The following is a 56504-nucleotide window of genomic DNA, read 5'->3' on the forward strand; positions in this document are numbered from 1 at the left end:
TTCTTGGTTGCTGCTAGTCATAAACACAGTCGTATGCCTACCCGTTAGTTTAAGTGGGTGACTGTGTCCGGGGATTCAGGGGGCCGTTCCAGCGGGTGCGTGCCTTCTCACTAAGCGAAGCAACATCAACACTAGGCCAAGCCTCGAGGTCGCAATATTCGGAGGGGATGAGGCCTCGGCGCGATCCAGACCGGATATTCATGGTTGCCAGATTTCGCTGGTTAGACAGTAGGGTGCATGTTCGAGGTCGCAGCACAGAAGCCCCTCTGCAAACTGCATCGCGATAACGCCAAGCATGAGCGCGGGGTCTGTTCCCTCTATGCGGATGGCTTGCTGAACCGTCAGGCGGGCGCAGCCGTCCATCGTTCTCATCAGCGCTCCTAGCTCCCGCGCCAATGATTCGCCCTGTACACGATTTCGATCAGCGCACAAGGCCATCCAATTCATCAGCAAAAACTTGGATCGCCTAATTTGATCTTCCGTTTTTTGAACGATCTTGGCATCGCCTGCGCAGTCATCGGCGTGCCTTTTTTCGAAGTGCCATCGTTCCCAACGACCATCATAACGCTCTACCAATACCGTCTGACGATAAGGGCCCTTCCCGGGCTCGTCGGGAGGTTTTGATGGCAGGTAGTGTCGAATAGTTGGATCCCCCTCAGCGAGAATGCAGTGGGCGAAACAAAGCTGGCCATAAACCTGGAAGCGTTGTCGGTTGCGCGGCGAATCAAAGATATACAACGTACGCCGACCTCTATAGGAGGATTTCGCTGCATTTCTTGGTTTAACACGATTCCTTAAATTAGGCTGATTCACTTGTGCCATCGTTGTCTCGATGAATTTTGCAAACGAAGGCCCAGATCGCTAATTCTAGGCGCGAAATCGCCTTGACTTCGGCCGTGACATCAACCAAAATCAAATCGCAGATCGAGGGCTAACGGCACCAATCACCCGCTAGGTGAAGGTACGAGTACGTTGCGCTTACTTTTCGATAGGTTTTCTTCCGAAGCTTTTCACTCAGTCCATCCGGCGGCCGCACTGCAGTGCAACCGCTCGTTTTTCATTGGCCAGTCAAGCTCTTGCTCGGGCCAATCCTTCTTACACATAAGCACAAATCCCAATCAAGTAAAGTCTTGAGTCACGGGTTTTACAAAAAATACAAAGGCTCATATATTTTTTTGTTTCGGTTTCGATAAACCCATAGGAAATACCATTGTTGCAGGGGTTTTTTTTATTAATTGGGTGAAGCTGAACTTGAGTTGGACGGAGTCTGGCCGGCTAGTGCCCTAGTGCATTTGAAATTGCCTCCGTCGCGCAGCCCATCCGTGCTCTGCGACGAAAAAGTGCGCCAAAGTCTTTTTGTTTTGCGAATTTGTCATAGCACTTTTCTGTCCAAACGCGTTTGTCGCCCAACAATTACGTCCGGCATGTCATGGACGCAATGATGCGTTGGAGCCAAGCTGCCCCCCGAACAGGCGAGCTTTCAGAGCTAGGTGATTTAGGTTCGGCGACTCATCTCGCCATGTCACTCGGCCATCGCCGGCACCACCTCAACGCGTTTTGGCACGCCCGTCACGATGGTCGCGACGGCAATCGCCAGCACCACGGCGGCGCCAATGAACACGCCGGCCGCGCCGTTCGCGTCGAACACCACGCCGCCGGCTGCCGCACCGGTGGCAATCGCGAGCTGCACGGCGGCGACGATCAGGCCGCCGGCGCTTTCGGCCTCGTCGGGCACGGTGCGTGTCACCCATGTCGACCAGGCCACCGGCACGCCGCCAAACGCCATGCCCCACAGTGCGATCAGCACGGCGTCGATGACGGGCGCCCGGCCCAGCGCCACGAGTGCGATGCCGAGCACCACCATCAGCGCCGGCATTGCGATCAGCATTGGGCGCAGCCGGTGTTCCAGTACGCGGCCGGCCAACGACGTGCCGACGAAGTTGGCAATGCCGTAGCCCAGCAGGATTGCCGACAGCCCGTTCACGCCAACGCCCGCCACCTGCTCCAGGAACGGCCGCAGGTACGTGAAGAACGCAAAGTGCCCGGTGAACACGAGGATCGTCGCGAACATCCCGATGCCGACGCTCGGGCGGCGCAGCACGTCGATCAGCGTGCGCAGCCGCGTCGTGCCGCTCGGCGCCATCGATGGCAGTGTGGCGACTTGCGATACGAACGCCAGCACGCCGAGCGCAGCCGCAGCAAGGAACACATTGCGCCAGCCGATCAGGTGGCCGAAGTAGCTGCCGAGCGGCGCGGCGGCAATCGTGGCGACGGCCACGCCGCTGAAGATGATCGACAGCGCCCGCGGCACCAGCGCGGCGGGCACAAGGCGCATTGCAGTGGCGGTGGCCATGGTCCAGAAGCCGCCGAGCGCAATACCAAGCACCACGCGGCCGATCAGGATCGTTGTCAGGTTGGTCGCAAATGCAACCGCAAGATTGGATGCCACGAGCAGCACCGAAAACGCCAGCAGCACGCGCCGCCGGTCGATGGCGCGCGTGACGGCGGCGGTCAGCAAGCTGGTGACGAGGGCGACCGTTGCGGTGGCCGTGACGGCCTGCCCTGCCACGCCTTCGGTCACGCCGAGGCTTTCCGCCATGGGCGTCAGCAGGCTTGCAGGCAGGAATTCGGCCGTGACGAGCCCGAACACGCCCAGCGCCATCGCAAAGACGGCGCCCCAGGCAGGTTCATGCGAGGCCGCGACTGCGGCGGCCGTAGAGGTTCCGGGATTCATGCGTCGTTCCGTAGAAAGAGTCAGGGAAAGTACCAATAAGGCCGCATGGTAGGGCCCGTCAATCGGACGGTCTATGACATACAATCCGATCTTGTTGATCATTCGTCCGAATACTTGCGATGCCCACTCCCCTCCCCGACGTGCATGACCTTGTCAGCGAGCTGCTGCTGGGCATGCGGCTGAGCGGTGTCCAGTACCGCCGTATCCACGTGGCGCGGCCCTTCGGGCTGAGCTTTGGCGAGGCGCCGGGGCGTGCGCAATTTCACTTCGTTGGCCGCGGGCCCGTGCTGCTGCGCGATGCGTCGGGCGCAACGATGCGACTCGAAGCTGGCGATGCGGTGTTGCTGCCGCAGGGCACCCCGCATGCGCTGTTGTCCGATCCGGATGCGCCGTGCCGCGAGATCGCCGGCTTTGAAGCCGCGAAGATCTGCGACACGGTGGCGTCGGTCGGTGCCGGTACGGAAGCGGCCCCGGGCGATGCGCTCATTTTCAGCGCGTGCATGGAGCTGGACCTGGGCGGCATGCAGCCCCTTGTCGGCACGATGCCGGAGTTCATGCACGTCGGCACCCTGCTCGCGCGCTATCCGGAAATCCGCCCGATGCTCGACGCGATGGAGCGCGAATCCTGCTCCGAGCGCGCCGGTTTTGCCGGCATCCTCGCGCGGCTGGCGGACGTGGTGGCCGCCTTCATCGTGCGCGGCTGGGTGGAATGCGGCTGCGGCGACGCGACGGGTTGGGTGCAGGCCCTGCGCGAGCCAAAACTGGGCCGCGCGATCGTCGCCCTGCATCGTGACCCGGGCCGCAACTGGAGCGTCGCGGAGCTGGCGGCGCAAGCCGGCGTCTCGCGCTCGGTGTTTGCCGAGCGCTTCCTGGCGGCGACCGGGATGACGCCCGTGCGCTATCTGACCGAGCTGCGGATGCGGCTCGCCGCGCAATGGATCACGCGTGACCGCGAGGCGATCGAGGCCGTCGCGTATCGGCTCGGCTACGGGTCGCTCGCTGCGTTCAGCCGTGCGTTCAAGCGCGTGGTCGGGCGGCCACCTGGGGCCATGCGAGCAGAAGGCGCCGAACTTGACGCGTGATGTTCAGCGCTGGCGATAGTGCTGCGCCGCGTGCCGGATCTCCTTGCTGAATTCCGCGCACACATGCGTCATCAGGTCGGCCGAACGGTAGACCATGTAGACGTTGAAATCCGGCAGCTCATCTTCCATCGGCAAGGTTTCGAGCGAACCCGGCACCATGCGCAGCGGGCCGCCGCTGCCGCTGAAGACAAATTCCGACCACATGCTGACGACGTCCGTCTTCGTGGCGAGCTGCAGCCCCAGCAGATTCGACGCGCTTTGCACGATCCGGCGCGGGATGTCGAGACGATGCAGCCGCATCAGGCTGACCATCGGGCTGCCCGGATCCTCCAGCGGGTCGAGCACCAGCCAGTCGGCATCCAGCAGTGGACGCAGCCGGCGCACGCGGCGCAGCGGATGGCCGGGGCGCACCGCCAGGCGCATCGGCACCGAAAACAGCGGCTCCCACTGAAAACTGCCCGTGCCGGGGCCGCTGTTGCTGGAGATCAAACCGATATCGAGCCGCCCTTCTCGCAGCCCTTCCAGAATCTGCTGCGGACGCTGTTCGAAACCGCGTAGCGCGACGTTGGGAAACCGCTTGCGCAGCGCCGCCATCGCGTCCGGCAACGGCCCGCTCGACGCCACGGCGGTAAAGCCGATGTTGAGTTCCGCCTCCGCATGGCCGCGAATGGCTTCGATGTCTTCCAGCGCGTGACGCAGTTCCTGTTCGACGACACTCGCGCGCTTGACCAGCGCCATGCCATATGCGGTCAGGCTCACGCCGCGCACCGAACGCGACAGCAGCGTGACGCCAAGCTCCCTTTCCAGTTCCGCAATCGCCTTCGACAGCGCCGGCTGCGAGATGTGCAGCCCCCGAGACGCTTCGTGGATGCTGCCGTGCTGTGCCACGGCCAGCAGGATGCGCAATTGGTGCAGCTTCACGTCGCTCTCCCCATTTGTTGGGCGCCATGCCCGGCACTCGGCGTGTCACGCGACGTCGCCCCCAGGATTCGCGGGCTTTCCCCGATAGCGGATGCAGGCCGGTTATGACGGCGATTCTATTTGGTTATCGGGATGAATATTTACGATTTTTTCCGGACGGCGGCTTGGCGGAATACTGCAAGCGCCCAAGGGTTCGCAGAAGCCCTCTCGCCAATCCCCCGGATGGAGATCCACATGAATGACGCCACCCTGCAGACGCCGTTGCCCGCCTCGGTTGCTGCTGCGCCCAAGCCTGTCGGCCAGGCACGGTTGATCGCCGCATGCTCGATCGGCAATGCGCTGGAGATGTACGACTTCACGGTCTACAGCTTCTTCGCGCTGATGATCGGCAAGCTGTTCTTTCCGTCCGACAGCGCGTATGGCTCGCTGCTGCTGGCGGTGGCGACGTTCGGCATCGGCTTTGTGATGCGCCCGCTCGGCGGCTTCGTGATCGGCAACTATGCAGACCGCCACGGACGCAAGGCCGCGATGACGCTGACGATCGGGCTGATGGTCATCGGCACGCTGTGCCTGGCGGTTGCGCCGACGTACGCCACCGCAGGCCTGTTCGGCCCGCTGGTCATTCTGGCCGGGCGGTTGCTGCAGGGCTTTTCGCTGGGCGGCGAAATCGGTGCGTCGACCGCGATGCTGATGGAGTCCGGCGGCGTCCGCGGGCGCGGGTTTCGCGTGAGCTGGCAATTGGGCAGCCAGGGTATTGCGGCGCTGTGCGGCGCGCTGACTGCGGCCATTCTGTACGGCAGCCTGTCGCCGGAAGCGCTGCAGAGCTGGGGCTGGCGCGTGCCGTTCTTCCTCGGCTTGCTGATTGCGCCGGTGGGCCTCTACATCCGCTCGCACCTGGATGAAACGCACACCGCGGAAGCGCATGCGCCGAGCCCGCTCGGCACCTTGTTCCGCGACCACGGCGGGCTTGTCGTCAAAGGCGTGCTGACGATCATCGGCGGGACGGTCGGCACGTATCTGGTGATCTATTTCATGCCGACCTACATGATCCGCGAGCTGCATCTGCCGCCTTCGCTGTCGCTGCTCGCTGGTTGCGTGACAGGGCTGACGAGCTTTGGCGCGTCGCTCCTTTCCGGCTGGCTGGCCGATCGCCTGCCGCGCCGCAAGCCGCTGGTGGTGGGCGCAACGCTGGTCACTGTGGCGGCGCTGTATCCGGCCTTCTGGCTGATGACGCATTACCCGAGCGTACCGCTGGTGCTGGTGCTCTCGGCGCTGCTGACCGGCACGCTGTATCTGGGCACCACGCCGATGCTGCTCATGATGATGGAGCTGCTGCCCATCAAGGTGCGCGCCAGCGGCCTGTCGGTCATCTACGCGATCGGCGTCACGGTGTTTGGCGGTTCGTGCCAGTTTGTCGTGACGTGGCTGCTGGCCCGCACCGGCAATCCGCTCTCCCCTGCCTTCTACATGATGGCGTGCAGCGCCATCACGCTGCTGACCGTGCTGAGCCTGCGCGAAGCGCGCGACACCCGCTGACACCGGATTCCCGTCTCCAACGTCCAACCCGGAGCCCCGACATGACGAAAGCCCCCACGCTCACGCCGTTCCAACTGCTGCCGCATCTGCTGCCGCCCGTCCATATCGATGCAGAAACGTTCGTCAACATCCGCCGCCAGATCCACGCGCAGCCTGAACTCGGTTTCGAGGTGGGCGCCACCAGCACGTTGGTGGCCGATCTGCTCAAGAGTTGGGGGTACGAGGTCCACACCGGCATCGGCAAGAGCGGCGTGGTCGGGCAGCTGAAACTCGGCAATGGCATGCGCCGTCTCGGCATTCGCGCCGACATGGACGCCCTGCCCATCGTGGAAGCGACCGGCCTGCCCTACGCCAGCCGCAACCACGGCAAGATGCACGCGTGCGGCCACGACGGGCACACCGCCATCCTGCTCGCCGCGGCCAAGGCACTGGCCGAGACCCGCGATTTTGACGGCACGCTGAACCTCATCTTCCAGCCCGATGAAGAAAACCTGTGCGGCGCGCGTGCCATGATCGAAGACGGCCTCTTCGAGCGCTTCCCCTGTGATGCCGTTTATGCCTTGCACAACATGCCGGGCGTGCCGGCCGGCAGCTTCCGCGTGCTGCCGGGGCCGGTGAGCCTGTCTTCCGACGTGGCCGACGTCACCATCAAGGGCATGGGCGGACACGGCGCGATGCCGCATCGCGCGCGGGATCCGATTGCCGCATCGGCCGCCATCATCACCGCGTTGCAGACCGTGGTGGCACGCAACGTCGCGCCCGACGACACGGCGGTGGTGTCGGTCGGTTTCATTCGCGGCGGTGCAACGCACAACGTGATTCCCGAATCAGTGACGATCGGCCTGAATGTGCGGGCGGCGCGGCCGGAAACGCGTGCGCTGGTGGAAATGCGCATTCGCGAGATCGTCAGCCTCACTGCACAGGCCCATGGCGTCGAGGCGCAGATCGACTATCGTCAATTGACGCCGCCCATGGTCAACACCGAGGCCGAGACGCAACTGGCACAGCAGGTCTGTACCGAACTGGTGGGCGCGGCCAACGTCGTCACGCAGGCGCCCAAAGGGCTTAATGGCAGTGAAGACTTTGCCTGGATGCTCAATGAAGTGCCGGGCTGCTACCTGATCCTCGGCAATGGCGAAGGCGAATTCGGCGGCTGCATGGTGCACAACCCCGGCTACGACTTCAACGACCAGGTGTTGCCGTTGGGCGCCGCCGCCTGGGTGCGTCTGGCGCAGACGTACCTGACCGCGTGAAGTGAACTTCGAGTCAAGCCATGCAAGCGAATCCGAGCCACGCAGCAATAACTGCGGCCGCCAACGAAGAGATCGTGCAATGGAGCGCGATCGAACTGTCCCGGCGCATCCACGCGCGCGATGTGTCGTGCGTGGAAGTCATGGAAGCGTTCCTTGCGCAGATCGATCGTCATAACCCGACGGTGAACGCGGTCGTGGCCCGCATCGATGCCGAATCGGCCATCGACCAGGCACGCGAGCGCGATGTGCTGCTCTCGCAGGGCTTATCCGGCGGCTGGATGCATGGCTTTCCGCAGGCGCCCAAGGACCTTGCGGCCACCGCAGGCATGGTGACGGCGATGGGCAGTCTCGCCATGGCGCGCAATGTGCCGACGCATGACAGCATCGTCGTCGAGCGCATTCGCCGGCAGGGCACCGTGCTGATCGGCAAGACCAATACGCCGGAGTTCGGGCTCGGCTCGCATACCTACAACCGCGTGTACGGCACGACGCGCAACGCCTGGAACCCCGAGCGCTCGGCCGGCGGCAGCAGCGGTGGCACGGCCGCCGCGCTGGCGCTGAACATGCTGCCCGTGGCCGACGGCAGCGACATGATGGGCTCGCTGCGCAACCCCGCGGCCTGGAACAACATCTATGGCCTGCGCCCGAGCCTCGGTCGCGTGCCGTACGGCCCCACCGGCGACGTGTTCTTCCAGCAACTCGGCACCGAAGGCCCGATGGCGCGCAATCCGCACGACCTCGCCTGGTTGCTCGCCACGCAGGCCGGCTACGACCCGCGTGCGCCGCTGTCGCTGAGCGACGATCCGGCGTGCTTCATGCAGCCGCTGCACCGTGACTTCCGGCAGGCCCGCATTGGCTGGCTGGGCGATTTCGGGGGCTACCTTGCCATCGACGCCGAAGTGCTGGCCGTCAACGAGCATGCGCTCGACACGTTCGACACGCTGGGCTGCCATGTCGAAACCGTACGGCCTTTCTTCGCCATGGATGCGCTATGGGAATGCTGGTGCACGCTGCGCGCGCTGAGCGTGTCCGGCAACCTCGGCCTGCTGTACGCCAACGCCGCCACGCGCGATTTGCTCAAGCCCGAAGCGATCTGGGAAATCGAGCACGGACGCAGCCGCACCGCCATCGACATCAACCGTGCCATCGCCACGCGTGCAAGCTGGTACCAGGCGCTGCTGCGGCAGTTTGCGCACTACGATTTCCTTGTCCTGCCCTGCACGCAGGTGGCGCCCTTCCCTGCCGAAGAACACTGGCCCAAGACCGTCGCGGGCCGCGCGATGGACACGTATCACCGCTGGATGGAAGTCGTGATTGGCGCCACGCTGGCGGGCGTGCCGGCCGCGAGCCTGCCGTCCGGCTTGACCGCCGATGGCTTGCCGCTCGGCCTGCAGGTGATTGCGCCGCCCCGGTCGGAATTTGCCTTGCTGCAGCTTGCAGCCGCGTGGCACGAAGCGTTTGCGCCGGCGCGTGCAGCCTCGCCGCTATTGAGCTGAGCGATGCAGACGCGCCGCGGTTTCCCGACACGCGCATAGCCAGTCCCACACCGCGCGCACGGCAGCGTCTTCAAGCCGCGCAGATGGCGCCACGGCCCAGAAGGCATAGCGCTGAATGACCGGCGCTGCAAAAGGCTGGACGAGCGTGCCCGCCTCCAGCGCATCGCGCACCAGCGGCAGGTTCGCCAGGATCACGCCCTGCCCGGCCATTGCCGCCGACATGGCATGCCCATCGTCGGACAGCACGATGCCCGCGTCCGTCTTCAGCGTGTGCTCGATACCCGCCGCGCGCGCCCACATCGGCCAGCCGATCGCTTGCGGCAGCGTGCGCTGCCATTCGGAATGGATAAGTGGCACGCGCGTCAGATCGTCGTGCGACTGCACTTTCAGGCCCGGGTGGCAGACGGGCGCATAGGCGTCGCCAAAGAGCCGTTCGGTGACGAGCCCATTCCCCATGGCCGGCGTATCGCCATACCGCACCGCAACGTCTGCGCTGCCGCCATGCAAATCGACCACGGTGTCGGACGCATGAATGCGCAGATCCACCTCCGGATGCTGCGTCGCAAATTCACCCAGCCGCGGCACCAGCCAGCGCGCCGCAAGCCCCATCGGCGCCGTGAGCGTCACGCGCTGACGCCCCGGCTGCGCTTGCGTGCCGCGAATGGCCTCGATGGCCTGCGCAAACGCGTCAAAGCCGGTATTGAGCACGGGGTACAGCTGCTCGCCGGCAGCCGACAGGCGCAGCGCGCGCACGTGGCGCTCGAACAGCACCACGCCGAGCGCATCTTCCAGGCGGCGAATCTGATGGCTGACGGCCGTGGGCGTGACCGACAGCTCGTCGGCAGCGCGCTTCATGCTGAGGTGGCGCGCGGTGGCTTCAAAGGCCCGCAGCGCGCTCAGAGGTGGCAGTTTTCGCATGCGCGGGATTGTGTCATGGGCGCATTTCCCGCGTGGGCGGCATGGATGAATCCATGTCAGCCATCGCGCGCAAAACATGTCGTTTGTCGCGGTGCAGCGCGGTTCGTAGAGTGGGCACACCTCCACTCATCAACGATTCAACATGACTCGTCTGCTACATCTCGATTCCAGCGCCCGGCCGGGCAGCTCCGAGACTTCGCGCCATGGCTCGCACACGCGCCGGCTCTCCGCGCGCTTCGTGCAGCACTGGCTTGAGCATGAGCCCGACGCGCAGGTCGTCTATCGCGACATCGGCGCTGAACCACCCGCCCCCGTGGATGGCCGCTGGGTCCATGCCGCGTTCACGCCGCCCGCGCAGCGCGAACCGTGGATGCACGACCGCCTTGCGCAAAGCGATGCACTGATCGACGAACTGCTGGCCGCCGACGTGATCGTGGCCGGCGTGCCGATGTACAACTTCGGCATGCCCGCGCAGTTCAAGGCGTACATCGACAACATCGTGCGCGTGGGCCGCACGTTCGGCTTCGACCGCAGCCGCACAGGCGACCCCTACTGGCCGCTGCTGGCCGGCATGAACAAGCGCCTCGTCATCCTCAGCGCGCGGGGCGATTTCGGTTACGGCCCTGGCCAGCGCATTGCGCACCTGAACCACGTCGAGGCCGGCGTCGCCACGGCATTCGGCTACATCGGCATCACCGAAGTGGCATCCGTCGCTATCGAATACGACGAGTTTGCCGACGAGCGCTTACGCGCATCCATCGCATCGGCGGAAAACGACGTCGATGCACTGGTTGCGCGGATGGCCGCCGCCGAGGAAGCGGCTTAGTCGATCAGCCGCCCGTCCGGCTCGAAGAACGGATGCGGGCCATCGAATTGCCCCACGTAGGCGAGGTGGCTCACCAGACCCTGCCCCGCCACCCATGCGTGCACCTTGTAGGCGGGCGGCTCCATGACGAAGCCGGGCGCCGCGTCCGGGTCGAGATCCAGCGCCACCTGATGCGCCGGCGACGGGCAAGTCGACGCCACCGTCCCAGCAAACCGCACGTCAATGGAGCGATGCAGATGGCCGCAGATGATGCGCTCGACGTTGCCGGCGGCACGCACGATCTGCGCGAAAGCCGGGATGTCTTCGGGGGCGAGCGATTGCACGTCCATGTGGCCGATGCCCGTGGCAAATGGCGGGTGGTGCATGGCGATGACGGTCGGGCGCTGCGTTTCTCGCGCCAGCGCTTCGGCCAGCCAATCCAGGCGCTGCACGCCCAGGCGGCCGCCCGGATGGCCGGTGTCCAGCGTGTCGATCGCGATCAGGCGAACGTCGCCAATGTCGGTCCAGTATTGGAAAGCGCGCGTGTCTTGCGCATTGGCCGGAATGGGCGCGAGCCAATCGGCAAAGGCTTCGCGGGCGGCGTCACGGCCATCGTGGTTGCCCAGCACCGGCAGCATGCGGACACCAGCCGCATCGAGCGGCGCCAGCAGCGCGCGCAGGTGCGTATATTCCTCGGGCGCGCCGGCGTCGACCAGGTCGCCGGTCAGGACGATGGCGTCCGGTTTCTCCGGCTGCGCGAGGATATGCGCCACGCAGCGCGCCAAATACGCCGCCGAATCCACGCGCCGATAAGCCAGTCGCCCCGGACGTTTGATATGAAGATCAGTCAGTTGCAGAAAGTGCATCGGCATCAGGCTTTCAAGGTCAGGAGGCGGTCTGCCGGGATATCGAAGCCGACCGCATGGCCGGGCGCAAAGTGCTGGCGGCCGGGCACATCGATAAACAGCGGCGTGCTCGAAACACCCGCCACGCGCACGCGGGTGCGAAAGCCCAGAAACACCGCCGACTCGACCGTGCCCTTCAGCGCCGCCTGTGCCGGGTCGGCCAGCACGGCATCTTCGGGGCGGAAGAAGATGGCATTGCCGTCGCCGGCCGGCACGGGTACGCGGCCGCCCGCGCAGACGAATGCGCCGTCCTCGCGCGCGCCGTCGAGCCGGTTCATGATGCCGATGAAATCCGCTACGTGCCGGTTGGCCGGCTGAAAGTAGATCTCGCGCGGGGTGCCGATCTGCGCAATGCGGCCGGCTTCCATGACGACGATGCGATCGGCCAGCGCCATCGCCTCTTCCTGATCGTGCGTCACGTAAATCGTCGTGATGCCGAGACCGCGCAGCAGGCGGTCCATCTCGGCGCGCACGGATTCACGCAGCTTGGCGTCGAGGGCCGTGAGCGGTTCGTCGAGCAGCAGCACGCGCGGTTCGGGCGCCAGCGCGCGCGCCAGGGCCACGCGTTGGCGCTGCCCACCCGAAAGCTGAGCCACACCGCGGTCTGCGTATGGCGTGAGGTGCATCATCTCCAGCAGCGTGTTTGCCCGGGCGCTGATCTGCGTGTCGGACAAACCGTTCTGCCGACGCTGGATGCGCAGGCCGTATTCCACGTTGCCGCGCACGCTCAGGTTGGGGAACAGCGCGTAGTTCTGGAACACCATGCCGACGCGGCGGCGCTCGATCGGGCGTGCCGTGACGTCTTCGTCACCAAAGTGCACGGTGCCGCCGGCATCCGGCGCTTCCAGCCCCGCGACGATGCGCAGCGTGGTGGTCTTGCCGCAGCCCGAGGGGCCGAGCAGCACGACGGTTTCGCCTGCCGCGATGTCGAGGTCCATCGACTCCAGCACGCGCTGGCCGCCGAAGTGTTTTCCGCAGCCACGCAGCCGGATCGGCACGGGGGCGAGATGTAGAGGTTCGGTACTCATCGGGAAGCCTTTCCGTTATTCACCCGCAGGCCGCCAAAGCGCTGCATCAGCACCAGCAGCGGCACGATCATGACGAAGAAGATCAGCGTGTAGGCGCTGGCGATTTCCAGGCGCATCGACGCATAGGTATCGGCCAGGCCGACCGGCAGGGTCTTGGTTTCGGGCGTGTGCAGCATCCAGGTGAGGTTGAACTCGCCCACCGAGAGCGTCACCACCGTCAGCGCGCCGGCCAGGATGCCGGGCTGCACGTTGGGCAGCACAATCGTGCGAAAACGCTGCCAGAACGACGCGCCCAGGCTGGCGGCGCCCTCTTCCAGCGTCTTCAGGTTCTGGCCTGCCGCCACGGCGGCCACCGAGCGCACCATGAACGGCAGCGTAAAGATCACATGCCCGACGACGATGAACCAGAGGCTCTCGCGAAAGCCGCCAAAACCGCCGTAGGCCACGATCAAGCCCAGCGCCGTCGCCAGGCCGGGCAGCGCCACGGGCAGCGTCAGGAATTCTTCGATCAGGCGGCTTGCTCGGCTCTGACGCCGCGCCAGTACATAGCCCGCCGGCACGCCGGCCGCGAGCACGATCACCAGCGTGCACAGCGCCACCAGCAGCGACATCCAGATCGACGCGTGATACATGTCCCACACCTGGGCGACCCAATCCAGCGTCCAACCGCTCTTGAAACCGCGGATGTAGTTGCGCGTCAGGCCCACGGCCATCGACAGCACAACCGGCACGATCAGGAACAGGCACAGCAGCAGCGTGATACCCCACTGGGCAATAGACAAAGCGCGCTTCATGCTGCCGCCTCGCCAAGGTTGTCGTTCATCGCTCTACATTGGTGTCGGCGGCCGGCAGCATTCGCGGACGCGCGCATCCCCGCTGCGCGGGGCCCCTGCTTGCTGCTCATGCTGCCGCCCCCGTCGGGCTACCGCTCGCAGTACGCGCAATTGCCAGCACCAGCCAGGTCACCACGCCCAGCACCACCGACAGCGCCGCCGCCATCGCAATGCCGGCGTTGAGCGTGAACTCGGTATAGATCGTCATCGGCAAGACATCGATGTCAGTGGCGAGCGTGAAGGCGGTGCCGAATGCGCCCATCGACGTGGCAAAGCAGATGGCGCCGGAGGCGATCAGCGCAGGCGCCAGCCCCGGCACCAGCACATCGCGCGTCACCTGCCACGACGATGCGCCCAGCGAGCGCGCCGCCTCTTCCAGTGAACGATCGAGTTTTTCCGCCGCCGCCATCACCGTCAGCACCACGCGCGGGATCGAGAAATACAGGTAGCCGAGAAACAGCCCGCCAATGGAATAGGCGAAGACCCATTTCTCGCCGACGAGCTTGTGTGTGACGTCGCCCAGCAGGCCTTGGCGCCCGGCCAGCAGGATCACCATGAAGCCGACTACCACCCCGGGAAACGCCAGCGGAAACGTCAGCATGGCGGTAATCATCCGCTTGCCCGGCACGTTGTGACGCACCAGAAACAGCCCGGCGATGGTCGAGAGGATGAGCGTGGCCAGCGTGACTGCCGCCGACAGCACCACCGTCGAAAACAGGCTGCCCAGATAGCGCGACGTGGTGAGCGCCGTCGTGTACGTGGCGACCAGCCCTTCGCTGCCGCTCACACGCAGCAACGCCGCCATGGGCAGCAGCCAGAACGCGCAGAACAGCGCGACGGCCGGTGCCAGCAACGCCACCCGCCACCGAGCGGGCAACACCGCATCGTCGGGCAAGGTGGTTCGGGTGACGGTGCTCATGCTCAGCGGACCTCGTTCAGGTAGCGCGTGCCAAACGCCTGCTGGCCGGCTGCCATCTTGTTGAAGTCGACCGTCTTGGCGCGGGCGTATTCGCTGGCCGGCAGGAAGCGCGAGGCGGCCTCCTTGCTCATGGCGTTGGCGCGCACGGGGCGCAGGTAGGCGTTGGCCCACAGCGTCTGGCCTTCGTCGGACAGCACGAAATCCAGCACCTTCTTGGCGTTGTCGGCGTGCGGCGCACCGGCGGTCAGGCTCATCACGTACGGCACGGCAATGGTGCCTTCCTGCGGAATCACGAATTCCACGTTCGCGTGGTCCTTGTACTTGGCGCGGTAGGCGTTGAAGTCGTAGTCGAGCAGGATGGGGATCTCGCCGGCCACGACGCGCGCGTAGGCGGTCTGCTTCGGCACGATCGGCGCGTTCTTCTTCAACTGCTTGAACCATTCGATGGCGGGGCTGAAGTTGTCGAGTGTGCCGCCCAGCGCCTGGTTGACCGCCACGGCCCCCACGTAGCCGACGAAGGCGCTGCTCGGGTCAAGGTAGCCGACCATGCCCTTGTATTCGGGCTTGAGCAGGTCCTTCCAGGAGCGCGGCACGGGCTTGCCTTCCAGCGCGTCCTTGTTGACGAAGAAGCCTAGCGTGCCGGAGTGGATCGAGAAGAACGCGCCGTCCGGGTCCTTCATGCCGGCCGGAATGTCTTCCCAGTGCTTGGGCTTGTAGTTGGCGACCAGGCCCTTTTCCTTGGCCTGATACGCGGACGTGATGCCGAGGTAGGCCACGTCAGCCACGGGGTGCGACTTCTCGGCCAGCATCTGCGCGATGGCCTGGCCGGAGTTCTTGTTGTCGAACGGCACGGTAATGCCGGTCTTGTCCTTGATGGCCTTGATCTGGCTGGCCCAGTCGGCCCATTCGGGCGGGCAGTTGTAGCAGATGGCGACTTGCTGGCCGGCCGGCTGTGCCTGCACCGGCGCAGCCACGGCAAATGCGCCGGCAGCCACGAGGCCGCACGCGCGCAGCCATTGAACGAGACGTTTCATCGAGACGCTCCTTGCGTATCAGACGTGAGGGAAGAAACAACGGAGAGAGACGCTTCCGCCGGCGCACGGGCCAGCGTGCCGCCCGCCAGCAAGCGGTGCGGCAACGTAATCGAGGGCACCACCTCGCCGGTGATGCGGCGGGCCAGGGCCGTGGCCGCGTCGGCGCCGATCCGGCGGTGTGGCTGGGCCACGGTGGCCAGCGTCGGCGAAAGCCACTGCCCCATCGCGAGGCCATCGAAGCCGACCACGCTCACGTCTTCAGGCACGCGCAGACCCATCTCGCGCAGCGACCGGATGGTAAGCAAGGCAAGGCGGTCGTTGCTGCAGAAAATGGCGGTCGGGCGCGGCGGCGCCAGCAGGCGGGCCAGCTCGGCCGGCAGCATGGCGTCGGCATTGAAATCAATTTCGACGGGCGGCTGCGGTGCAATGCCGGCCGCTTCCAGCGCTTCTCGGTAGCCGTCGTGGCGCAGCGCCGCACGGTCCGACGCCGCCAGCGTGCCCGTCAGCATGCGGATCTGGCGATGACCCTGCGCGAGCAGCGCGCGAATGGCGTCGCGTGCGGCGGCGCGGTTGTCGACGGTCACGCAGCAGCGGGCGGGAATGCGCGCCTGGCCGACGGTGTCGTTGTAGACCAGCACATACGGCACATGCTCAGTGTCCAGGCGATCGAGATGCGGGTTGGCAGCGGCATCGCCCACGGTCAGGATCAGGCCGTCGACCCGCTGCTCGAGCATAGTTTCGATGGCGCGGGCTTCACGCTCGCGGTCGTAGGCGGTGGTCATGAGCATCACGCGCTGCCCTGTAATGGATGCGGCTTCCTCGATGCCCTGCATGCATTCGGCAAACACCGGGTTGGCCAGCGACGGCAGCACCACGCCCAGCAGGCCGGTGCGCTCGGCGCGCAGTTGGCGGCCGAGCGCATTCGGGCGATAGTGCAGCGCGTCCATGGCTGCCTGCACCCGGGCCAGCGTCGAGGCACTCACCCGCTCCGGCGTGTTGACTGCCCGCGACACCGTGGCAATCGAAATGCCGGCGTGCGTCGCCACGTCCTTGATGCTGCTGCCCACTGCGCGCCCCTTGGAATTTGTAAACGTTTACATCCTAGGCGGCCGCAGTGACTGTTTCATGACAATCGATGCTGCACTGCAGTCATCGCCGCAACGCAGCATCGCCAACGCCGGGCATGGCAAAGTTACAAAGCTCGCATATGCTTCTTACGAAAATGCGCAACCGACGTGCGCCAATGCGCCCGCAACGGCATGGCCCAGTTGCTGCTGTGCTGTTCTCGCTGCCTGCTCTGGAGACCCCATGCGCGTATCGCCCGTTCTTGATGTGCCGACCACCGCCCTGCCCGCGCTGATGCAGCACTACGGCGTGGTGCGAACGCAATCGCTGGCTCTGGCTGCGCCGCTGTCCGACGCCGACGCCACCGTTCAGTCCATGGACGACGCCAGCCCCGCCAAATGGCATCTCGCCCATACGACGTGGTTCTTTGAAGAATTCATCCTCAGCCCCAACGTGCCGGGCTATCGCTCGCCCGATGCGCGCTACCGGTACCTGTTCAATTCGTACTACGAAACGGTTGGTGCGCGGCATCCGCGCCCGCGCCGGGGCATGCTCACACGCCCCACTCTCGACGAGGTGCGCGCCTATCGCGCCCATGTCGATGCGGCCATGCAGCGCTTGCTGGCCGGCGGCGTATCGGACGATCTTGCCCGCCTGGTGACCCTCGGCCTGCACCACGAGCAGCAGCACCAAGAGTTGCTGCTGACCGATCTTCTCCACCTGTTTGCGCAGAACCCGCTGTGCCCGGCCTATGCCGAAGCGCCCGCAGCACGCGTGCATGCGGCCCCGGCGCAACCGGGTTGGGTCAGTTTCCAGGGCGGTGCCGTGCAGATCGGCAAAACCGAGACAGGAGCCGACACCGATTTCATGTTCGACTGCGAAGGCCCGCGCCACACCGTCTGGCTGGAGCCCTATGCGTTGGCCACGCACCCTGTCACCAACCGTGAATGGCTCGCCTTCATGCAGGACGGCGGCTATCGGCAGCCAACGCTGTGGCTGTCCGACGGCTGGGCGTGGGTGCAGCGCGAAGCCATTGATGCCCCGCTCTACTGGCGCGCCGGCATGGACGAGGCCGAGGGCTGGCAGCAGATGTCGCTGCAGGGCCTGCAGCCGGTGGATCTGGACGCGCCGGTCACGCACATCAGCTTTTACGAGGCCGATGCCTACGCCCGCTGGGCCGGCGCCCGCTTGCCGACGGAAGCCGAATGGGAGCACGCCGCCGAGGGCCTGCCCGTGCAAGGCAACTTCGCCGGCCGGGGCGCGCTACGTCCGCTGCCTGACCACGGCATCGCCGAGGCCGGCAGCCTGCGTCAATTGTTCGGTGATGTGTGGGAATGGACTGCCAGCCCTTATGGCCCCTATCCGGGCTTCGAGCCGGCCGAAGGCGCCGTGGGCGAATACAACGGCAAGTTCATGTGCAGCCAGATGGTGCTGCGCGGCGGATCGTGCGTGTCGCCCGAGGGGCATCTGCGGGCGACGTATCGCAACTTCTTCTATCCGCACCAACGGTGGCAGTTCACTGGAGTGCGGCTGGCGCGGCGGGCGTGACGCGCATCACGCCCGGCACCGGCGCTGACGACGTGCCGGGCCGTTCGGGCTGCGTCTAGCGGTTGCTGTCAAACAGCATGTTGGTCGGCGTGCCGATCGTATCCTGCCCGGCCGGGCTAGGCGCCGCCGCATCGCGCTTGGCGGGCGGCATCGGCGTCGGCACATCCGGCGCTGCAGGCTTGGCAGGCTGCGAGACTGCGGCCGCAGGCGCCGGTGCTGCAGCGGGCTTGCCGGATTGCTCCGCCAGCTTGCGCCGGCGCGATTCCAGCCCCGCAGCAATCTCATCCTGGTGATACCGCTTGGCGAAGTCGATCACGTCCATCTTCTGCTGGTTGCGCAGGTTCATGTCGGCGCCCTCGTCCAGCAGCAGCTTGACGGTCGTGATGTGCCCGCCCATGGCCGCCATCATCAGCGGCGTGGTCGCGTTGGGGCTTTCGGCATCGATATAGGCCGCGTGGTCGAGCAGGTATTTGACGATGTCGTCATAGCCGTTGGTGGCGGCGTAATGCAGCGCGGTCCAGCCGGTCTTGTTGACCTCCACGTCGTACGTTTCCACCATCAGCTTCACCATGGGCAGCAGGCCCTGGTAGGCAGCCATCATCAACGCGTTTTCGCCTGCGGCATTGGTGCGCTCGAAATCGATGTTCTTGGCGCGGATCAGCGCCTCGGCCACCTCGATGTTCTTCTCCTTGAGCGCATCCACCAGCAGCGGTGTGCCATCGCGGGTCTTCAGGTTCGGGTCGACGCCCTGCGCGACATATTTCTGCACCAGCGCCGGACGGTTGTATTCGACGGCGTTGCGCAGATCGTCCTGCGGCGTGGCGAGTGCGACACCCGACAACGCCATCGTCAACACACCAGCGAGGGCGATTTTGTTCATTGCTTGCTTCAAGTTATCGCGGTATCGCATTGAATAGATTGAAGAAATTCTCGGTGGTAACGCCGGCAATCCGCTCCAGCGGTTCGCCGCGCAGCGTTGCCAGGAATTCGCCCACGTGGCGCACGTACGCCGGCTCGTTCGTCTTGCCGCGGAACGGCACCGGCGCCAGGTACGGCGAGTCGGTCTCGATCAGCATGCGGTCCAGCGGCACCTTCTTGGCGGTTTCCTGCAGGTCTACGGCATTCTTGAACGTCACGATGCCCGAGAACGAGATATAGAAACCCAGGTCCAGCGCGGCCTTGGCCACGTCCCAGGTCTCTGTAAAGCAATGCATGACGCCGCGAGCAGCCTCGGCGCCTTCCTCGCGCATGATCGCCAGCGTGTCGTCGGCCGACGAGCGCGTGTGGATCACCAGCGGCTTGCCGGTCTGCTTCGACGCGCGAATATGCGTGCGAAAGCGATCGCGCTGCCACTCCATGTCGGCCACGGTGCGATCGCCCAGGCGGTAGTAATCGAGCCCGGTTTCACCGATGCCGACCACGCGCGGATGATCGGCCAGCGTCAGCAGACGCTCGAGCGTGGGCTCTTCAATGGACCGGCCTTCTTCAACGTCCGCCTCGGCATCGGGATGGACGCCCACGGTGGCGTACACGTTCGGCTCCTGCTCGGCGATCTCGAGCACGCTCGGGAAGTCTTCCAGCGTGACGGAAATGCACAGCGCGTGGGTGACGCGGTTCTCGCGCATGCGCGTCAGCAGTTCAGGCAGGCGCGCGCGCAAGTCGGGGAAATTGATGTGGCAGTGGGAATCGACAAACATCGAATAATCAGAAAGTTACGGCGCAAACTTCGTGCGCCGTATCAGGTAAAAATCAGAGGGTTTGTGTGGGCCGCTGCGAGTTGATCTGCTTGCCCAGCACTTCTTCGATCACACGGCGCAGCACGCGGCACTGCTCGTCTTCACCGAAATGCACTCCGATGCCCGGCGTCTTGGCCGGCGTGCCTACGGGCGTGATCCAGGCCACCTTGCCGGCCACCTGATACTTCTGTGGGCGGTCCAGCAGCGAGAGCACGAGGAAGACTTCCTCGCCGATCCGGTAAGGGCGCTGCGTCGGCACGAAGATGCCGCCGTTCTTGAGGAACGGCATATACGCGGCATGCAGGCCGGCTTCATCCTTGATGGCCAGCGAGACGATGCCCGGACGGGTCGGCGCGCCCGAGGCCGTGCCGGCTGCAGCGGGTGTGCCAGGGGTGACGGGAGTGCCGGGCGTACGAAGAGGTGCAGTGCTCACAAGGGTGTCCACAAAGTGCAAACGTTCAGGTGCAGGTTCGGATTCAGGCAACGGGAAACAGCTGCCGGTAATCCATCAACAGGCTTTCAATGACTAGCCGCGCGGCAAGCGGATGCTGCTCGGTGCGGCGCCGCTCCGGCAAGGCACGCGCAAAACGTTCCAGGCGATCGAGCGGGATGGCATTTGCGCAACGTTGCAGCGCATCGCGTTGCCCCGGGAAATAACGCGGACGCCCCGCCAGTCTTGCCGCCATCAGGTCAAAGACCCATCGGTGCATGGTACTGAGAACGGCCGGCACCGACAATTTCTGTAAATGATCCGCCGTGGCGAGCGCGTCCAGCTTTGCGCCCTGCCCAAGCTGTTCGAGCAGGAACTGCAGCAGCGGGCGGTCTTCGGATTCGGCGGCGGCCAGCGCGGCCAGCGGCGCATTGCCGAACTCGGCCAGCAGGTTTTGCGCGTGCGGCACGCCTTGCTGCTCCAGCCACTGGCGCGCCGCCTCGGGCTGGGGCGGCTGCAGCGGAAACTGCCTGCAGCGCGACAGGATGGTCGGCAGGATGCGGTCGATACGGCCCGTCACCAGCAGGAAGACGGTGTTCTGCGGCGGCTCTTCGAGCGTCTTGAGCAGCGCGTTGGCGCCTTCGGTCTGCAACGCGTCGAGCGGATACAGCACGACCACCCGCAACCCGGCGCGGTGCGTGCCGACCCCCACCCCTTCGATGAGGTTGCGGACCTGCTCCATGCGGATGATCTTGCTCGGCGCCTTCTTCTTGCCGTCGGCGTCCTTCTCTGTCTCGGGCGCGTCTTCCATTGCTTCAGGACGCACGAGATGGAAATCCGGATGGTTGCCCTGCGCAAACCAGTTGCACGCGGCGCACGTGCCGCACGGCTGGCCGTCGGCCGCCGGCGTATCGCACAGCAGGCTTTGCGCGAAATGCATGGCGAAATCGCGCTTGCCGGTACCAGCCTGGCCGTTGAGCAGAATCGCATGCGGTAACTTGGCCCGCATTGCTTGCAGACGAGACCAGTCAGCGGATTGCCAGGGATAAAGCATCATGAATCAATGGGTTACGTTAGATTGTTGATGCAGAGACTCGCCGTGAAACCATTATTTCCGTATCCGAAATTGCCTGCAGAATCAGAGCGTTGCAAGCACATTCTCTAAGTCTTTCTGGATATCGGTGCGCTCGCGGTTGGCGTTGAGCACGACAAAGCGATCCGGCTCCGCCGCTGCGCGGCGCAGGTATTCGGCACGCGTGCGGAGGAAAAACTGCGCGGACTCAGCTTCGAACTTGTCTGGCGTACGGGCATCGGCCAGGCGTGCAGCGGCAATTTCGGGTGCCAAGTCGAAGAGGATGGTCTTGGTCGGCTGCAGACCCTGCTGCACCCAGTGCTCCAGCACCTCCAGCCGGTCGATCGCCAAGCCCCTGCCCCCGCCCTGATAGGCGAACGTGGCATCGGTGAAGCGGTCGGAGATGACCCAATCGCCGGCGTCCAGGGCCGGTTGAATCACTTCGGCGATGTGCTCGCGGCGGCCGGCAAACATCAGCAGCGCTTCCGTTTCCAGGTGCATGCGTTCGTGCAGCAGCACTTCGCGCAGCCGCTCGCCTAGCGGCGTGCCGCCCGGCTCGCGGGTGACGACCACTTTTTTGCCCAGGGGCGCGAGCTTCGCCTGCAGTTGCTGTGCAAACCACGCGAGGTGCGTGCTCTTGCCTGCCCCGTCGATCCCTTCGAATGTGATGAACTTGCCGGTCATGGTTGGCCGCGCTGATATTTGTTGACGGCCCGGTTGTGGTCCGTCAGGTTGGTCGAAAACTGGCTGCTGCCGTCGCCGCGCGCCACGAAATACAGCGCGTCCGACGGTGCCGGGTTCAGCGCCGCCTGCAGCGACGCCATGCCCGGCAGCGCGATCGGCGTGGGCGGCAGGCCGGTCCGCGTGTAGGTGTTGTACGGCGTGTCCGTCTGCAGGTCGCGCTTGCGCAAATTGCCGTCAAAGCCGGCACCGAGGCCGTAGATGACCGTCGGGTCGGTCTGCAGCAGCATGTTCTTGCGCAGCCGGTTGACGAACACGGCGGCGATCATCGGGCGCTCCAGCTTCTGGCCGGTCTCCTTTTCGATGATCGAAGCCATGGTCAGCGCCTCGTACGGCGTCTTGTATGGCAGATCCTGCGAGCGCTTGGCCCAGGCATCGTTCAGGCGCTTCTGCATGGCCTGGTAGGCGTGGCGATACAGCTCCACATCGCTGCTGCCGCGCGCAAAGAGGTAGGTGTCGGGAAAGAACAGGCCTTCGGGGTTGGCCTCCGGCGCGCCGATCTTGCGCATCAGGTCCGCATCCGACATGCCCGCCGTGTCGTGCTTGAGCGCAGGCTCGGCGTCGACCACCGCCCGCATCTGCCGCATCGACCAGCCCTCGATGACGGTGACCACGTAGTGCGTGACGTCGCCGCGCGCCATCTTGTCCAGGATGGACAGGGGCGTCGCGCCCGTTTCCAGCGCATAGCCGCCGGCTTTCAGGCTCTTGGCGTTGCCGGTGGCGCGCGCCAGCAGTGAAAACAACTGCGGCTGCACGCCCACGCCGGCATTGGCCAGTTGCTTGCCGACCGAGATCACGCTCGAGTTCGGTTTGATCACCACCTCCAGCGGCGACGCCGCCAGGCTCACCGGTTGCTGGGCCCACCACACCACGCCGCCTGCCGCTGCCAGCACAATCAGGATGGCCAGCAGGACCAGGCGCTTGAGAAAAGAGAGCATTCTGTTGCGAATCTGTGTGAGGAACCGGCCGACACCGGCGATTTCCGCACTCTTGAAATGGATAGACAGGGCACAAGCTGCCCTTCAGACAGCCCAATATAATACCGGGTCAATCTCAGGCAGCCCCGCACCATGAACGATGTCTTCCACGATTTTGTCGATACGCTGAGCTTTCCCCCGCTCGACGTGCAATTTGACGCCGCGACGCGCGGCAGCGTGCTCTGCGCGCCGACCGATCTGGCGCGCATCGCCGTCGAAGGCGCCGATGCCGCCGAGTTTCTCCATAACCAGCTGACCAACGCCGTCACGGGCCTGGGCCTGAATCAGGCGCGCCTGGCGGGCTACTGCTCGCCCAAGGGTCGGCTGCTGGCCACGCTGCTGGTGTGGCGCCAGGCCGATACGTTCGTGCTGCAGACCGACAAGGCCATCGCGCCGGCACTGACCAAGCGCCTGTCGATGTTCGTGCTGCGCGCCAAGGCCAAGCTGCGCCCGATGGACGAGTTCATCGCCATCGGCGTCGCCGGGCCGGACGCGGCGGACGCGCTGCGTGAGGCCGGTGCCGTGTTGCCGGAGCCGGATACGGTCAACGCGGTGGCGCAGCAGCCTGCCACGGTCGGCCAGCAATTCGGCGCGGTCGTCCGCCTGCCGGATGCCGGCGGCCGCCCCCGCTATCAATGGATGGTGCATGCCGAGCATTTCCAGGACGCCTGGAAGACGCTGTCGTCGCGACTGTCGCTGGTCGGCACCGAGGTGTGGGATTGGCTGAGCCTGCAAGCAGGTGTGCCGCACATCACCCTGCGGACCCAGGAGCAGTTCGTCCCGCAGATGGTGAACCTGGAGCTGCTCGGCGGCGTCGATTTCCGCAAGGGGTGCTACCCCGGGCAGGAAGTCGTGGCGCGCAGCCAGTATCGCGGCACACTCAAGCGGCGCATGCAGCGCGCGCACGTCAATGCCCCCACGTCGGCCGGCGCCGAGGTCTACAGCGCAGCCGATCCGAACCAACCGTGCGGCATGGTGGTCAATGCAGCCATGGCGCCTGATGGCGGGACCGACCTGCTCGTCGAGTTGAAGCTGGACGCGCTCGACACCGCGATCCATCTCGCCACGCCGGACGGCCCGGCGCTGACGTTGCAAGCGCTGCCGTACGTCATTCCCGTTTCAGAAAACGCCTGATACCGCCCCCATCATGGCCGACCACCTGTTCGTCTACTTCCGCATCGCCGAGCGTGACGCTGCCGCTGCCCTGCCGCGCTGGCAGCGTTGGCTCGAGACCGTGGAAGAAGCGACCGGCGTGGCGGGCGCGTTGATGCGCCGCCCCGAAACACGCGACGGCCAGGCCACCTGGATGGAGTCTTACGACGACGTCCCGCCCGCATTTGCTGCCACGCTGGCGGCGCTGTGGGAAACCGGCGGCCCGCGCGAATTCGTTGCGGGTGAACGCCACGCAGAGCTGTTTGTCGATCTGGAAAACAGCTGACGGCGCCCTGCCGCAATCCTCATCGCAAAAATCCGGCAGGCTGCTATGCTTGGCCGAAGCCCGCGCGACACAGGTCGTCACATTGACCATGGGTCGTTCGTTGCGCGGCATGTTCAAAGGAAGTGCTCATGTGTTTGATTCTCACGGCCTGGCACGCCCACCCCGCCTACGCGCTGGTGGTGGCCGCCAACCGGGACGAATTCTATGACCGTCCCGCCGCGCCCTTGGCGTGGTGGAGCGACGCGCCCAATGTGCTGGCCGGGCGTGACATGGCCCAAGTGGTCGGTCACGCAGGCACGTGGATGGGCATGACGCGCGACGGCCGCTTTGCCGCGCTGACGAATTACCGCGCGCCGTCCGAGCGCCGGCCCGATGCACGCTCGCGCGGCGAACTTGTCTCCAATTTCCTGATGGCGGACGACATGTCGGTGCCCGCGTATCTCGACAGCCTCACTGCACGCGACCGCGCCTACAACGGCTACAATCTGCTGACCGCCACGCGCGACGAACTCTGGTGGACGAGCAACCGCGCCGAAGCGCCCCGCAAGCTCGCGCCGGGCCTCTACGGGCTGTCCAACGCATTGCTCGATACGCCGTGGTTCAAGGTGCGGCATCGCATGGCCGCCTTTGCCGAAGCGCTGGCCGCAGATACGGGCCGGCACGGCAACGCGCTGGACGTGGCGCGCTATCTCGATCTGCTGTCGGAAACGCGCGAAGCACCGACCGGCGCCCTGCCCGCCACCGGCGTGGCGCCCGAGTGGGAGAAGCTGCTTTCCGCCGCCTTCATCCGCTCGCCGCGCTACGGCACGCGTGCCAGCACCATCCTGCGCATCCGCCACGACGGCTGCTTCGACGTGACCGAACGCCGCTTCGACGCCCAGGGCCAGATTGGCGAGACCCGCTACCTCGGCGTGCTCGATACCGTCACGCACGCCGATACGTAAGCGCTGGGCCGCTCAGGCTGCTTCTTGCCCAGCGCGGGTGGCCTGATCCACTTCCATTTCGGTGATGGCCGCGCCGCCCGGGCGCAACGCCGAATGTTCGCGCTCGGACTGCACCAGCGGATAGAACATCTGCGCCGTCCACGGCTCGGCACCGAACAGCACGTCGTCCTGCAGACCAATCTTCGCGGGATATTTGCGCGTGATATGCGCGGTGCCGAACAGCACATCCCAGAAGAACAGCAGGTTGCCGAAATTGCCCTTGTAGTGGCCGATGCCGTCGGCGTTGGTGAGTGCGTGATGCGCCCAGTGCGTGGCGGGCGTGGAAATCGTCCGCTCGATTACCCACATCAGCGGGCGCAGCACGCGAATGCGGTACAGCGGCGCATCCCAGGGCCAGGCGCAATGCGCGCCAACAATGACGGTGAGCTTGACGACCAAGTACGCGGCATAGACGGGCCCAAAGCCCAGGTACACGGCCACGCCGCCAATCCACAGCCCCGGCATCATCAGGTAGTAGAAGAAGTTGTTGCGGTACGTCACGCGCACGCTCATGTACGACGCGCTGTGGTGCGCACGGTGCAGCGGCCACAGCAGCGGTGTGTGCGAGGCGCGGTGCCAGAGGTATTGCGTCAGGTCATCGCCAATGAGCAGCAACCCGGTCATCGCCCACCAGGGCAGATCGGCCCAGGCGTTGTGCTGCGCCGGAATGAGCCACTTGCACAATGCGTTACTGCCCAGCAGCGCGATCGGCTGCGTGACGGCGACAAGGCTGATGAACATCAGCGCTTCCAGCCAGGCATCGTTGGCGGTGGCGCGGCCGCGCACGTTGGCTTGATAGCGCCGCGTCACGAATTCCATGGCGGCAAATCCGAGGATGCAGGCGGCAATCAGCGCGTGCTCCATGTGCGAACTCATTGGTGTCTCCTCGCTTTTGTTGCGCAGACAAGCCTAGGAGTGCCACATCAATGCGTCCAATGCATAATGGACATCCGTTCAATGCGTAGGACGCAACGTCATGGATTTGCGACGCCTCAGCCACGTGGTGGCCCTTGCCGACACGCTGCACTTTGCGCGGGCTGCGCAGGCGGTGCATCTGAGCCAGCCCGCATTCAGCCGCAGCATCCAGGCGATCGAGGAGGATCTCGGCATCCGCCTGTTTGATCGCGAGACCGGCGACGTGCGTCCCACACCGGCCGGCGAATTCGTCATCGAACGTGCACGGCGCCTGTTGTTCGAAGCGCGCTGCCTGCAACGCGATGTCGGTCTGTATCGCGACAGCCAGCTCGGCGACACGGCGTTCGGCGTCGGGCCGCTCCTGACGGCCACGCTGATGCCGCAAGCGCTGCAGGAACTGCGGCAGCAGCATCCCCAGGTTGCTCTGCGCATGGAAGTCGGCAATTGGGTGCAACTGCTGGAGAGCCTGCGCAGCGAGAGCATCGAGTTCTTCGCCGCCGACGTGCGCGACATGCCGAAAGACGCCGCGCTGGATATCCAACCGATCGGCGGCCAGCCCCCTCACCTCTACGTGCGGGCCGGCCACCCGCTGGCGGGGCACACGCACACGCTGCGCGAGGTCTGGGAATACGGCATTGCCGTACCGAAGCTCCTGAGCCCGTCGAAGGTGGAGCTGGCGATGCTGCTTGGGTTACCGGCAGGCCAGGAAGCCAGCATCGCGCTGGAATGCGACAACTACGGCGTGCTGAAGACGGTGGCGCTCACGACGGACACCGTGCTCGGTGCCACGGACGCAGCGGTGCGGGAGGAGCTAGAAACCGGCGCACTGGTGCGGCTGGCGGTGAAGGGTTGGCTGTCGCCGCCGTCAACCACGGGGATTGTGCGTCTGCACGGCAGGACCGCGTCGCCGGCAGCGCAGGCGGCCATCGCAGCCATTGTGCGGGCCGCCCACGGCATCAACGTGTAAGCACGCGGCGCATGGTCCGGTGCGGAATGCCGGCCTCCTCGAACTCCTCGCCCTCGGCCGTAAAGCCCGCGCGCACGTAGAACGGCATGGCGTGCGTTTGCGCATTCAGGATCAATTCGGGGTAGCCAAGCGACTGCGCCTTGTCGATCAGGGCCTCCAGCACGCGCGCCCCCACGCCCGTGCCCCGCGCCTCCTTGCGCACCGCCATGCGGCCGATATGGCCGTCGGGCAACAGGCGGCCCGTGGCGACGGCACGCCCGGCCGTGTCGTGTGCAAGCGCGTGCCAGCACTGGTCATCCCATTCATCCCATTCCAGTTCAACAGGCACGCCTTGTTCGGTGACGAACACGTCGTAGCGAATGGCGCGCGCTTCTTCGCGCACGGCGTCCCAGCGGGCAACTTCAACACCGGCAAGCGGGCGGACAGATTCAGGGGCAGTCATGCTCAGTTCTCACACTTCAGGCTTCAGGACTTCGAAATTGAGGATGCGCTCGCGCAGCGTGTCAGGGATCGGCGCGGAGGTCTGCGTGGCAGGGTCGGCACACACGTAGATGACTTCGCCGGTCACGAGGTGTTCGTCTGCGCGATACATCTCGATGATAAAGCGGATGCTGGAGCGGCCCAGACGCGCCACGCGGCAGCGCAGGTCCAACTCGTCGTCAAAGCGCGCGGAGGCGTGGTATTCGAGGGTGGATTTGACCACGTAGAAATCCACGCCGAAGGTGTCGACCACATCGACCGGATACCGCACGCCGATGCTGCGCCAGTATTCGGTGATGCACACATCGGCGTACAGCAGGTAGTGCCCGTTGAAGACGATGCTCTGCGCATCGACTTCGGCCCAGCGTACGCGCAGGGGTGTGCTGTGGCGGAAATCCTCGATCGCCATGCGGTCTCCTTTCTTGCTCTCGTCAGGGGGATTCGGTCTCGGTGCCGAAGGCGCGGCGTAGCGCGTTGGCGGCGTCGCGGTGTGCGTCTTCCACAGCCGGCACGAAGCGCCCGATCTTGAAGAAGTCGTGAATCATGCCTTCGTACAGTTTCAGCTCGACTGGCACCTCCGCCGCGCGCAGCTTGTTGGCGTAGCCGATGCCGGCATCGCGGATCGGATCGAAGCCCGCCACCGCAATCCACGCGGGGCATACGCCGGTCACGTCCGCACCGTGGCCGCCTGCATCGAGCGGGGCGAAACGCCAGTCGTCGCGGTCGGCATCGCTGCGCAGGTATTGCGAGAAGAACCAGCGGATCATCTCGTGCGTCAGCAGGTAGCCCTCGGCAAACTCGCGGTGCGACGGCGTGGATTCGCGTGCGGTGGTGCCCGGATAGATCAGCAGTTGCAGCACAGGCGCCAGGCCGCGATTGTGTGCCTCGATGGCAGTCACGGCCGCCAAGGTTCCGCCAGCGCTGTCGCCGCCGAACGCGATGCGCGCCGGGTCGGCGCCGATGGTGGCGGCTTCGTCGAACACCCACTGCAGCACGTCGAACGCGTCGTTCACTGCGGTCGGGAATTTCCACTCGGGCCCAAGCCGGTAGTCCACCGACAACACCATCGCGCCCGATTTGGCCGCCAGCGACCGGCAAAGCTGGTCATGCGTCTTGATGCTGCCCACGGTAAAACCGCCGCCGTGGAAATACACCAGCAACGGCAGCGGATCGGCCCAGCTGGCTTCACGCGCCGCGTACGTGCGGATGGGAATGGCATGGCCGTCGCGCGCCGGCACCGTCAGGTCGTGCACGGCCTCCAGCGGGATGGCCGGGATATCGACGATGGGGCTGCTTTTTTCGTAGGCGATCTTGGCGTCGGCTGGGTCAAGGGCGTTCAGCGGCGGACGCTTGGCACGCGCCACCAGATCGAGCAACTGGGCAACGTGCGGGTCGAGAGATGGGTGCTGCATGCGGGGCGGGAACTGAACGATCGTTCTAATTTGGCTATCATCGGAGTATCCATTGAACCACGCCCGCGCGACAAGACGGGCGACGCAGGCAAACACCCTCCGGAGACAGCATGGCCCTCATCTTTTACCTCACCCACGTTCACCTCGGTTTCGGCACCGTCAACGAACTGAAAAGCGAATGCGCACGCGTCGGCATCCGCCGGCCGATGATCGTGACCGACAAGGGCGTGGCCGCCGCAGGACTCGCACAGCGCGCCATTGACGCCACGGGCGGCTTGCCCGTCACCGTGTTCGACGAAACGCCTTCCAACCCGACCGAGGCGATGGTGCTGAAGGCCACCGCGCAGTACAAGGATGCTGGCTGCGACGGGCTGATCGCCATTGGCGGCGGTTCGTCGATTGACCTGGCCAAGGGCATCGCCATTGCGGCCACGCACCCGGAACCGCTTACCACCTACGCGACCATCGAGGGCGGCAGCACGAAGATCACGGAAGCGGCGGCGCCGCTGATTGCGATTCCCACCACGGCCGGCACCGGCAGCGAGGTGGCGCGCGGCGCGATCATCATCCTGGAAGACGGCCGCAAGCTCGGTTTCCACTCGTGGCATCTGCTGCCCAAATCGGCCATCTGCGATGCGGAACTGACGCTGGGCCTGCCGCCCGCGCTGACGGCCGCCACCGGCATGGACGCGATCGCGCACTGCATCGAGACCTTCCTGGCGCCGGCGTTCAACCCGCCTGCGGACGGCATCGCCCTGGATGGTTTGGAGCGCGCATGGGCCAACATCGAACGTGCCACGCGCGATGGCGCTGACCGCGATGCGCGCCTGAACATGATGAGCGCGTCGATGCAGGGCGCGATGGCGTTTCAGAAGGGCTTGGGGTGCGTGCATTCGTTGTCGCACCCGCTGGGCGGCGTGAAGGTCGACGGCAAGACGGGGCTGCATCATGGCACGCTGAATGCCGTGGTACTGCCTGCGGTGCTGCGCTTCAACGAAACGGCCGAGACGGTGGTGCGCGACAACCGCTACGCCCGCATGCGCCGCGTGATGAACCTGCCGGCGGGCGCTGACCTCGCCCAGGCCGTGCATGACCTGACGGCGCGCCTGGGCCTGCCGACCGGCCTGCGTCAGATGGGTGTGCCCGAAGATGCGCTGGAACACGTCGTGGAAGGCGCCCTGCTCGACCACTGCCACAAGACCAACCCGCGCATCGCCACGGCGGACGACTACCGCCGCATGCTGGCGGAATCGATGTAACGCGGGCGGGTCAGGAAACGAACGACCGGATCAGCGCCGCAATGCGCTCCGGTTGTTCGTGCACGACCCAGTGCGTGCCGTCGGGAATGCGCTCCAGGCGTATGTCCGGAATGAAGCGTTCCAGCCCGTTGAGCAGGCTTTTCGGCAGCGCCATGTCCATCTCGCCCCAGATCACGAGCGTGGGCACCTTCACGACGAACGCCTCGGGCGGCATCTGGTCGATGCGCAGCGGCGCCGTGCCCTCCGCGGGCGGGTGCAGCGGCGAGGCGCGGTAATAGTTCACGCCGCCTGTCAGGCCATGCGAGCCGCCTTCGCCCGGCTGGCTCCAGGCCGCGTGATAGCGCGCCCGCACCTCGGGCGTGAACCAGTCGGCCACGGGCTGGCCCATGCCGCTGAAGAAGCCTTCGAGCTTTTCGAAGTCGTTGGCGGCCAGCGCCTGCTCCGAGCCTGGCTGGCGCAACCAGTTCATATACGCCGATGAAGCCTGCTGCGCCGGATCGCTCAGCAGCGCATTCGCAAACACCCAAGGATGCGGCGAATTGACGATCACCAGCCGCTCGACCAACTCGGGATGCTGAATGGCGAGGTTCCAGCAGATCGCCCCACCCCAGTCATGCGCGACCACAATCGCACGCTCATAGCCCAGCGCCGCGATGAACTGCGTCAGATCCTGCACCAGCAGTTTCGGGCGATACGCATCCACCGCAGCCGGCTTGCTCGATAGGTTGTAGCCGCGCATGTCGGGCGCCACGGCGAAGTGCGTGTCGCCAAACGCAGCCAGTTGGGCTTCCCACTCGTACCAGAACTCCGGAAAGCCGTGCACGAACAGCATCAGCGGCGCGCCACGCTTGCCGGCGCTGGCGTAATGCAGCCGCGTGCCGTTGGGCAGATCGGCGAATTGCGATTCCGTGATGGCGGCAGCCGTTGCAGTGTTCATGGCGATCCCGGCGTTGTGGCAGTCGTGGAGGTGGAGTTACCCGCGCAGCGCATCGACCAGACGCGCGCGCACGTCCGGCTTGCCTTCAAACGGATCGGACGGATTGCGCTGCGAGATGATGTCTTCAAAGCGATGCTGCACAGGCGCCAGCGCGTGCGGATGCGAATAGATGTAGAAGCCCGCGTTGCGGATCGCATCGAAGGTCATCTGGCCGACCTGCTCGGCGGTGACCTTGCCGGAGCTGACCGCCTTTTCCGACATGGCGCGCGAAACGAGCTGCGACTTGGTGGGCGGCGCCGTGTTCGCCAGATCCTGCGGACGATTGCGGTCAGACTGCGTGATGCCAGTCGGCACGAAGTACGGGCACAGCACCGAGCAATGGATCTGTTCGGTGACCAGGCTCAAGTCCTGGTACAGCGATTCGGACAGCGCCACCACCGCGTGCTTTGACACGTTATAGATGCCCATGGCCGGCGCATTCAGCAGCCCCGCCATCGACGCCGTATTGACGATATGGCCCTCGTACGACGGATCTTTCTTGGCGGCTTCGAGCATCAGCGGGGTGAAGATGCGGACGCCGTGGATCACGCCGTGCAGGTTCACGCCGAGCACCCAGTCCCAGTCGCGCTCGGTGTTCTCCCAGATCAGGCCGCCCGCACCCACGCCGGCGTTGTTGAACAGCAGGTTGACCTTGCCGAATGTCTTGATGGCGAGGTCCGCCAGCGCCTGCACGTCTTCCACCTTCGACACGTCGACGCGCAAGCCGATCACTTCCACGCCCTGCGCCGAGAACTCCGCCACGGCGGCATCCAGCGCATCCTGCTGGATATCGGCCAGCACCAGCTTCATGCCCAACCCGGCACCGATCTTGGCGAATTCCTTGCCGAAACCCGACGCACCGCCCGTGATGACGGCCACACCGCCTGCGAATTGCTTCATACGTGTCTCACTGATGTCGTTGTAGTAGGAAAGGCGATCGAGATGGGAGGCGTATCAGCCTGCCGCTTCGACCTTGCGCACGGCATAACCCACGCGCGGAAAATGCACCACCACCTGGCCGACGCGCGGGTCCTCCCGCAGCACGCCGACGCTGTCGCGCGTGGAGACGACGAGGTCTCCTTCGACCGGGTCGACGCCGTAGTCGACTGCCGCCACCGTCACGCGCGTGCCTTTGGGCAGGCCGTGGCTGTCGTCGAAGGTGGCCTTCGCTTCAGGTTCCGTCAGCGCATGCGGCGTGGCGGCCTTAGCAATGTCCAGCGCCTCGGCCGACGTCATCGGTTGCGCTTGCGAGTGGCCGAACGCAGCAACGCGATGCATCCACGCCACGACTTCGGGGTGCGCATCGAGAATGCCCGCCACCGCCGTCGCGCGGCGGATGAACCACAGGCAGTGGTAGACGGAAAAGTCGGCCACGGTCGGCTGCTCGCCAAACAGGAAGATGCGTTCGCCGGTCGCCAGTTGCCGCTCCAATTGCGCGAGGAAGACCTGCAGCGTTGAGGTGGCTTCCGGCAGCGGCGTGCGCAAGCCGGTACCGCCCACGCGCATCGCCTTGCGGTCTTCCACAAAGGCTTTGACGAACGCCTCTGGCGCGTCGCCGAACAGGCTTTGGAAGCCCGCCGGCTGCGTCACGAATGTCGCCGTCGCCCAGAACAGCGTCGTATCGGCCCACTGCGCCATCGAAAACACCGCTGCGGCATGGTCTGCGGGATACAGCGTCGGCGCAGGATGAATCGACTCCAGCACCTGCGCGATCAGCGCGGTGTCGCAGTAGATGTCCGCGCCGATCTGCAGGAACGGTGTGCGCCGGTAGCCGCCAGTGAGCGGCATTACGTCCGGCTTGGGCAGGATCACGGGCACCGTGACGGACTTCCACGGCTGGTCCTTGTAGCCGAGGATCAAACGCACCTTCTCAGAAAACGGCGAGGTGGCGTAGTGATGCAGGATCAGGTCCGTCATGCGGGCTCCAGAAATGTGCGTTGCCGATCAGTCGAGCAGATCGGGTTGTTCTTTGACGATGCGCGCATACAGCGGCTGGAACTGGAACCACCCCGCCTGCGCCGATCCGACGATTGAATACGCCTGGCGGGCAGCGGCATCGGAAATCGTGCGCGGTGCGTCGCCCGTGCGGGCGGCAGCGGCTTCGGCCAGCAACTGCACCTGGCAAGAGCGCTCCATCGTGATGAACCACCACGCGGCCTCGTCGACCGTCTTGCCGACCGTCAGCAGGCCGTGGTTCTGCAGGATGGCGGCCTTGTTGTCGCCGAGCGCTTCTGCAATGCGCTGGCCTTCGTCCAGCTCGACCACCACGCCGCCGAAATCGTCGTACACGGCGTGGTCTTCGTAGAACGCGCAGACGTCCTGCGTAAGCGGATCGAGCTTGCGGCCGAGTGTCGACCACGCGCGGCCATACGTGCTGTGCGAGTGCGCAGCGGCCACCGCATCGGGCCGTGCCTGATGCACGCGCGAGTGAATCGCAAACGCGGCGGCGTTGACCGGGTAATCGCCTTCCACCACGTTGCCGTGGTGATCGCAGCGGATCAGGTTCGACACCGTCACCTGGCTGAAATGCACGCCGAACGGGTTGACCCAGAAGCTGTCCTGATGCTCCGGATCGCGCGCCGTGATGTGCCCGGCCACGCCTTCGTCGAAACCGAATTTGGAGAACAAACGAAACGCCGCAGCCAGACGTTGCTTGCGATGCAGACGCTCTTCGGCCACGGTGGCAAATTGCGGCGGACGCGGCAGGTTGCGATAGCGGGCAGCGGCCTCGGGGCTGAGGCTGGCGGCCATGCTGTCGGGCCGCTTGGCTTGCGTGGTTTCAGGTGCGTTCATGGTGTCTCCTTCACGCGTTTGTTGTGGGTGAGGCCATTCTGTGGCGGCCCTCGCCCAGCGGACTGTCAAGCGATTGACAGTCCGCGTGCGGCTCAGCTCAAACCAGCTTGACGAGCTGCTTGCCGAAGTTCTTGCCTTTGAGCAGGCCCATGAATGCTTCCGGTGCGCTCGCCAGGCCCTGCGCCACGCTCTCGCGGAACTTCAGCTTGCCCTGCGCCACGAAGCCGCCCAGCTCGCGCAGTGCTTCTGGCCACACGTCCATGTGCTCGGAGACGATGAAGCCCTCGATGGTCAGGCGCGACACCAGGATCAGCTGCGGGTTCTGCAGCGGCAGCGGCTGACCGTCGTAGCCGGCGATCATGCCGCACATGGCGATGCGGCCGAACGCGTTCATGCGCGAGAGCACCGCATCCAGAATGGAGCCGCCGACGTTCTCGAAGTACGAATCGATGCCGTCAGGCGTGGCCTCCTTGAGCATCTTGTACAGCTCCTTCGGGTCCTTGGCGGCCTTGTAGTCGATGCAGGCATCAAAGCCGAGTTCGTTGACCACGTAATCGCACTTGTCCTTGCCGCCGGCAAAGCCCACCACGCGGCAGCCTTTGAGCTTGGCGAGCTGGCCGACCACGCTGCCCACGGCGCCCGAAGCGGCGCTTACCGCCACGGTCTGGCCGGGCTTCGGATGCATGATCTTGTTCAGGCCGTACCACGCCGTCACGCCCGGCATACCGACCGAACCGAGATACGCCGACAGCGGAATGTGGCGCGTATCGACCTTCTGAATGCCGCGCCCGTCGGACACGCCCACTTCCTGCCAGCCGAACATGCCGACCACCGCATCGCCCACGGCAAACGACGGGTTCTTGGACGCTTCCACCACGCCCACCGTGCCGCCGATCATCACTTCATCCAGCGGCTGCGGTTGCGCGTACGACTTGCTGTCGTTCATGCGGCCGCGCATGTACGGATCGAGCGACAGGAAATGGTTGCGCACCAGCACCTGGCCGTCCTGCAGCTCGGGGAGGTCCACCGTCTCCAGGCGGAAATTGTCGGGCGTCACGGCCCCTTGCGGGCGCGAAGCCAGAACGATGCGCTGATAGGTCTTCGACATGAAAAACGCTCCTGAATATCGGATATCGGTGTTGGGTCGGGTTGTTACTTGTGTTGCATGAAGTACTCGGCCAGCGCCGCATAGGCGCGATGCGTGACCGGATCATTGGCAGCATTGGCAGCGACCGGGTGCGAGGCATAGCGCACGATCGTCATCTGGGCCACCGGATCAATATAGATGCGCTGGCCATGGATGCCGCGCGCTTCGAACGTGTGGTGGTCATTGCCCGAAACCCACCACATGTTGCGATACGAATAGCCGGGGAGCGTCGCGTAGCCTGCCTTGGCAAACTTGGCCGGGTCGCCGCCGCGGCGAATGTCGTCGATCACGCTCTTGGGCAGGATCTGCTTGCCGTTGAAGCGGCCGTCGTTACGGATCATCTCGCCAAAGCGCGCCAGGTCGCGCAGCGTGGTGTTCAGGCCACCGCCTCCCGATTCCGTACCGATGCTGTCGACTGAGAAGTACGCATCGTCCTGTGCGCCCATCGGCTGCCAGATGCGCTCGGACAGCAGCGCTGCCAGCGATTTGTTCGACGCACGGCGCACGATCCAGGCCAGCGTTTCAGCGTTGACGGTCTTGTACGAGAACTCCGCGTCGTGCTCGCCTTCCTTGCGCAGCGTCGTCAGGTAGTCGTAGAAATTGTCCGGGCCCTTGTAGCCGGCCGGACGTGGCAGCATGCCGCCGGCGCGGGCGTAGGCCCAGACATCGGCGTTCGGGTCGGCATAGTTTTCGGAGTAACGCACGCCCACGGTCATGTCCATGACCTGGCGGACGGTGGCGTCGCCGTAGGCGGTGTCCTTCAGCTCCGGTACGTATTGCGTCACGGGCGCGGCCGGATCGAGCTTGCCGTCCGCCACCAGCATGGCGGCCAGCGTGCCGACAAACGATTTCGTGACCGACATGGCGATGTGCTGCGTATGCGCATCGAGCGCGCCAAAGTAGCGCTCGTAGATCACCTTGCCCTTGTGCATGACGAGAATGCCGTCGGTGTAGGTCAGCTTGAGCGCCTCGGCAAACGTACGGCGCGTGCCGTTAGGATCCGTAAACAGCACGCCGCTGATATCGCGCTCCGCACGCGGCAGCTTGCTGACCGGGCCGTCGCCATGCCAGACCACGCGCGTCGGCACGAACTCGCGCACGTGGCTGTAGCCGTAGCGCGTGCGCGGGAACATGTTGCCCGCTAGGTCAAAACGGATCGTGCGATCGGGCGGCGGTGGGAAGCCCTGCATCCAGCCCATCTTGTTCGGGTCGGATTCGTCGGCCGTCAACGGCTTCTGCATCGGCGGTGTCGGTGCAGGCGGCGCCTGCACCGTGGTTTTCGTGTCAGCGGCCGGCGCGGCAGCAGGCGCGGAGCTGGAGGCGCATCCTTCCAAGGTCATGATCAGTCCGGTGCAGCAAAGCAGAGTGACGGCAAGGGCGGACGCCGTCCGCCGCGCAGGTTGTTGCATGGTTGTCTCCGTGGTTGCTCTTCTTGTGTGCCGGACGCTGTCCGGTGTGCAACTGGGTACTTGGTCGGGTACTGCAACTGCGGTGTTGACGTGTCAGCCGTCCGCACCGGGTTCAGGCGTGCGCGGCGGCGGCATGCGCTTGACGAACTTGAACGTGCCCGAGCTGCGTGCGACGAGCTTGTCATCTGCATCGCGCACCTCGCCTTCGCAGAACGCCATGGTCGTGGACTGATGCACGCAACGCGCACTCGCCTTGAGGGTGCCGCGGCCGGGCTGCATGAACGCCGTCTTCATCTCGATCGTCACCACGCCGCGGCCATGCACGTCGGCCGAGCGCCCGGCCATGGCCATGGCGACGTCGAGCATCGTCATGGTTACGCCGCCGTGGGCCATTTCCCAGCTGTTCATGTGCTGCGCTTCGAGGGTGAGTTCGACCACGCCCTCGCCGTCGGCCACCTTCAGGCAGCGCATGCCGAGCAGCTTCAGGAAAGGAATGTCGATCGGAAAACCGTTGTTGTCTGCGTTCATGCTGCGTCAGAAAGAGTGAGAAGCAGCCGAAATTAGACCACGCTCACGCCGCCGTCGACGGCGAGAATCTGGCCGGTGATGTGCTTGGATGCATCCGATGCGAACAGCGCGGCCACGCCTTTCAGGTCTTCATCGTCGCCAATGCGGTGCAGCGGGGATTTTTCGGTCAGCTTGTCCACGCCGAGCTTTTCCAGCGAGCCGCGCGTCATCTTCGAGGGGAAGAAGCCCGGCGCAATGGCGTTGACGGTGATGTTGTGCTCGCCCCACTCGCCCGCCAGCGCGCGCGTGAAGTTGACCACCGCGCCCTTGCTGGTGTTGTACGCAATCGTGTCCAGCGAGCCCGGCGGATTGCCCTTCAGGCCGGCAATCGATGCCACGTTGACGATCTTTCCGTACTTGCGCGGGATCATCGAACGCTTGCCGATCTGCTGCGTGAGCAGGAACAGGCCGCGGATGTTCAGGTTCATCACCTTGTCCCACGCTTCGACTGGGTGGTCTTCTGCCGGTGCGCCCCACGTCGCGCCCGCGTTGTTGACGAGGATGTCGACGTGGCCGAGCTTGGCCAGCGCCTCATCGGCCAGGCGCTGGATGTCGGCTTCGACGGCGCCGTCGGCGGCAATCCAGTCGGCCTCGATGCCGAGCGACTTCAGGTGCGCCTGCGCCTCCTTCAGCTCATCGGCCTTGCGGGCAGACAAGACGATGCGCGCGCCCTGCTCGCCCAGCGCTTCGGCGATCTGCAGGCCAAGCCCGCGCGAGCCGCCGGTGATCAGCGCCGTCTTGCCGGAAAGATCGAAGAGGTGTTTCAGCGTACCCATGGTGTCTCCAGTGTCGTTGTCGTAGTTAGAACCAGGCGTCCTGCATGTCCAGCGTGGTCGTGTCGAGCGAGCCCAGCAGCACGATCTGCGGGTCGATCTTCGGCAGTTCCCACTGGAAGAAATAGCGTGCGGCCTGCAGCTTGCCGCGGTAGAAATCGGCGTCTTCGCCTTGTGCGTTCGGCAATGCCTTGGCGGCGGCCAGCGCCTGCTCCAGCCAGATCCACGCGACGACCACGTGGCCGAACGCTTCCAGATAGACGGAGGCATTCGCCAGCGTCACGCGCGGGTCGCCGGCGGCCCACAGCGTCTGCGTGACCTTGGCCAGTTTCTGCGTCGCCATGCCAAGCGCGCGGCCGTAGCCGACCAACGTTTCGTCGTCGGTTTCCAACGCACGGCCGACGGTGGCCTGCACGCGCTCACCCAGTGCGGCGAAGGCGGCGCCGTCCTGCATCACGACCTTGCGGCCCAGCAGGTCCAGGCCCTGGATGCCGTGCGTGCCTTCGTGAATCGGGTTCAGGCGGTTGTCGCGGTAAAACTGTTCGACGTTATATTCGCGCGTGTAGCCGTAACCGCCGTGCACCTGGATCGCCAGGCTGTTGGCCTCCAGGCACCACTGCGACGGCCAGCTCTTGGCAATCGGCGTCAGGATGTCGAGCAGCAGACCGAGTTCGGCGCGTTTGGCCGCGTCGGTTTCACCGCGCTCCTCATCGACGAGCTTGGCGCAATACAGGTTCAGGCCGAGCGCGCCTTCCACGTAGGCCTTTTGTGCCAGCAGCATGCGACGCACGTCTGCGTGATCGACGATGCGGACCTGCGCAGACGCGGCATCCTTGCCCGACGGCCCGACCGGACGCCCCTGCGGGCGATTGCGCGCGTAGTCCACCGCATGCAGGTAACCGGTGTAGCCGAGCATCGTCGCGCCCATGCCGACGCCGATGCGCGCCTCGTTCATCATGTGGAACATGCATGCGAGGCCCTTGTGCGGCTCGCCGACGAGGTAGCCGATGGCGCCGGCCCGCGGCTGCCCATCTGCGCCCTTCGGTCGGAACTGCATGCCTTCGCCAAAGTTCAGCAGGCAGTTGGTCGTGCCGCGATAGCCCATCTTGTGGTTCAGGCCGGCCAGGACCACGTCATTTCGCTCGCCGAGCGAACCATCCGCATTGACGAGGAACTTCGGCACGATGAAGAGCGAAATGCCCTTCACGCCGGGAATCAGCTTGCCATCCGGCCCAGGAATCTTCGCCAGCACAAGGTGGACGATGTTCTCCGACAGTTCATGTTCACCGGCAGAGATCCACATCTTGTTGCCGGTCAAACGGTACTGCGCGCCGAGCGGCGATTCGCCTTCGTATTCAGCGCGCGTGACGATGTCCGACAACGACGAACCGGCCTGCGGCTCCGACAGGCACATCGTGCCGTAGAAGCGGCCTTCCATCTCTGGCTGTACAAACGTTTCGATCTGCGCGGGCGTGCCATGCGCGAGCAGCAGATTCGCGTTGCCGATGGTGAGGAACGGGTAGGAGCTGGTGCCGACGTTGGCGGCCTTGAAGAAACCGAAACCGGCTTTCTCGACCACGGTCGGCAGCTGCATGCCGCCGCGTTCGAAGTCCTGCCCGGCTGCCATCAAGCCCGCCTTGTTGAAGGCGTCCAGCGCGACCTTCACCTCCGGAATGATGTGGACCTTGTTGCCGTCGAAGTGCGGTTCTTCTTGGTCGTTTTTCTTGTTATGCGGAGCAAACAGATCCGTTGCGATCCGCTCGCAGGTGTCGAGTGCGGCGTCGAAGGTTTCGCGGGAGTGGTCTGCGTAACGCGGAATACGCGTGAGCGATTCGACGTTGAGCCATTCGTAGAGCAGGAAGCTGAGGTCGCGGCGGGATAGCAGTTTCGAGGACATGATGTTGGTCGTGCATCCGGTGTTTCGTGCCCTGCTCGAGCGAGGGCTTTGGGTCAATCCCTTGTTTCGTGCCCTGTGGGCCCGACTCACTTTCTTTGTCTTGCCAAAGAAAGTAAGCAAAGAAAGGCGCGCCCGAGATGGCGAAAGATTCCTTGAATTTCCGTAACCGGGCGGAGACGGGAAAAACTCGCTTCGCTCAGACAGTTTCCCGTCTTCTTTCCGCCCGCTTACGAAAATTCAAGGCGCCATCTAGGGCAGGAACAGCCAAACCGTGTGCGTGCATGGGCTGACACTGAAATCAGCGCTGCCAGAAACAAAACAGGCTCCCGTTTTGAGCGGGAGCCTGTCTGTTTAGAGCACCTCGAACAGGCCGGCTGCGCCTTGGCCGCCGCCGATGCACATGGTCACGACCACGTACTTGACGCCGCGACGCTTGCCTTCGATCAGCGCGTGGCCGACCAGGCGCGCACCCGACACGCCGTACGGGTGGCCCACGGCGATGGCGCCGCCGTTGACGTTCAGGCGGTCCATCGGGATGCCCAGCTTGTCAGCGCAATACAGCACTTGCACGGCAAACGCTTCATTCAGTTCCCACAGGCCGATGTCTTCCACCTTCAGGCCGGCCTTCTTCAGCAGCTTGGGCACGGCAAAGACGGGGCCGATGCCCATTTCGTCCGGCTCGCAACCGGCCACGGCAAAGCCGCGGAACACGCCCAGCGGCTGCAGGCCCTTGGCGGCGGCCACCTTGCCATTCATCACCACGGCAGCGGATGCGCCGTCGGAGAATTGGCTGGCGTTGCCGGCGGTGATCACGCCGCCGGGCATGGCCGTGCGGATCTTCGACACGCCTTCGAGCGTGGTGTCAGCGCGGATGCCTTCGTCTGCCGAGATCGTGACTTCGCGCGTCATGAGCTGGCCGGTCTTGGCATCGGCCACGCCCATCACCGTGGTCATCGGGACGATTTCGTCGTTGAACTTGCCGGCCGCAGCAGCAGCGGCTGCACGCTGCTGGCTTTGCACGCCGTATTCGTCCATGCGCTCCTTGGCGATGTTGTAGCGCTTGGCGACGTTCTCGGCGGTCTGCAGCATGCTCCAGTAGATTTCCGGCTTGTGCTTGTTGAGCCAGCCTTCGGTCATCATGTGGCGGTTCATCTCCTGCTGCACGCACGAGATGGATTCCACACCGCCAGCCACGAAGATGTCGCCTTCCTCGGCAATCACGCGCTGCGCGGCCATGGCGATGGTCTGCAGGCCCGACGAGCAGAAGCGGTTGACGGTCGCGCCCGGCACCGTCACGGGGCAGCCGGCACGCAGGGCGATCTGGCGGGCGATGTTGGCGCCCGTCGCGCCTTCCGGATTCGCACAGCCCATCAGGATGTCTTCCACTTCGCCCGGCTCGATCTTGGCGCGCTCGATGGCGTGCTGAACCGCATGGCCGCCCAGCGTGGCGCCATGCGTCATGTTGAAGGCGCCCTTCCAGCTCTTGGCCAGGCCGGTACGTGCGGTGGAAACGATGACTGCTTCGGTCATGGTGTTGCTCCTCGTATCTGGTGGCGGGCGCGGCTCCGGCAGCGCCCGATGTATTCCGTTATCCGTTCAAGACTGTGTGCGACTGCAACCGCGCGATGCCCGCATTCGTCATGCGCTGCCACGCCTGCGCCAGCGAACCGTTGAGGTCGATCGCGCGGCAGGCATCCTCGATGACAGCGACGTCCAGCCCCGCAGCACGCGCATCCAGCGCCGACCATGCCACGCAAAAATCCGTGGCAAGGCCAACGCAGAACACGCGCTTGACCCCAAGCTCGCGCAGGTAGCCCAGCAGCCCCGTCGGCGTTTTGCGATCCGCTTCAAAGAATGCGGAGTAGCTGTCGATGTGCGGGTGATAGCCCTTGCGGACGATCAACTGCGCGTGCGGCACGTCCAGCCCATCGGCCAGCGCGGCGCCCGTGCTGTGCTGCACACAATGCACCGGCCACAGCACCTGCTGCCCATATGGCAGGTCGATCATGCTGAACGGCTGCGTGCCAGGGTGGTTGGCCGCGAACGACACGTGCTCGGCCGGGTGCCAGTCCTGCGTCAGCACAGTACGACCAACGGGCCCGAATGCCTTGGCGAGCCGGTTGACGACGGGGATGACCTGGTCGCCGTTCGGCACGGCCAGCGCACCGCCGGGCAGAAAATCATTCTGCACGTCGATGATCAGCAGGCAATCGGTGGACGTCAGTTGCATGGTGGTTCAGTCGCGTGAGTCGATTGATTCGCCCTTCATTCAGCCGTTAAAGCCCTTGCCTTCATCGGCCAGCTTCTGCAGCAGCGGGGCAACCTTCCACGCTTCACCGTGGTAGCCCTTGCTGTAGCGGTGCATGGCTTGTGCGACGTTGTACAGGCCGACCGTGTCTGCGTAGAGCATCGGGCCACCGCGGAACAGCGGGAAGCCGTAGCCGGTCAGGTAGACCATGTCGATGTCGGAAGCCTTGGAGGCAATGCCCTCTTCCAGGATCTTCGCGCCTTCGTTGACCAGCGCGAACACCAGACGCTCGACAATCTCTTCGTCCGAAATCTTGCGGCGGGTGATGCCCAGATCCTTCGAGTGCTGGACGATCATGTCGTTGACCTGCTGGTTCGGATACGGCTTGCGGTCACCCGCCTTGTAGTCGTACCAGCCGCCGCCGGTCTTTTGGCCGAAGCGGCCCATCTCGCACAGCAGGTCGGCCGTCTTCGAATAGACGATGTCCGGTTTGTCCACGGCGCGGCGCTTGCGGATGGCCCAGCCGATGTCGTTGCCGGCCAGGTCGCCCATGCGGAACGGGCCCATGGCAAAGCCGAACTTTTCGATGGCCTTGTCGACCTGCTCGGGCAGCGCGCCTTCGTCCAGCAGGTAGCCGGCCTGGCGGCTGTATTGCTCGATCATGCGGTTGCCGATGAAGCCGTCGCACACGCCGGAAACGACCGCCGTCTTCTTGATGGCCTTGGCCAGCTTCATGACGGTGGCCAGCACGTCCTTGGCGGTGTCCTTGCCGCGCACAACTTCCAGCAGCTTCATCACGTTGGCCGGGCTGAAGAAGTGCATGCCGACCACGTCTTGCGGGCGCTTGGTGAAGCTGGCGATCTTGTCGACGTCCAGCGTGGAGGTGTTCGACGCCAGGATCGCGCCCTGCTTGACGACTTCATCCAGTTTCTTGAACACGACTTCCTTGACGCCCATTTCTTCAAAGACGGCCTCGATGACGAGGTCGGCGTCCTTGATGTCGTCGTAAGACAGCGTCGGGGTCAGCAGGGCCATGCGCTGCTCGACCTTCTCTTGCGTGAGCTTGCCCTTCTTGGCGCTGTTCTCGTAGTTCTTGCGGATGGTGGCGACGCCGCGGTCCAACGCTTCCTGCTTGGTCTCCAGGATCGTTACCGGAATGCCGGCGTTCAGGAAGTTCATCGAGATGCCGCCGCCCATGGTGCCGGCGCCGATCACGGCAACCTTCTCCACCTTGCGCACCGGCGTGTCTTCCGGCACGTCCGGAATCTTGCTCGCAGCGCGTTCGCCAAAGAAGGCGTGGCGCAGTGCGCGCGACTCGCTCGTGTTCACCAGTTCGATGAACAGGTCGCGCTCAAACTTGATGCCGTCGTCAAAGCGCTTTTCCACAGCGGCCTGCACGGCGTCAACGCACTTGCCCGGCGCCGGGAAATTCTTGGCGACGGCCGCGACGGTGTTACGCGCGAATTGCAGGAAACCTTGCGGGTTGTCGTGCTCGACCTTGCGATCGCGCAGCTTCGGCAGCTTGCCCTCGGCCGCGGCCTTCAGTGCGAAATCGATGGCGCCGGCCATCAGGTCGCCTTCGATCATCTGGTCGAACAGGCCGCTCTTGGCCAGCTTTTCCGACGGGATGGCGTTGCCGGAAACGATCATGTTCAGCGCCGGCTCCAGGCCGATGGCGCGCGGCAGACGTTGCGTGCCGCCTGCGCCCGGCAGGATGCCCAGCTTCACTTCCGGCAGCGCGATCTGCGCGCCCGGTGCGGCCACGCGGAAATGGCAGCCCATCGCCAGTTCCAGCCCACCGCCCATCGCCACCGAATGGATGGCCGCCACGACCGGCTTGCTGCTCGACTCGACTGCCTTGATGACAGCGTGCAGCGTCGGCTCTTGCGTGGCCTTGGGGGTGTTGAACTCGCGGATATCGGCGCCGCCCGAGAAGGCCTTGCCCGCACCGGTGATGACGATGGCCTTGACGTTGGCGTCGTCGCCCGCTTTCACCATGCCTTCAACGATGCCCAGGCGCGTGGAGTGGCCAAGGCCGTTGACGGGCGGGTTGCTGAGCGTGATGACGGCAACGCCGTCCTGGACCTTGTACTCCGCAGTCATGCTGGTTCCTTTGGTGATGCGAGGGCCGGCAGATCAGGCGCACCGTGCCTCGCGGTTGAACTGTCTCTCAAGTATCGTTTTTTTAACGCGCGGTAAGGCCGCGACTCGACACAGAATACACAAAATAGCACGGTCGTTCAATTTTTATTTTGCGCTGCACGGCGCCGTCTGGCGGGCGATGCGGCACGGCCCGGCGGGTTCAAACGCGTGTGCTGCAGCACGGATTTTTTGCCCGCTACGTGACGGTTTTGATAGAGTCGCGCATTTCGTTCGCCGGGTGCCCACCAGGCGCGGGAACGTCTCGTCACATTTCGTCGATTTGATTCGCGATCCGAGCAAAATCGACCACTCTGTATCCATGTCAGAACACGCTACCCCGTCTTCAGAGACGCCGGGCTTGCGCCGCACCTTGCGCGCGCGCCATCTCACCATGATCGCCATCGGCGGGTCGATCGGCACCGGGCTCTTCGTGGCCTCTGGCGCGTCGGTCTCGCAGGCCGGCCCCGGGGGCGCCCTTGCCGCCTACATCCTGATCGGGGCGATGGTCTATTTCCTGATGACTAGCCTGGGCGAGCTTGCCGCCTATATGCCGGTTTCCGGGTCGTTTGCCACCTACGGCGCGCTGTACGTGGACGAAGGCTTCGGCTTCGCGCTCGGCTGGAACTATTGGTACAACTGGGCCGTGACGATTGCCGTGGAGCTGGCGGCCGCGCAGCTCGTCATGCATTACTGGTTTCCCGATGTGCCGGGCGTGCTGTGGAGCGCCGTGTTCCTCGCCATCATGTTCCTGCTCAACGCCATCTCGGTACGCGGCTTTGGCGAGGCGGAATACTGGTTCGCGCTCATCAAGGTCGTCACGGTCGTCTTCTTTATCGGCATTGGCCTGGCGATGATCTTCGGGATCATGAAGGGCGGTCCGCAATCGGGCCTGCAGAATCTGACGATCGGTGATGCGCCGTTCGTGGGCGGGCTGCCGGCGATGATCGGCGTGGCGATGATCGCGGGGTTCTCGTTTCAGGGGACGGAGCTGATCGGCGTGGCGGCTGGCGAATCGGCCGACCCTGCCCGCACCATTCCGCGTGCGGTCAAGCAGGTGTTCTGGCGCATCCTGCTGTTCTATGTGCTGGCCATCTTCATCATCGGCGTGCTGGTCCCGTACACCGATCCGAATCTGCTGTCGACGGAAGTCACCAACATTGGCGTGAGCCCGTTCACGCTGGTGTTCAAGCATGCCGGCCTGGCGTTTGCCGCCGGGCTGATGAATGCGGTGATCCTGACGGCCGTGCTCTCGGCGGGCAACTCGGGCATGTATGCATCCACGCGCATGCTCTACAACCTCGCCACCGAGGGCCGTGCACCGCGCATCTTTGCGCAACTGACGCGGAACGGTGTGCCGCGCAATGCCTTGCTGGCCACGACCGCCGTCGGTGCACTGTGTTTCCTGAGTTCGCTGTATGGCGACAAAACGGTCTACCTGTGGCTGCTCAATACGTCCGGCATGACAGGCTTCGTCGCATGGCTTGGCATTGCCATCAGTCACTACCGCTTCCGCAAGGGGCTGGTGGCGCAGGGGCATGATCCGGCGCAGTTGCCGTACCGCTCCAAGTTTTTCCCGTATGGTCCGCTGTTCGCGTTCGGGCTGTGCCTGGTCATCACGCTCGGTCAGAACTACCAGGCGTTCACGAGCGGCACCGTCGATTGGCCGGCGGTCATCGCCACCTACATCGGCATCCCGGTCTTCTTCCTGATCTGGATCGGCTACCGGCTGGTGCGTGGCGGCGGCATCGTCCGTTACCAGGACATGCACTTTCCCCGTCCGCCCGTGCTGCGCGATTCGCTGGCCGGCCAAGACCCCGGTCCCGAATTGCCGACCGTCCCGAACCGCACGCAGTAACTACACCCGCTCCGCCAGCCGTTTGCACACCATCCGGCCGGCGTTTTTATTGGGGCGCCCGCTCCGGCGCCACCGGCTATGCATACACCCATCACCCCCACCGGCCTCGAAGCCCAATCCGAACTGCGCCGACGCCTGCGCTCGCGCCACCTGATGATGATCGCCCTGGGCGGCGCCATCGGCACGGGGCTGTTCGTTGCATCCGGCGCGTCCATTGCGCAAGCTGGCCCCGGCGGCGCACTGCTGACCTACACGCTGATCGGCGTGATGGTCTATTGCCTGATGACGAGTCTCGGCGAGCTGGCGGTGCACCTGCCAGTCTCGGGCTCGTTCGTGACATACAGCCGTTTGTATGTCGAAGAAGGCTTCGGCTTTGCACTCGGATGGAATTACTGGTTTGCGCTGGCCGTGTCCGTTGCCGTGGAACTGGCCGCCGCGCAACTCGTGATGAAGTACTGGTTCCCGGGCGTGTCGGGCATGGTGTGGAGCGCCGCGTTCCTGCTGCTGATGTTTGGCCTCAACGCCTTTTCCGTGCGCGGCTTTGGCGAGGCGGAATACTGGTTCTCGATGATCAAGGTCGTGACCATCGTCGTGTTCCTGCTGATCGGCCTGGCGATGATCTTCGGCATCATGCACGGCGGGCAGCAGTCGGGTTGGCAGAACTTCACCGTGGGCGATGCGCCCTTCGTGGGCGGCGTGCCGGCCATGGTCGGCGTAGCGATGATTGCCGGGTTCTCGTTCCAGGGCGTCGAAACCATCGGCGTGGCCGCCGGCGAGGCAGAGAACCCCTCCCGCACGATCCCGCGCGCCATCCGCCAGACGTTCTGGCGCATTCTGCTGTTCTACGTGCTGGCAATTCTGATCATCGGCGTGCTGCTGCCGTACACCGATCCGAACCTGCTGCGCAATGAAGCGACGGACGTCGGTGTCAGCCCGTTTGCGCTGGTGTTCCAGCATGCGGGCCTCGCATTTGCGGCCGGGATGATGAATGCGGTGGTGCTGACCGCGCTGCTGTCGTCCGGCACGTCGAGCCTCTATGTGTCGACGCGGATTCTGTACGACCTGTCGCTAGAAGGTCAGGCACCGCGCTGGTTTGCCAAGGTATCGGGCAACGGCGTGCCGCACCGCGCGCTCGTCGCAACGTCCGCCGTGGGTGCGCTGTGCTTCTTCAGCTCGTTGTTTGGCGATCAGGTCGTCTACCTGTGGCTGCTGAATACGTCTGCGGTGACGTGCTTCATCGCCTGGTTCGGCATTGCGCTGGCGCACTACCGGTTCCGCAAAGGGTTCACCAGCCAGGGGCATTCCGTGACGCAACTCGCGTATCGGTCGCCGTTCTTCCCGTTCGGGCCGATCATGGTGGCGATCCTGTGCGTGGTGATCATTCTTGGGCAGAACACCAAGGCGCTGTTTGCGCCCGTGGATAACTTCGGCGCCTTCATCGCAACGTATTGCGGCGTGATCCTGTTCGTGGCGATCTGGCTGGCTTACCGCTGGAAGTTCAAGACGCGGTTTGTGAAGTATTCGGAAATGCAGTTCAGCGCCGCGCATCTCCAACAAGCCGAGGCGACCACGGAAGCCACTGCGGCGCGTACTGTCGTCAACTGACCGCCATGAAAAAGCCCGCACGGTTGTCCATGCGGGCCATCTGTACGCCGCGGTTCGACCTGCGGCGTTTAAACCTCCAGCCACTCCTGCCGGACTTTCGCATCCGCCTTCAATTGCTGGGGCGTCCCCTCAAAGACGATCTGCCCGTGGCCCATCACATACACCCGCTGTGAAATGTCGAGGGCAATGGCCAGTTTCTGCTCCACCAGCAGCACGGAGATCCCCCGCTCCTTGAGCGTCTTCAGATACTCGCCCACGAGCGTCACGACCAGCGGCGCAAGACCTTCGGTGGGCTCGTCGATGATGATGAAATCGGGATCGCCCATCAGCGTGCGGCACAGCGTCAGCATCTGCTGCTCGCCGCCCGACAGCACACCGGCCGCCGTATTCTCGCGCTCCTTCAGCCGCGGGAACATCTGGTACATGTCTTCGACCTGCCAACGCGGCTTGGGCTGACTGGGGTTGCGCTTCTCGCCAAGCAGCAGGTTCTGCCGCACCGTCAGCGTGGGGAAAATATCCCGGTTCTCGGGCACATAGCCGATGCCCTTGTGCGCCACTTCGAAGGTTCGCAGGCCGCTCACGTTCTTGCCGCGCAGCAGGATTTCGCCTTCGTGCCGCACCATGCCCATGATGGACTTGGCCAGGGTCGAACGCCCGACGCCGTTGCGGCCGAGCAGCGCAACGATCTCGCCCTCGCCCACGTGCATGTCGACGCCGTGCAGGATGTGGCTCTTGCCGTAGTACGCGTGCAGGTCGCGCACCTCCAACATCGGAGTGTTCGTTGCCATCAGTGCGCTCCTGCAGGTTCGTCCAGCGTGGTGCCGAGGTAGGCCTCTTTCACGCGACGGTTGTTGCGAATGGCTTCGGGTGTGTCAGTGGCGATCACTTCGCCGTAGACGAGCACCGAGATGCGATCGGCCAAGCCAAACACGACGCTCATGTCGTGCTCAACCATCACCAGCGTCTTGCCGACGGTGACCTTGCGAATGAGATCCACCGCGTGGTCCGATTCGGAGCGGCTCATGCCGGCGGTCGGTTCGTCCAGCAGGATCACGTCCGCGCCGCCCGCAATGGTGATGCCGATTTCCAGCGCGCGTTGCTCGGCATACGTCAGCAGGCCCGCAGCGGCATCACGCCGGTGCGTCATGCCGATCTGCTCAAGCACTTCTTCCGCACGTTCGCGTGCGTCGCGCAATTCGGCCAGCTTGTGCCAGAACGAATACTTGTAGCCGAGGGACCAGAGCACCGCGCAGCGCAGGTTCTCGAACACCGACAGGCGATGGAAGATGTTCGTGATCTGGAAGCTGCGCGACAGGCCCTTGCGGTTGATCTCGAACGGCGCCAGGCCGCTGATCTCCTCCCCGTTCAGTCGCACGCTGCCCGAGCTGGCCGGGAAGCGGCCCGAGATCAGGTTGAACGTGGTCGATTTGCCGGCACCGTTCGGGCCGATGAGCGCATGGCGCTCGCCCTTGCCGATGGTGAGGTTGACCCCTCGAATGATTTCCGTTGCGCCGAAACGCTTGCGAACATCGCGCAACTCGAGCGCTGCGGTCGGACCGGATGTCGGTTGGCTCATGGTTGCAGCTCCTGCAATGCGTTGTCCCAAGCGGCGCGCAGCTTGCCCGCTGCGGCGCGCAGGCCGAAGGCGCCCGCCAGCCACAGCACGGCGGCGGCAATCCACGGCTTCAAGGTTGTCGGTTCGACGGTCAGGCCAAACAGCTTCGCGACACCACCGGAGGCATCGTCCTGCACGGCGTAGATCATTTCCACGGTGGAAATCAGCGCAATCAGCAGGACGACCGCCGGCACGATCGCCACGCCATAAGCCGGCAGCAGCGTCTTGAGCTTGCCGCGCCGCAGGATCGGCAGATGCATGACCAGCAGGCTGGCGATGCCGCCCGGCGCGTACATGACCATCAGCACAAAGAACAAGCCCAGATAGAGCAGCCACGCCTTCGTGATGCCCGACAGCGCGACGGTGAAGAACACCGTGAGCACCGCGCCGATGATCGGCCCGAAGAAACTGCCCATGCCGCCAATGAATACCGCCAGCAGCACCGAGCCCGAGCGCACGGCCGACACGTTCTCGGCGGTGACGATCTCGAAGTTGATGCACGACAGCGCACCCGCAATGCCCGCGAAGAAAGCCGACAGAATCACCACCAGGAAGCGGACGCGCTGCGTGTTGTAACCAATGAATTCCACGCGCTCGGGGTTGTCGCGCACCGCGTTGGCGATGCGGCCCAGCGGCGTCTGCGTCCATGCATACATCAGCGCCATCGAAATCAGGCACCACGCGGCGATCAGGTAATACACCTGCCGCGCCGGGCCAAACGTCACGCCAAGCAGCCCTTCGCCGATGCTGCGGTTGGTCGACACGCCGCCCTCGCCCCCAAAGAAGTCCGGGAACATCAAGGCGCTGGCGAACACCATCTCGCCGATACCCATGGTGATCATGGCGAACGTCGTGCCGGCCTTCTTGGTGGTGACGTAGCCGAAGATGACGCCGAACAGCGCGCCGCCCAGGCCGCCGGCAATCGGCAGCAGGGCTACGGCCAGCGGGCCGCCCATGCCCAGCGCCTGCATGGCGCCGATCTTGTTGAGCAGGTGCACGGCCATGAAGGCGCCCAGACCGGAATACACCGCGTGCCCGAACGACAGCATGCCGGACTGCCCGAGCAGCATGTTGTACGACAGCGCGAAGATGATCATGATGCCCATCTGCGAGAGCAGCGTGATCGCAAAACCCTGGGGCCAGATGAGCGGCAGCACGATCATCACCAGTGCCGTCGTGCCCCAGAGCAGCCAGCGGGCGAGATTGATCGGCTTGAATTTCATCGTCCGCGCACGATCGTTGGCCGGCAGCGCGGCTTGTTGTTGCGCTTGTTGGTGCATGGTGCGTTCCATTTAGCTCTCCCGCGTTCCCATCAGCCCGCGCGGGCGGAAGATCAGCATCAGCACCAGCAGCAGATACGGCAGCACCGGTGCGACTTGCGCAATGGTCAGGTTCCAGACCGAGATGAGCGGCACGTCGGGGTTGAGCGTGACGCCGATCTTCCCGAGCAGGCTGGTCACCGAAATATCGAGCGTGACGGCAAACGTCTGGATGCAGCCGATCAGCAGCGATGCAATGAATGCGCCCACCAGCGACCCCATGCCGCCCACGACCGCCACCACGAACACGATGGAGCCGACCGCAGCCGCCATCGACGGCTCCGTCACAAAGGCATTGCCGCCGATCACGCCTGCCAGGCCGGCCAGCGCGCAACCGCCACCGAACACCAGCATGAAGACGCGCGGCACGTTGTGGCCCAGCGCTTCCACCATGTCCGGGTGCGTCAGCGCGGCCTGAATGACAAGCCCGATCCGCGTGCGTGTGAGCAGCAGGAAGATGCCGAGCAGCATCAGCAGCGACACCAGCATCATGAAGGCGCGGTACTTCGGAAACGACGACGTGAACAGCGTGAACAGCGGGCCATCGAGTGCGTCCGGCACGCGATACGGCACGGCGGGCAGGCCCCACACCAGCTTCACGCCCTCTTCAATCAGGTAGGCCAGCCCGAAGGTGAACAGCAGTTCGGCAACGTGGCCATAGCGGTGCACCGTGCGCAGGCCGAAGCGCTCGACCACTGCGCCCAGCGCGCCCACCAGCAGCGGCGCCACGATCAACGCGGGCCAGAAACCCAGATAGCCGCTGACGACATAGGCGAAATACGCGCCCAGCATGTAGAAGCTGGCATGCGCAAAATTGAGCACGCCCATCATGCTGAAGATCAGCGTCAGGCCTGAAGACAGCATGAACAGCAGCAGCCCGTAGCTGATGCCGTTCAAGAGATTGATGACTAGAAATTCCACGCTGCAGCCCTTCCAGCAGGTTCGGCGAAGCATGGGCCGCACGCATCAAAGCGCTGGCCCATGGACTCCGTTTAAAACATCGCCGCACGATAGCATCGGGCGGCCCTTCGGCACACCACCTGCCGCGTTATTGAGGACGCTTCATCTGGCAGGAAGTCGGCTGCGACGCGACGTACTGATCGAGCACCGCGTCAGTCTTCCAGCCGTAGCCGGTGTTTTCCTGGTCGAACTTGACGCTCTTGCCGTCGGTCTTTTGCCAGGTGGCGATGAAGAGCGGCTGCTGGCCCTGGTGGTCAGACGCGCGCATCTCGAAGGTGCCATTCAGGCTGTCGACCTTCATGCCTTCGAAGGCCTTGGCCACCTTGGCAGGCTCGGCCGACTTGGTCTGCTTGATGGCCTTGGCCAGCATGGCGATGCCGGTGTACGACGCCATGAGGTAGAAGTCGTCGTTGTACTTCTTCTTGTAGCCCTCGACGATATCGGCGCCCTTGTAGCCGTCGTTGTTGACGTTCCAGTAGGCGACGAACTTCACGTGGTCGGCACCGGCCGAACCCATGGCTGTGGGCACGCCCGTCGTGGCGGCATAGTAGGTATAGAAGTTGGCGTTGAGGCCCGCATCCTTGCCGGCCTTGATGAGCAGTGCCAGGTCGCTGCCCCAGTTGCCGGTGATGACCGTATCGGCGCCGGACGATTTGATCTTCGACACATACGGCGAGAAGTCCTTCACCTGCGCCAGCGGGTGCAGATCTTCACCCACGATCTCGATATCCGGACGCTTGCGCTTCAGGTATTCCTTGGCCGCACGCGCAACCTGATGCCCGAACGAATAATTCTGGTTGATCAGGTAGACCTTCTTGACCTTCGGATCCTTCGCCAGGAAGCTCGTCAGCGCTTCCATCTTCATGTCGGAGTTGGCGTCCAGGCGGAAGTGCCAATAGTTGCACTTGCTGTTGGTCATGTCCGGATCCACCGCGGCGTAATTCAGGTAGATGATTTCCTTGCCCGGATTACGCTCGTTGTACTTGGCCACGGCGTCTTCCAGCGCCATGCCGACGCTCGAGCCGTTGCCCTGCACGATGTAATGGATGCCCTGATCGGCGACCTGCTTGAGCACGGTCAGGCTCTCCTGCGGCGAGAGCTTGTTGTCGAAGCCGACCACTTCGAACTTGGTGCCGTCGCCGGCCCAGTTCTTCTGCGTGGCGAGATCGGCGATGTACTGCCAGCTGCGCAACTGGTTCTGGCCCAGTGCGCCCATCAGGCCGGACAACGGATCGATCCAGGCGATCTTCACGGTTTCGGCGGCGGACGCTGCAGTAGGCAAAACTGCCCCACCGATCGCCGCAACACATGCAACAGCCACAACCAACGGACGGAACTTCGTCATGCGTGTCTCCTTCATGTGGTGGAGCCGCCGGCGAGTCACTCTCCGCGTGCCTCTGGTGGGCCTGCGGCTGCTTGCGTCTCCAGGTTGCAACGCGCCCGGGCTTCATTCCGCTGCATGAAGGTTCGATGCGTAGCGGCCGGCCCTGATCCGGTTGTCTTACGTCCGCCGTCCTCGTGCCGGAGTGGCTCCCCTGCACGGGCGGCGGTTTCTATGTCTAACTAAGCCTGTACAGCGGGAAACTGATAATCCTTGAACTGCTCGCGCAGCTTGAGCTTTTGCATCTTGCCGGTGGCCGTGAGCGGAATTTCGGTGACGAACACCACGTCGTCCGGAATCCACCACTTGGCAACCTTGCCTTCGAAGAACTTGAGCATCTCCTCACGTGTGAGTTCCACGCCGGGCTTCTTCATCACCACCAGCAACGGGCGCTCGTCCCACTTCGGGTGATGGCACGAAATGCATGCGGCCATGTGCACGCCGGGGTGCGCAGCGGCCACGTTTTCCACATCGATGGACGAAATCCATTCGCCGCCCGACTTGATCACGTCCTTGCTGCGATCGGTGATCTGCATGTAGCCGTCGGCATCGATGTTGGCCACGTCGCCTGTCGGGAACCAACCATCCACCAGCGGCGACACCTCGTTGCGGTAATAGCTCTGGATGGTCCAGGGCCCGCGCACGTAGAGATCGCCGAAAGCCTTGCCATCCCACGGCAACTCGTGGCCCTCGGCATCGACGATCTTCATCTCGACACCGTAGATGGCGCGGCCTTGGCGCTCCAGCACATGCTGCTTGGCCTCATCCGGCAGATCGGCATGCTTGCCCATCAGCTTGCACGTGGTGCCCAGCGGCGACATCTCCGTCATGCCCCACGCGTGGATGACTTCCACGTCCAGCTCGTTGAGCGTGCGGATCATGGCCGGAGGCGCTGCGGAGCCCCCGATGACCGTACGGCGGAACGTCGAGAACTTCAACTTGTTGGCCTGCACGTGTTGCAGCAGGCCAAGCCATACCGTCGGCACGCCAGCGGAGAACGTCACCTTTTCCTGCTCGAACAATTCGAACAGCGAAGCACCGTCCAGTTTCGGCCCAGGGAAGACCAGCTTGGCGCCCACCAGCGGCACCGAATACGGCAGCCCCCACGCGTTGACGTGGAACATCGGCACCACCGGCAGGATCACGTCCTGGGCCGAACACCCAAGCGCATCCGGCATGGCCGAGGCATACGAGTGCAACACCGTGGATCGATGCGAATACAGCGCGCCCTTGGGGTTGCCCGTGGTGCCCGACGTGTAGCAAAGGCTGGACGCGGTGTTCTCGTCGAACTGCGGCCAGGTGTAATCGGCGCTCTGCGCGTCGAGCAGCTCTTCGTAGCAGAGCATCGGCACGCTGGAGGTCGGCATGTGCGCGCGATCGGTCATCGCCACCCAGCCCTTCACGCTCGGGCAATGCGGTGCGATGCCCTCGACGAGCGGCACGAACGTCAGGTCGAAGAAGACGTACTGATCGTCTGCGTGATTGACGATGTAGGCGATCTGGTCCGGGAACAGCCGCGGGTTGATGGTGTGGCACACCGAGCCCGAGCCGGAGACGCCGTAATAGATTTCAAGATGGCGATAGCCGTTCCAGGCCAGCGTACCGACACGCTCGCCGGGCTGCACGCCCAGTGCGGCCAACGCATTCGCCAGTTGCTTGGAACGGTCTCGCACTTGCCGGTACGTGGTGCGATGGATATCGCCCTCGACACGGCGCGACACGACTTCAGTCGAACCGGAATTGCGCGCTGCATGTTCGATGATGGTCGAGATGAGCAAAGGGGTGCTCATCATTTGTCCCATCAGGGCCATGGTGTCTCCTAGAAAAAACTGAACAACCGTTCTATTTTTTGGCCGATTGTTCCCGTGATCGCCAAGCACGTCAACGGGATATTGTTGTGCGCTGCCACATCGGCCCCCATGTTTACCCGGCCATCTGTAAAACCCTGCGAATCGTTGTGGTGCAAGGGTTCGCAGGCTGCAGCTTTCTTTACTCGCAAGTACAATACGCGATAGCGTTGCTGCGTCTCAACATGGCGTTTTCCCCTACGCAGCGTGCGTTTTGCTGCACTGCAAACCGCACAACATTTGAGGATTCGGCACTGTTTTTGCGCCCTTTCCTGTGCTACCGGCCACTGGCCTGCCGCCCCATCCCATGACTGCCTCCCCCGCCGCCTTGCCTGACGATTCCCTTGCGAGCCATTTCGACTGGCCCGGCCGCCCCGCCACTGCCCCCGGTTTCTCGGCGCTGGGCGAACGCTTTCTGACACGCCTGCCCCCGATGCCCATGCCTTCGGGAGCGATTGGCGAACCGTATCTGGTCGGCTTCTCGCCCGATGCCGCGGCGCCGCTGGGCATCACGCGCGCCGAACTTGATACCGCTGCGGGCCTGGCCGTATTCACCGGTAACGCCGTCGCCGCGTGGAGCGACCCGCTCGCCACCGTCTATTCGGGCCACCAGTTCGGCGTGTGGGCGGGCCAGTTGGGCGACGGCCGCGCGCTGCTGCTGGCGGAATTCCAGACCGCCGATGGCCCGTGCGAAGTGCAGCTCAAAGGTGCCGGCCGTACGCCGTATTCGCGCATGGGCGACGGGCGCGCCGTGCTGCGATCGTCCATCCGCGAATTCCTCTGCTCGGAAGCCATGTCAGGCCTGGGCATTCCGACCACGCGCGCCTTGTGCGTGACCGGCGCTGACGCCCCCGTGCGCCGCGAAGAGATCGAAACCGCCGCCGTCGTCACACGCCTCGCACCGTCGTTCGTGCGCTTCGGCCACTTCGAGCACTTTGCGGCCAGCGAACAACTGCCCCAGCTTCGCGCGCTGGCCGATTACGTCATCGACCGCTTCTACCCCGCCTGCCGCAGCGAGCCTCAACCGTATCTCGCCCTGCTGCGCGAACTCGCCCGCCGCACGGCTGAACTGATGGCCGACTGGCAGGCCGTCGGCTTCTGCCACGGCGTGATGAACACTGACAACATGTCGATCCTCGGCCTCACGCTCGACTACGGACCGTTCGGCTTCCTGGACGGTTTTGACGCCAACCACATCTGCAACCACTCCGACACCGGCGGCCGCTACGCCTACGCGCAGCAGCCGCAGATCGGCTACTGGAACCTGTTCTGCCTCGCGCAGGCATTGCTGCCGCTGTTTGGCGAAGATCCCGACGTTTTCGTCAATTTGAGCGACGAAGGGCAGGCCCAACCCGCCATCGACGCCGCGCAAAACGTATTGCTGACCTACCGCGACGTCTACGGCGCAGCCTTCTATGCACGTTATCGCGCCAAGCTCGGCCTCTCCACCGCACAGGACGCAGACGAGGCACTCTTCGGCGAC

Annotated in this window: 52 protein-coding genes (1 of these 52 running past the window's edge); 14 read left to right on the plus strand and 38 right to left on the minus strand. The window is 64.6% G+C overall.

Annotated elements, in window-relative coordinates; all coding sequences use genetic code 11:
- Positions 1-198: 198 nt before the first annotated feature.
- Both R2669_RS05170 and R2669_RS05175 read right to left on the minus strand, forming a co-directional pair.
- Positions 199-822, minus strand: coding sequence for a hypothetical protein (locus R2669_RS05170; protein WP_316899089.1), 624 nt, complete (start codon positions 820-822; stop codon positions 199-201).
- Between the two features lie 700 nt (positions 823-1522).
- Positions 1523-2734: an MFS transporter gene (locus tag R2669_RS05175; protein ID WP_316899091.1), complete on the minus strand. Its 1212-nt coding sequence runs from the start codon at positions 2732-2734 to the stop codon at positions 1523-1525.
- Between the two features lie 119 nt (positions 2735-2853).
- Here R2669_RS05175 and R2669_RS05180 point away from each other — a divergent pair, with 119 nt between their 5' ends.
- Complete coding sequence (locus R2669_RS05180) at positions 2854-3816, plus strand: cupin domain-containing protein (RefSeq protein ID WP_206272113.1); 963 nt, start codon at positions 2854-2856, stop codon at positions 3814-3816.
- 3 nt (positions 3817-3819) lie between these two features.
- Here the strand turns inward: R2669_RS05180 and R2669_RS05185 are convergent, their stop codons facing one another.
- Positions 3820-4737: a LysR family transcriptional regulator gene (locus tag R2669_RS05185; protein ID WP_316899093.1), complete on the minus strand. Its 918-nt coding sequence runs from the start codon at positions 4735-4737 to the stop codon at positions 3820-3822.
- A 234-nt stretch (positions 4738-4971) separates the two neighbouring features.
- Here R2669_RS05185 and R2669_RS05190 point away from each other — a divergent pair, with 234 nt between their 5' ends.
- Genes R2669_RS05190 through R2669_RS05200 form a run of 3 tightly spaced genes read left to right on the plus strand, consistent with a single transcriptional unit; the run spans position 4972 to position 9022 of the window.
- Positions 4972-6273: an MFS transporter gene (locus R2669_RS05190; protein WP_316887836.1), complete on the plus strand. Its 1302-nt coding sequence runs from the start codon at positions 4972-4974 to the stop codon at positions 6271-6273.
- A 41-nt stretch (positions 6274-6314) separates the two neighbouring features.
- Positions 6315-7526: a M20 aminoacylase family protein gene (locus R2669_RS05195; RefSeq protein ID WP_316899094.1), complete on the plus strand. Its 1212-nt coding sequence runs from the start codon at positions 6315-6317 to the stop codon at positions 7524-7526.
- Between the two features lie 20 nt (positions 7527-7546).
- Positions 7547-9022, plus strand: coding sequence for an amidase (locus R2669_RS05200; protein WP_316899096.1), 1476 nt, complete (start codon positions 7547-7549; stop codon positions 9020-9022).
- On the opposite strand, the gene R2669_RS05205 is transcribed toward R2669_RS05200, so the two are convergent.
- The gene (locus tag R2669_RS05205) at positions 9011-9940 is read right to left on the minus strand and encodes a LysR substrate-binding domain-containing protein (protein ID WP_316899098.1); all 930 of its coding nucleotides are present in this window, start codon (positions 9938-9940) and stop codon (positions 9011-9013) included. The two genes, R2669_RS05200 and R2669_RS05205, sit on opposite strands and share 12 nt — an antisense overlap.
- A 142-nt stretch (positions 9941-10082) precedes the next feature.
- On the opposite strand from R2669_RS05205, the gene R2669_RS05210 reads away from it, so the two are divergent.
- Complete coding sequence (locus tag R2669_RS05210; protein ID WP_316899099.1) at positions 10083-10766, plus strand: FMN-dependent NADH-azoreductase; 684 nt, start codon at positions 10083-10085, stop codon at positions 10764-10766.
- Here the strand turns inward: R2669_RS05210 and R2669_RS05215 are convergent.
- The 6 genes from R2669_RS05215 to R2669_RS05240 form a co-directional block, all read right to left on the minus strand.
- Positions 10763-11611: a phosphodiesterase gene (locus R2669_RS05215; RefSeq protein ID WP_316899955.1), complete on the minus strand. Its 849-nt coding sequence runs from the start codon at positions 11609-11611 to the stop codon at positions 10763-10765. The two genes, R2669_RS05210 and R2669_RS05215, sit on opposite strands and share 4 nt — an antisense overlap.
- Before the next feature lie 5 nt (positions 11612-11616).
- Positions 11617-12678, minus strand: coding sequence for an ABC transporter ATP-binding protein (locus R2669_RS05220; RefSeq protein WP_316899100.1), 1062 nt, complete (start codon positions 12676-12678; stop codon positions 11617-11619).
- The gene (locus R2669_RS05225; protein ID WP_316899102.1) at positions 12675-13472 is read right to left on the minus strand and encodes an ABC transporter permease; all 798 of its coding nucleotides are present in this window, start codon (positions 13470-13472) and stop codon (positions 12675-12677) included. The genes R2669_RS05220 and R2669_RS05225 overlap by 4 nt, the downstream gene beginning before the upstream one ends.
- A 106-nt stretch (positions 13473-13578) precedes the next feature.
- The gene (locus R2669_RS05230) at positions 13579-14430 is read right to left on the minus strand and encodes an ABC transporter permease (RefSeq protein ID WP_102067224.1); all 852 of its coding nucleotides are present in this window, start codon (positions 14428-14430) and stop codon (positions 13579-13581) included.
- 2 nt (positions 14431-14432) lie between these two features.
- The gene (locus R2669_RS05235; protein WP_316865685.1) at positions 14433-15464 is read right to left on the minus strand and encodes an ABC transporter substrate-binding protein; all 1032 of its coding nucleotides are present in this window, start codon (positions 15462-15464) and stop codon (positions 14433-14435) included.
- Positions 15461-16531, minus strand: coding sequence for a LacI family DNA-binding transcriptional regulator (locus R2669_RS05240; protein WP_316899104.1), 1071 nt, complete (start codon positions 16529-16531; stop codon positions 15461-15463). The genes R2669_RS05235 and R2669_RS05240 overlap by 4 nt, the downstream gene beginning before the upstream one ends.
- 241 nt (positions 16532-16772) lie before the next feature.
- Here R2669_RS05240 and egtB point away from each other — a divergent pair, with 241 nt between their 5' ends.
- Positions 16773-18077, plus strand: coding sequence for an ergothioneine biosynthesis protein EgtB (egtB, locus tag R2669_RS05245; RefSeq protein WP_316899106.1), 1305 nt, complete (start codon positions 16773-16775; stop codon positions 18075-18077).
- 55 nt (positions 18078-18132) lie between these two features.
- Here egtB and R2669_RS05250 read toward each other — a convergent pair whose 3' ends face one another.
- The 6 genes from R2669_RS05250 to mltG all read right to left on the minus strand — a co-directional run bounded on the left by R2669_RS05250 (position 18133) and on the right by mltG (position 22994).
- Positions 18133-18987 carry an ankyrin repeat domain-containing protein gene (locus R2669_RS05250; RefSeq protein ID WP_316899108.1) on the minus strand — a complete coding sequence of 285 codons (855 nt, stop codon included), beginning with the start codon at positions 18985-18987 and terminating at the stop codon, positions 18133-18135.
- Positions 18971-19774, minus strand: coding sequence for a TatD family hydrolase (locus R2669_RS05255; RefSeq protein ID WP_316885835.1), 804 nt, complete (start codon positions 19772-19774; stop codon positions 18971-18973). Before R2669_RS05255 ends, R2669_RS05250 begins: the two co-directional genes overlap by 17 nt.
- Positions 19775-19826: 52 nt before the next feature.
- Positions 19827-20246 (minus strand): PilZ domain-containing protein, encoded by a 420-nt coding sequence (locus tag R2669_RS05260; protein ID WP_316887849.1) that lies wholly within the window; start codon positions 20244-20246, stop codon positions 19827-19829.
- Between the two features lie 43 nt (positions 20247-20289).
- Positions 20290-21300: a DNA polymerase III subunit delta' gene (locus R2669_RS05265; protein WP_316899109.1), complete on the minus strand. Its 1011-nt coding sequence runs from the start codon at positions 21298-21300 to the stop codon at positions 20290-20292.
- 81 nt (positions 21301-21381) lie between these two features.
- The gene (gene tmk / locus R2669_RS05270; protein ID WP_147214125.1) at positions 21382-21999 is read right to left on the minus strand and encodes a dTMP kinase; all 618 of its coding nucleotides are present in this window, start codon (positions 21997-21999) and stop codon (positions 21382-21384) included.
- A complete protein-coding gene (mltG, locus tag R2669_RS05275) occupies positions 21996-22994 on the minus strand; it encodes an endolytic transglycosylase MltG (protein WP_316899112.1) in 999 nt (332 codons plus the stop codon). The genes tmk and mltG overlap by 4 nt, the downstream gene beginning before the upstream one ends.
- 132 nt (positions 22995-23126) lie before the next feature.
- Here mltG and ygfZ point away from each other — a divergent pair, with 132 nt between their 5' ends.
- The 3 genes from ygfZ (at position 23127) to R2669_RS05290 (ending at position 25415) form a co-directional block, all read left to right on the plus strand.
- Complete coding sequence (gene ygfZ, locus R2669_RS05280; RefSeq protein ID WP_316899114.1) at positions 23127-24167, plus strand: CAF17-like 4Fe-4S cluster assembly/insertion protein YgfZ; 1041 nt, start codon at positions 23127-23129, stop codon at positions 24165-24167.
- Positions 24168-24180: 13 nt separating this feature from the next.
- Positions 24181-24471 (plus strand): DUF4936 family protein, encoded by a 291-nt coding sequence (locus tag R2669_RS05285; RefSeq protein WP_027681436.1) that lies wholly within the window; start codon positions 24181-24183, stop codon positions 24469-24471.
- 128 nt (positions 24472-24599) lie between these two features.
- Positions 24600-25415 (plus strand): NRDE family protein, encoded by an 816-nt coding sequence (locus R2669_RS05290; protein ID WP_147214121.1) that lies wholly within the window; start codon positions 24600-24602, stop codon positions 25413-25415.
- A 12-nt stretch (positions 25416-25427) separates the two neighbouring features.
- Here the strand turns inward: R2669_RS05290 and R2669_RS05295 are convergent, their stop codons facing one another.
- The gene (locus R2669_RS05295) at positions 25428-26330 is read right to left on the minus strand and encodes a sterol desaturase family protein (protein WP_316899116.1); all 903 of its coding nucleotides are present in this window, start codon (positions 26328-26330) and stop codon (positions 25428-25430) included.
- Positions 26331-26430: 100 nt separating this feature from the next.
- Between R2669_RS05295 and R2669_RS05300 the strand changes: the two genes are divergently transcribed.
- On the plus strand, positions 26431-27336 hold the full coding sequence (locus R2669_RS05300; protein ID WP_316899118.1) for a LysR family transcriptional regulator: 906 nt from the start codon (positions 26431-26433) through the stop codon (positions 27334-27336).
- Here R2669_RS05300 and R2669_RS05305 read toward each other — a convergent pair.
- The 3 genes from R2669_RS05305 to R2669_RS05315 are packed head-to-tail and all read right to left on the minus strand — an operon-like array spanning position 27326 to position 29228.
- Positions 27326-27778: a GNAT family N-acetyltransferase gene (locus tag R2669_RS05305; protein ID WP_232042840.1), complete on the minus strand. Its 453-nt coding sequence runs from the start codon at positions 27776-27778 to the stop codon at positions 27326-27328. The two genes, R2669_RS05300 and R2669_RS05305, sit on opposite strands and share 11 nt — an antisense overlap.
- A 9-nt stretch (positions 27779-27787) precedes the next feature.
- Positions 27788-28225: an acyl-CoA thioesterase gene (locus tag R2669_RS05310; RefSeq protein ID WP_102067238.1), complete on the minus strand. Its 438-nt coding sequence runs from the start codon at positions 28223-28225 to the stop codon at positions 27788-27790.
- Between the two features lie 22 nt (positions 28226-28247).
- Positions 28248-29228 (minus strand): alpha/beta hydrolase, encoded by a 981-nt coding sequence (locus tag R2669_RS05315; RefSeq protein WP_316887858.1) that lies wholly within the window; start codon positions 29226-29228, stop codon positions 28248-28250.
- A gap of 110 nt (positions 29229-29338) precedes the next feature.
- Here R2669_RS05315 and R2669_RS05320 point away from each other — a divergent pair, with 110 nt between their 5' ends.
- Positions 29339-30487: an iron-containing alcohol dehydrogenase gene (locus R2669_RS05320; RefSeq protein WP_024975654.1), complete on the plus strand. Its 1149-nt coding sequence runs from the start codon at positions 29339-29341 to the stop codon at positions 30485-30487.
- A gap of 10 nt (positions 30488-30497) precedes the next feature.
- On the opposite strand, the gene R2669_RS05325 is transcribed toward R2669_RS05320, so the two are convergent.
- From R2669_RS05325 to R2669_RS05380, 12 genes are all read right to left on the minus strand, one after another.
- A complete protein-coding gene (locus R2669_RS05325; RefSeq protein WP_316899120.1) occupies positions 30498-31424 on the minus strand; it encodes an alpha/beta fold hydrolase in 927 nt (308 codons plus the stop codon).
- A 36-nt stretch (positions 31425-31460) separates the two neighbouring features.
- Positions 31461-32363, minus strand: a complete 903-nt coding sequence (locus R2669_RS05330) for an SDR family oxidoreductase (protein WP_147214115.1) — start codon at positions 32361-32363, stop codon at positions 31461-31463.
- Positions 32364-32417: 54 nt separating this feature from the next.
- Entirely contained in the window at positions 32418-33380 is a 963-nt protein-coding gene (locus R2669_RS05335; protein ID WP_316876042.1) for a glutathione S-transferase family protein, read from the minus strand.
- Between the two features lie 27 nt (positions 33381-33407).
- A complete protein-coding gene (locus tag R2669_RS05340; RefSeq protein ID WP_147214114.1) occupies positions 33408-34256 on the minus strand; it encodes a class II aldolase/adducin family protein in 849 nt (282 codons plus the stop codon).
- Positions 34257-34353: 97 nt separating this feature from the next.
- Positions 34354-35364, minus strand: coding sequence for an NADP-dependent oxidoreductase (locus tag R2669_RS05345; protein ID WP_316899121.1), 1011 nt, complete (start codon positions 35362-35364; stop codon positions 34354-34356).
- A 44-nt stretch (positions 35365-35408) separates the two neighbouring features.
- Positions 35409-36812 (minus strand): serine hydrolase domain-containing protein, encoded by a 1404-nt coding sequence (locus R2669_RS05350; protein WP_027681423.1) that lies wholly within the window; start codon positions 36810-36812, stop codon positions 35409-35411.
- A 93-nt stretch (positions 36813-36905) separates the two neighbouring features.
- Positions 36906-37340, minus strand: coding sequence for a PaaI family thioesterase (locus R2669_RS05355; RefSeq protein WP_316899123.1), 435 nt, complete (start codon positions 37338-37340; stop codon positions 36906-36908).
- A gap of 32 nt (positions 37341-37372) precedes the next feature.
- The gene (locus tag R2669_RS05360) at positions 37373-38155 is read right to left on the minus strand and encodes an SDR family oxidoreductase (protein ID WP_012762008.1); all 783 of its coding nucleotides are present in this window, start codon (positions 38153-38155) and stop codon (positions 37373-37375) included.
- A gap of 25 nt (positions 38156-38180) precedes the next feature.
- The gene (locus R2669_RS05365; RefSeq protein WP_316899125.1) at positions 38181-40049 is read right to left on the minus strand and encodes an acyl-CoA dehydrogenase; all 1869 of its coding nucleotides are present in this window, start codon (positions 40047-40049) and stop codon (positions 38181-38183) included.
- Positions 40050-40400: 351 nt separating this feature from the next.
- A complete protein-coding gene (locus tag R2669_RS05370; protein ID WP_316899127.1) occupies positions 40401-41579 on the minus strand; it encodes an acetyl-CoA C-acyltransferase in 1179 nt (392 codons plus the stop codon).
- A gap of 58 nt (positions 41580-41637) precedes the next feature.
- On the minus strand, positions 41638-42279 hold the full coding sequence (gene pncA, locus R2669_RS05375; RefSeq protein WP_316899129.1) for a bifunctional nicotinamidase/pyrazinamidase: 642 nt from the start codon (positions 42277-42279) through the stop codon (positions 41638-41640).
- Positions 42280-42318: 39 nt separating this feature from the next.
- Entirely contained in the window at positions 42319-44400 is a 2082-nt protein-coding gene (locus R2669_RS05380) for a 3-hydroxyacyl-CoA dehydrogenase NAD-binding domain-containing protein (RefSeq protein ID WP_316876034.1), read from the minus strand.
- Between the two features lie 358 nt (positions 44401-44758).
- Between R2669_RS05380 and R2669_RS05385 the strand changes: the two genes are divergently transcribed.
- Positions 44759-46294: an amino acid permease gene (locus R2669_RS05385; protein WP_102067252.1), complete on the plus strand. Its 1536-nt coding sequence runs from the start codon at positions 44759-44761 to the stop codon at positions 46292-46294.
- Between the two features lie 78 nt (positions 46295-46372).
- Positions 46373-47899: an amino acid permease gene (locus R2669_RS05390; protein ID WP_316899130.1), complete on the plus strand. Its 1527-nt coding sequence runs from the start codon at positions 46373-46375 to the stop codon at positions 47897-47899.
- 68 nt (positions 47900-47967) lie between these two features.
- Here the strand turns inward: R2669_RS05390 and R2669_RS05395 are convergent, their stop codons facing one another.
- From R2669_RS05395 to R2669_RS05420, 6 genes are all read right to left on the minus strand, one after another.
- Positions 47968-48687, minus strand: a complete 720-nt coding sequence (locus R2669_RS05395) for an ABC transporter ATP-binding protein (protein WP_012435575.1) — start codon at positions 48685-48687, stop codon at positions 47968-47970.
- Entirely contained in the window at positions 48687-49475 is a 789-nt protein-coding gene (locus R2669_RS05400) for an ABC transporter ATP-binding protein (protein WP_027681415.1), read from the minus strand. The genes R2669_RS05395 and R2669_RS05400 overlap by 1 nt, the downstream gene beginning before the upstream one ends.
- Positions 49472-50806 (minus strand): branched-chain amino acid ABC transporter permease, encoded by a 1335-nt coding sequence (locus tag R2669_RS05405; protein WP_316899132.1) that lies wholly within the window; start codon positions 50804-50806, stop codon positions 49472-49474. Before R2669_RS05405 ends, R2669_RS05400 begins: the two co-directional genes overlap by 4 nt.
- Complete coding sequence (locus R2669_RS05410; protein WP_102067403.1) at positions 50807-51754, minus strand: branched-chain amino acid ABC transporter permease; 948 nt, start codon at positions 51752-51754, stop codon at positions 50807-50809.
- Positions 51755-51881: 127 nt separating this feature from the next.
- Entirely contained in the window at positions 51882-53138 is a 1257-nt protein-coding gene (locus tag R2669_RS05415; protein ID WP_316887866.1) for a branched-chain amino acid ABC transporter substrate-binding protein, read from the minus strand.
- Positions 53139-53356: 218 nt separating this feature from the next.
- A complete protein-coding gene (locus tag R2669_RS05420; protein WP_316899135.1) occupies positions 53357-54985 on the minus strand; it encodes a 3-(methylthio)propionyl-CoA ligase in 1629 nt (542 codons plus the stop codon).
- 343 nt (positions 54986-55328) lie between these two features.
- Here R2669_RS05420 and R2669_RS05425 point away from each other — a divergent pair, with 343 nt between their 5' ends.
- Positions 55329-56504, plus strand: the 5' portion of a protein-coding gene (locus R2669_RS05425) for a protein adenylyltransferase SelO (protein ID WP_316887869.1). 414 nt of this gene lie beyond the right edge of the window; only the first 1176 of its 1590 coding nucleotides appear in the window; it begins with the start codon at positions 55329-55331; its stop codon lies off the right edge, out of view.

The organism is Ralstonia edaphi, assembly GCF_958350185.1.
In the GTDB taxonomy this organism is placed as follows: Bacteria; Pseudomonadota; Gammaproteobacteria; order Burkholderiales; family Burkholderiaceae; genus Ralstonia; species Ralstonia edaphi.

What these genes read in the sequence shown, in the direction of transcription:
- R2669_RS05170 (WP_316899089.1), bottom strand. Translation starts at nt 822, where the DNA reads ATGGCACAAGTGAATCAGCCTAATTTAAGGAATCGTGTTAAACCAAGA.
- R2669_RS05175 (WP_316899091.1), bottom strand. Translation starts at nt 2,734, where the DNA reads ATGAATCCCGGAACCTCTACGGCCGCCGCAGTCGCGGCCTCGCATGAA.
- R2669_RS05180 (WP_206272113.1), top strand. Translation starts at nt 2,854, where the DNA reads ATGCCCACTCCCCTCCCCGACGTGCATGACCTTGTCAGCGAGCTGCTG.
- R2669_RS05190 (WP_316887836.1), top strand. Translation starts at nt 4,972, where the DNA reads ATGAATGACGCCACCCTGCAGACGCCGTTGCCCGCCTCGGTTGCTGCT.
- R2669_RS05195 (WP_316899094.1), top strand. Translation starts at nt 6,315, where the DNA reads ATGACGAAAGCCCCCACGCTCACGCCGTTCCAACTGCTGCCGCATCTG.
- R2669_RS05200 (WP_316899096.1), top strand. Translation starts at nt 7,547, where the DNA reads ATGCAAGCGAATCCGAGCCACGCAGCAATAACTGCGGCCGCCAACGAA.
- R2669_RS05205 (WP_316899098.1), bottom strand. Translation starts at nt 9,940, where the DNA reads ATGCGAAAACTGCCACCTCTGAGCGCGCTGCGGGCCTTTGAAGCCACC.
- R2669_RS05210 (WP_316899099.1), top strand. Translation starts at nt 10,083, where the DNA reads ATGACTCGTCTGCTACATCTCGATTCCAGCGCCCGGCCGGGCAGCTCC.
- R2669_RS05215 (WP_316899955.1), bottom strand. Translation starts at nt 11,611, where the DNA reads ATGCACTTTCTGCAACTGACTGATCTTCATATCAAACGTCCGGGGCGA.
- R2669_RS05220 (WP_316899100.1), bottom strand. Translation starts at nt 12,678, where the DNA reads ATGAGTACCGAACCTCTACATCTCGCCCCCGTGCCGATCCGGCTGCGT.
- R2669_RS05225 (WP_316899102.1), bottom strand. Translation starts at nt 13,472, where the DNA reads ATGAAGCGCGCTTTGTCTATTGCCCAGTGGGGTATCACGCTGCTGCTG.
- R2669_RS05230 (WP_102067224.1), bottom strand. Translation starts at nt 14,430, where the DNA reads ATGAGCACCGTCACCCGAACCACCTTGCCCGACGATGCGGTGTTGCCC.
- R2669_RS05235 (WP_316865685.1), bottom strand. Translation starts at nt 15,464, where the DNA reads ATGAAACGTCTCGTTCAATGGCTGCGCGCGTGCGGCCTCGTGGCTGCC.
- egtB (WP_316899106.1), top strand. Translation starts at nt 16,773, where the DNA reads ATGCGCGTATCGCCCGTTCTTGATGTGCCGACCACCGCCCTGCCCGCG.
- R2669_RS05250 (WP_316899108.1), bottom strand. Translation starts at nt 18,987, where the DNA reads ATGCGATACCGCGATAACTTGAAGCAAGCAATGAACAAAATCGCCCTC.
- R2669_RS05255 (WP_316885835.1), bottom strand. Translation starts at nt 19,774, where the DNA reads ATGTTTGTCGATTCCCACTGCCACATCAATTTCCCCGACTTGCGCGCG.
- R2669_RS05265 (WP_316899109.1), bottom strand. Translation starts at nt 21,300, where the DNA reads ATGATGCTTTATCCCTGGCAATCCGCTGACTGGTCTCGTCTGCAAGCA.
- tmk (WP_147214125.1), bottom strand. Translation starts at nt 21,999, where the DNA reads ATGACCGGCAAGTTCATCACATTCGAAGGGATCGACGGGGCAGGCAAG.
- mltG (WP_316899112.1), bottom strand. Translation starts at nt 22,994, where the DNA reads ATGCTCTCTTTTCTCAAGCGCCTGGTCCTGCTGGCCATCCTGATTGTG.
- ygfZ (WP_316899114.1), top strand. Translation starts at nt 23,127, where the DNA reads ATGAACGATGTCTTCCACGATTTTGTCGATACGCTGAGCTTTCCCCCG.
- R2669_RS05285 (WP_027681436.1), top strand. Translation starts at nt 24,181, where the DNA reads ATGGCCGACCACCTGTTCGTCTACTTCCGCATCGCCGAGCGTGACGCT.
- R2669_RS05290 (WP_147214121.1), top strand. Translation starts at nt 24,600, where the DNA reads ATGTGTTTGATTCTCACGGCCTGGCACGCCCACCCCGCCTACGCGCTG.
- R2669_RS05295 (WP_316899116.1), bottom strand. Translation starts at nt 26,330, where the DNA reads ATGAGTTCGCACATGGAGCACGCGCTGATTGCCGCCTGCATCCTCGGA.
- R2669_RS05300 (WP_316899118.1), top strand. Translation starts at nt 26,431, where the DNA reads ATGGATTTGCGACGCCTCAGCCACGTGGTGGCCCTTGCCGACACGCTG.
- R2669_RS05305 (WP_232042840.1), bottom strand. Translation starts at nt 27,778, where the DNA reads ATGACTGCCCCTGAATCTGTCCGCCCGCTTGCCGGTGTTGAAGTTGCC.
- R2669_RS05310 (WP_102067238.1), bottom strand. Translation starts at nt 28,225, where the DNA reads ATGGCGATCGAGGATTTCCGCCACAGCACACCCCTGCGCGTACGCTGG.
- R2669_RS05315 (WP_316887858.1), bottom strand. Translation starts at nt 29,228, where the DNA reads ATGCAGCACCCATCTCTCGACCCGCACGTTGCCCAGTTGCTCGATCTG.
- R2669_RS05320 (WP_024975654.1), top strand. Translation starts at nt 29,339, where the DNA reads ATGGCCCTCATCTTTTACCTCACCCACGTTCACCTCGGTTTCGGCACC.
- R2669_RS05325 (WP_316899120.1), bottom strand. Translation starts at nt 31,424, where the DNA reads ATGAACACTGCAACGGCTGCCGCCATCACGGAATCGCAATTCGCCGAT.
- R2669_RS05330 (WP_147214115.1), bottom strand. Translation starts at nt 32,363, where the DNA reads ATGAAGCAATTCGCAGGCGGTGTGGCCGTCATCACGGGCGGTGCGTCG.
- R2669_RS05335 (WP_316876042.1), bottom strand. Translation starts at nt 33,380, where the DNA reads ATGACGGACCTGATCCTGCATCACTACGCCACCTCGCCGTTTTCTGAG.
- R2669_RS05340 (WP_147214114.1), bottom strand. Translation starts at nt 34,256, where the DNA reads ATGAACGCACCTGAAACCACGCAAGCCAAGCGGCCCGACAGCATGGCC.
- R2669_RS05345 (WP_316899121.1), bottom strand. Translation starts at nt 35,364, where the DNA reads ATGTCGAAGACCTATCAGCGCATCGTTCTGGCTTCGCGCCCGCAAGGG.
- R2669_RS05350 (WP_027681423.1), bottom strand. Translation starts at nt 36,812, where the DNA reads ATGCAACAACCTGCGCGGCGGACGGCGTCCGCCCTTGCCGTCACTCTG.
- R2669_RS05355 (WP_316899123.1), bottom strand. Translation starts at nt 37,340, where the DNA reads ATGAACGCAGACAACAACGGTTTTCCGATCGACATTCCTTTCCTGAAG.
- R2669_RS05360 (WP_012762008.1), bottom strand. Translation starts at nt 38,155, where the DNA reads ATGGGTACGCTGAAACACCTCTTCGATCTTTCCGGCAAGACGGCGCTG.
- R2669_RS05365 (WP_316899125.1), bottom strand. Translation starts at nt 40,049, where the DNA reads ATGTCCTCGAAACTGCTATCCCGCCGCGACCTCAGCTTCCTGCTCTAC.
- R2669_RS05370 (WP_316899127.1), bottom strand. Translation starts at nt 41,579, where the DNA reads ATGACCGAAGCAGTCATCGTTTCCACCGCACGTACCGGCCTGGCCAAG.
- pncA (WP_316899129.1), bottom strand. Translation starts at nt 42,279, where the DNA reads ATGCAACTGACGTCCACCGATTGCCTGCTGATCATCGACGTGCAGAAT.
- R2669_RS05380 (WP_316876034.1), bottom strand. Translation starts at nt 44,400, where the DNA reads ATGACTGCGGAGTACAAGGTCCAGGACGGCGTTGCCGTCATCACGCTC.
- R2669_RS05385 (WP_102067252.1), top strand. Translation starts at nt 44,759, where the DNA reads ATGTCAGAACACGCTACCCCGTCTTCAGAGACGCCGGGCTTGCGCCGC.
- R2669_RS05390 (WP_316899130.1), top strand. Translation starts at nt 46,373, where the DNA reads ATGCATACACCCATCACCCCCACCGGCCTCGAAGCCCAATCCGAACTG.
- R2669_RS05395 (WP_012435575.1), bottom strand. Translation starts at nt 48,687, where the DNA reads ATGGCAACGAACACTCCGATGTTGGAGGTGCGCGACCTGCACGCGTAC.
- R2669_RS05400 (WP_027681415.1), bottom strand. Translation starts at nt 49,475, where the DNA reads ATGAGCCAACCGACATCCGGTCCGACCGCAGCGCTCGAGTTGCGCGAT.
- R2669_RS05405 (WP_316899132.1), bottom strand. Translation starts at nt 50,806, where the DNA reads ATGGAACGCACCATGCACCAACAAGCGCAACAACAAGCCGCGCTGCCG.
- R2669_RS05415 (WP_316887866.1), bottom strand. Translation starts at nt 53,138, where the DNA reads ATGACGAAGTTCCGTCCGTTGGTTGTGGCTGTTGCATGTGTTGCGGCG.
- R2669_RS05420 (WP_316899135.1), bottom strand. Translation starts at nt 54,985, where the DNA reads ATGGCCCTGATGGGACAAATGATGAGCACCCCTTTGCTCATCTCGACC.